General features: G+C 55.5%; 47 protein-coding genes and 5 pseudogenes (2 of these 52 running past the window's edge). 28 read left to right on the top strand and 24 right to left on the bottom strand.

The annotated features are described in order from the left end of the window. Positions 1-60 carry the end of a hypothetical protein gene (locus FPB55_RS12365; protein WP_144188276.1) on the top strand. The gene continues 237 nt to the left of window position 1, outside the view, so 60 of the gene's 297 nt are visible here — the last part of the coding sequence; its start codon lies off the left edge, out of view; its stop codon occupies positions 58-60. A gap of 1161 nt (positions 61-1221) precedes the next feature. Beyond that, positions 1222-1971 carry an NAD-dependent deacylase gene (locus FPB55_RS12355; protein ID WP_029888084.1) on the top strand — a complete coding sequence of 250 codons (750 nt, stop codon included), beginning with the start codon at positions 1222-1224 and terminating at the stop codon, positions 1969-1971. A 340-nt stretch (positions 1972-2311) separates the two neighbouring features. On the opposite strand, the gene FPB55_RS26280 is transcribed toward FPB55_RS12355, so the two are convergent. The 5 genes from FPB55_RS26280 to FPB55_RS12335 all read right to left on the bottom strand — a co-directional run bounded on the left by FPB55_RS26280 (position 2312) and on the right by FPB55_RS12335 (position 6815). Then, positions 2312-2473 carry a hypothetical protein gene (locus FPB55_RS26280; protein ID WP_172828438.1) on the bottom strand — a complete coding sequence of 54 codons (162 nt, stop codon included), beginning with the start codon at positions 2471-2473 and terminating at the stop codon, positions 2312-2314. A 479-nt stretch (positions 2474-2952) separates the two neighbouring features. Next, positions 2953-3255 (bottom strand): nucleotidyltransferase, encoded by a 303-nt coding sequence (locus FPB55_RS12350; RefSeq protein ID WP_029886784.1) that lies wholly within the window; start codon positions 3253-3255, stop codon positions 2953-2955. A gap of 208 nt (positions 3256-3463) precedes the next feature. Then, the gene (locus FPB55_RS12345) at positions 3464-4453 is read right to left on the bottom strand and encodes a zinc-dependent alcohol dehydrogenase family protein (RefSeq protein ID WP_029886785.1); all 990 of its coding nucleotides are present in this window, start codon (positions 4451-4453) and stop codon (positions 3464-3466) included. A gap of 103 nt (positions 4454-4556) precedes the next feature. Further along, positions 4557-5465, bottom strand: a complete 909-nt coding sequence (locus FPB55_RS12340) for a LysR family transcriptional regulator (protein WP_029886786.1) — start codon at positions 5463-5465, stop codon at positions 4557-4559. Between the two features lie 183 nt (positions 5466-5648). Then, positions 5649-6815 (bottom strand): hypothetical protein, encoded by a 1167-nt coding sequence (locus tag FPB55_RS12335; protein WP_029886787.1) that lies wholly within the window; start codon positions 6813-6815, stop codon positions 5649-5651. Between the two features lie 321 nt (positions 6816-7136). Between FPB55_RS12335 and FPB55_RS12330 the strand changes: the two genes are divergently transcribed. Beyond that, positions 7137-7721, top strand: a complete 585-nt coding sequence (locus FPB55_RS12330) for a hypothetical protein (protein WP_029886788.1) — start codon at positions 7137-7139, stop codon at positions 7719-7721. A 62-nt stretch (positions 7722-7783) separates the two neighbouring features. On the opposite strand, the gene FPB55_RS12325 is transcribed toward FPB55_RS12330, so the two are convergent. Next, on the bottom strand, positions 7784-8536 hold the full coding sequence (locus FPB55_RS12325) for an SDR family oxidoreductase (RefSeq protein ID WP_029886789.1): 753 nt from the start codon (positions 8534-8536) through the stop codon (positions 7784-7786). Between the two features lie 102 nt (positions 8537-8638). On the opposite strand from FPB55_RS12325, the gene FPB55_RS12320 reads away from it, so the two are divergent. After that, positions 8639-9547, top strand: a complete 909-nt coding sequence (locus FPB55_RS12320; protein ID WP_029886790.1) for a LysR family transcriptional regulator — start codon at positions 8639-8641, stop codon at positions 9545-9547. Positions 9548-9952: 405 nt separating this feature from the next. On the opposite strand, the gene FPB55_RS12315 is transcribed toward FPB55_RS12320, so the two are convergent. The 4 genes from FPB55_RS12315 to FPB55_RS12300 form a co-directional block, all read right to left on the bottom strand. Continuing rightward, the gene (locus tag FPB55_RS12315; RefSeq protein WP_029886791.1) at positions 9953-10780 is read right to left on the bottom strand and encodes a hypothetical protein; all 828 of its coding nucleotides are present in this window, start codon (positions 10778-10780) and stop codon (positions 9953-9955) included. Between the two features lie 367 nt (positions 10781-11147). After that, positions 11148-11954, bottom strand: a complete 807-nt coding sequence (locus tag FPB55_RS12310) for a hypothetical protein (protein ID WP_029886792.1) — start codon at positions 11952-11954, stop codon at positions 11148-11150. Between the two features lie 75 nt (positions 11955-12029). Further along, positions 12030-14033, bottom strand: coding sequence for a UvrD-helicase domain-containing protein (locus FPB55_RS12305; protein WP_029886793.1), 2004 nt, complete (start codon positions 14031-14033; stop codon positions 12030-12032). Beyond that, positions 14030-16147, bottom strand: coding sequence for an AAA family ATPase (locus FPB55_RS12300; RefSeq protein ID WP_223809656.1), 2118 nt, complete (start codon positions 16145-16147; stop codon positions 14030-14032). Before FPB55_RS12300 ends, FPB55_RS12305 begins: the two co-directional genes overlap by 4 nt. 259 nt (positions 16148-16406) lie before the next feature. On the opposite strand from FPB55_RS12300, the gene FPB55_RS12295 reads away from it, so the two are divergent. The 3 genes from FPB55_RS12295 to FPB55_RS26275 all read left to right on the top strand — a co-directional run bounded on the left by FPB55_RS12295 (position 16407) and on the right by FPB55_RS26275 (position 17388). Further along, on the top strand, positions 16407-16721 hold the full coding sequence (locus FPB55_RS12295; RefSeq protein WP_029886795.1) for a hypothetical protein: 315 nt from the start codon (positions 16407-16409) through the stop codon (positions 16719-16721). Positions 16722-16807: 86 nt separating this feature from the next. Then, complete coding sequence (locus tag FPB55_RS12290; protein ID WP_125920157.1) at positions 16808-17005, top strand: hypothetical protein; 198 nt, start codon at positions 16808-16810, stop codon at positions 17003-17005. A gap of 92 nt (positions 17006-17097) precedes the next feature. After that, positions 17098-17388 carry a hypothetical protein gene (locus FPB55_RS26275; RefSeq protein ID WP_029886796.1) on the top strand — a complete coding sequence of 97 codons (291 nt, stop codon included), beginning with the start codon at positions 17098-17100 and terminating at the stop codon, positions 17386-17388. A 306-nt stretch (positions 17389-17694) separates the two neighbouring features. On the opposite strand, the gene FPB55_RS12280 is transcribed toward FPB55_RS26275, so the two are convergent. Beyond that, positions 17695-19110, bottom strand: coding sequence for a hypothetical protein (locus FPB55_RS12280; RefSeq protein WP_102085141.1), 1416 nt, complete (start codon positions 19108-19110; stop codon positions 17695-17697). A gap of 440 nt (positions 19111-19550) precedes the next feature. On the opposite strand from FPB55_RS12280, the gene FPB55_RS12275 reads away from it, so the two are divergent. The 6 genes from FPB55_RS12275 to FPB55_RS12250 all read left to right on the top strand — a co-directional run bounded on the left by FPB55_RS12275 (position 19551) and on the right by FPB55_RS12250 (position 32157). Continuing rightward, positions 19551-20582, top strand: a complete 1032-nt coding sequence (locus tag FPB55_RS12275; RefSeq protein WP_029886798.1) for a hypothetical protein — start codon at positions 19551-19553, stop codon at positions 20580-20582. Further along, entirely contained in the window at positions 20560-23634 is a 3075-nt protein-coding gene (locus FPB55_RS12270; RefSeq protein WP_050492225.1) for a hypothetical protein, read from the top strand. The genes FPB55_RS12275 and FPB55_RS12270 overlap by 23 nt, the downstream gene beginning before the upstream one ends. A gap of 15 nt (positions 23635-23649) precedes the next feature. Then, a complete protein-coding gene (locus FPB55_RS26270) occupies positions 23650-25986 on the top strand; it encodes an RNaseH domain-containing protein (protein ID WP_029886800.1) in 2337 nt (778 codons plus the stop codon). Positions 25987-26196: 210 nt separating this feature from the next. Further along, positions 26197-28617: a TerB N-terminal domain-containing protein gene (locus tag FPB55_RS12260; protein ID WP_054889901.1), complete on the top strand. Its 2421-nt coding sequence runs from the start codon at positions 26197-26199 to the stop codon at positions 28615-28617. Beyond that, positions 28614-29909: an ATP-binding protein gene (locus FPB55_RS12255; RefSeq protein WP_054889902.1), complete on the top strand. Its 1296-nt coding sequence runs from the start codon at positions 28614-28616 to the stop codon at positions 29907-29909. Before FPB55_RS12260 ends, FPB55_RS12255 begins: the two co-directional genes overlap by 4 nt. Before the next feature lie 43 nt (positions 29910-29952). Next, positions 29953-32157, top strand: coding sequence for a DEAD/DEAH box helicase (locus FPB55_RS12250; RefSeq protein WP_054889917.1), 2205 nt, complete (start codon positions 29953-29955; stop codon positions 32155-32157). Here the strand turns inward: FPB55_RS12250 and FPB55_RS12245 are convergent. Further along, positions 32154-33125: a DNA-binding protein gene (locus FPB55_RS12245; RefSeq protein WP_054889903.1), complete on the bottom strand. Its 972-nt coding sequence runs from the start codon at positions 33123-33125 to the stop codon at positions 32154-32156. The genes FPB55_RS12250 and FPB55_RS12245 overlap by 4 nt on opposite strands. Positions 33126-33324: 199 nt before the next feature. Here FPB55_RS12245 and FPB55_RS12240 point away from each other — a divergent pair, with 199 nt between their 5' ends. After that, positions 33325-34263: a tyrosine-type recombinase/integrase gene (locus FPB55_RS12240; RefSeq protein WP_054889904.1), complete on the top strand. Its 939-nt coding sequence runs from the start codon at positions 33325-33327 to the stop codon at positions 34261-34263. A gap of 313 nt (positions 34264-34576) precedes the next feature. Next, positions 34577-34822: a hypothetical protein gene (locus tag FPB55_RS26265; RefSeq protein WP_054889905.1), complete on the top strand. Its 246-nt coding sequence runs from the start codon at positions 34577-34579 to the stop codon at positions 34820-34822. 139 nt (positions 34823-34961) lie between these two features. On the opposite strand, the gene FPB55_RS12230 is transcribed toward FPB55_RS26265, so the two are convergent. Continuing rightward, on the bottom strand, positions 34962-35750 hold the full coding sequence (locus FPB55_RS12230) for a hypothetical protein (RefSeq protein WP_054889906.1): 789 nt from the start codon (positions 35748-35750) through the stop codon (positions 34962-34964). A 423-nt stretch (positions 35751-36173) separates the two neighbouring features. On the opposite strand from FPB55_RS12230, the gene FPB55_RS12225 reads away from it, so the two are divergent. Further along, positions 36174-36392 (top strand): hypothetical protein, encoded by a 219-nt coding sequence (locus FPB55_RS12225; RefSeq protein WP_054889907.1) that lies wholly within the window; start codon positions 36174-36176, stop codon positions 36390-36392. Positions 36393-36638: 246 nt separating this feature from the next. Here the strand turns inward: FPB55_RS12225 and FPB55_RS12220 are convergent, their stop codons facing one another. After that, positions 36639-36917, bottom strand: coding sequence for a hypothetical protein (locus FPB55_RS12220; RefSeq protein ID WP_054889908.1), 279 nt, complete (start codon positions 36915-36917; stop codon positions 36639-36641). Between the two features lie 548 nt (positions 36918-37465). After that, on the bottom strand, positions 37466-37834 hold the full coding sequence (locus FPB55_RS12215) for a histone-like nucleoid-structuring protein, MvaT/MvaU family (RefSeq protein ID WP_054889909.1): 369 nt from the start codon (positions 37832-37834) through the stop codon (positions 37466-37468). A 384-nt stretch (positions 37835-38218) separates the two neighbouring features. On the opposite strand from FPB55_RS12215, the gene FPB55_RS12210 reads away from it, so the two are divergent. From FPB55_RS12210 to FPB55_RS12190, 5 genes are all read left to right on the top strand, one after another. Beyond that, positions 38219-39082, top strand: a complete 864-nt coding sequence (locus FPB55_RS12210) for an OST-HTH/LOTUS domain-containing protein (protein WP_054889910.1) — start codon at positions 38219-38221, stop codon at positions 39080-39082. 300 nt (positions 39083-39382) lie between these two features. Further along, entirely contained in the window at positions 39383-40186 is an 804-nt protein-coding gene (locus FPB55_RS12205; RefSeq protein ID WP_054889911.1) for a hypothetical protein, read from the top strand. Positions 40187-40203: 17 nt separating this feature from the next. Next, a complete protein-coding gene (locus FPB55_RS12200; RefSeq protein WP_137138338.1) occupies positions 40204-40740 on the top strand; it encodes a hypothetical protein in 537 nt (178 codons plus the stop codon). 606 nt (positions 40741-41346) lie between these two features. Continuing rightward, positions 41347-41793 (top strand): abortive infection family protein, encoded by a 447-nt coding sequence (locus FPB55_RS26605; protein WP_238706633.1) that lies wholly within the window; start codon positions 41347-41349, stop codon positions 41791-41793. A 324-nt stretch (positions 41794-42117) separates the two neighbouring features. Then, complete coding sequence (locus FPB55_RS12190; RefSeq protein ID WP_054889913.1) at positions 42118-43071, top strand: hypothetical protein; 954 nt, start codon at positions 42118-42120, stop codon at positions 43069-43071. 144 nt (positions 43072-43215) lie between these two features. On the opposite strand, the gene FPB55_RS26260 is transcribed toward FPB55_RS12190, so the two are convergent. Together FPB55_RS26260 and FPB55_RS12180 are read right to left on the bottom strand one after the other, a co-directional pair. Next, positions 43216-43623 carry a hypothetical protein gene (locus FPB55_RS26260; RefSeq protein ID WP_064314782.1) on the bottom strand — a complete coding sequence of 136 codons (408 nt, stop codon included), beginning with the start codon at positions 43621-43623 and terminating at the stop codon, positions 43216-43218. A gap of 264 nt (positions 43624-43887) precedes the next feature. Beyond that, positions 43888-44220, bottom strand: a pseudogene (locus FPB55_RS12180) (DUF4113 domain-containing protein); the annotation flags it as partial. Between FPB55_RS12180 and FPB55_RS26600 the strand changes: the two are divergent. Next, positions 44220-44405: pseudogene (locus FPB55_RS26600) on the top strand (hypothetical protein). The pseudogenes FPB55_RS12180 and FPB55_RS26600 overlap by 1 nt on opposite strands. A gap of 259 nt (positions 44406-44664) precedes the next feature. Here the strand turns inward: FPB55_RS26600 and FPB55_RS12170 are convergent. Together FPB55_RS12170 and rmuC are read right to left on the bottom strand one after the other, a co-directional pair. Beyond that, positions 44665-45627 carry a phospholipase D family protein gene (locus tag FPB55_RS12170; RefSeq protein ID WP_054889916.1) on the bottom strand — a complete coding sequence of 321 codons (963 nt, stop codon included), beginning with the start codon at positions 45625-45627 and terminating at the stop codon, positions 44665-44667. 355 nt (positions 45628-45982) lie between these two features. Further along, positions 45983-48085: a DNA recombination protein RmuC gene (gene rmuC / locus FPB55_RS12165; RefSeq protein WP_081264871.1), complete on the bottom strand. Its 2103-nt coding sequence runs from the start codon at positions 48083-48085 to the stop codon at positions 45983-45985. 357 nt (positions 48086-48442) lie between these two features. On the opposite strand from rmuC, the gene FPB55_RS12160 reads away from it, so the two are divergent. Continuing rightward, complete coding sequence (locus tag FPB55_RS12160) at positions 48443-49120, top strand: hypothetical protein (protein WP_137138310.1); 678 nt, start codon at positions 48443-48445, stop codon at positions 49118-49120. Between the two features lie 202 nt (positions 49121-49322). Here FPB55_RS12160 and FPB55_RS12155 read toward each other — a convergent pair. Further along, a pseudogene (locus FPB55_RS12155) lies at positions 49323-49595 on the bottom strand (transposase domain-containing protein); the annotation flags it as partial. Between FPB55_RS12155 and FPB55_RS12150 the strand changes: the two are divergent. Then, a pseudogene (locus FPB55_RS12150) lies at positions 49588-50338 on the top strand (IS3 family transposase); the annotation flags it as partial. The pseudogenes FPB55_RS12155 and FPB55_RS12150 sit on opposite strands and share 8 nt — an antisense overlap. Positions 50339-50394: 56 nt before the next feature. Here the strand turns inward: FPB55_RS12150 and FPB55_RS12145 are convergent. Continuing rightward, positions 50395-51399 carry a hypothetical protein gene (locus tag FPB55_RS12145; RefSeq protein WP_054890472.1) on the bottom strand — a complete coding sequence of 335 codons (1005 nt, stop codon included), beginning with the start codon at positions 51397-51399 and terminating at the stop codon, positions 50395-50397. Further along, entirely contained in the window at positions 51399-52271 is an 873-nt protein-coding gene (locus FPB55_RS12140) for a WYL domain-containing protein (protein ID WP_064314783.1), read from the bottom strand. The genes FPB55_RS12145 and FPB55_RS12140 overlap by 1 nt, the downstream gene beginning before the upstream one ends. Before the next feature lie 72 nt (positions 52272-52343). Here FPB55_RS12140 and FPB55_RS12135 point away from each other — a divergent pair, with 72 nt between their 5' ends. Genes FPB55_RS12135 through FPB55_RS12120 form a run of 4 tightly spaced genes read left to right on the top strand, consistent with a single transcriptional unit; the run spans position 52344 to position 56115 of the window. Then, positions 52344-54194, top strand: a complete 1851-nt coding sequence (locus FPB55_RS12135; protein ID WP_137138311.1) for a hypothetical protein — start codon at positions 52344-52346, stop codon at positions 54192-54194. 2 nt (positions 54195-54196) lie between these two features. Beyond that, on the top strand, positions 54197-54772 hold the full coding sequence (locus FPB55_RS12130; protein WP_054890476.1) for a hypothetical protein: 576 nt from the start codon (positions 54197-54199) through the stop codon (positions 54770-54772). 3 nt (positions 54773-54775) lie between these two features. Next, positions 54776-55276 carry a GreA/GreB family elongation factor gene (locus FPB55_RS12125; RefSeq protein WP_054890477.1) on the top strand — a complete coding sequence of 167 codons (501 nt, stop codon included), beginning with the start codon at positions 54776-54778 and terminating at the stop codon, positions 55274-55276. A 35-nt stretch (positions 55277-55311) separates the two neighbouring features. Then, a complete protein-coding gene (locus tag FPB55_RS12120) occupies positions 55312-56115 on the top strand; it encodes an HD domain-containing protein (RefSeq protein WP_054890478.1) in 804 nt (267 codons plus the stop codon). A gap of 35 nt (positions 56116-56150) precedes the next feature. On the opposite strand, the pseudogene FPB55_RS12115 reads toward FPB55_RS12120, so the two are convergent. After that, positions 56151-56372, bottom strand: a pseudogene (locus FPB55_RS12115) (transposase domain-containing protein); the annotation flags it as partial. Positions 56373-56476: 104 nt separating this feature from the next. Continuing rightward, positions 56477-57671 carry the 3' portion of a group II intron reverse transcriptase/maturase gene (gene ltrA, locus FPB55_RS12110; RefSeq protein WP_054890479.1) on the bottom strand. 467 nt of this gene lie beyond the right edge of the window, so 1195 of the gene's 1662 nt are visible here — the last part of the coding sequence; the start codon falls outside the window, past its right edge; its stop codon occupies positions 56477-56479.

Raw genomic sequence — 57671 nt, 5'->3', positions numbered from 1 at the left:
CTATGTGCCAGGTATGAAAACACGCAGGTCGAAGGGCTTCTTCGACGATTGTTAGGTTAAGAGGGTTTTATGGAGTACGTGATGAGCATCAGCCGGGCGCGTCGACGTTTTCGTCGAGTGCTCAAGCTCGCAGAGAAAGGTCATACGTTGATTTTGACCCGGCGTGGGAAACCAGTATGTCGGTTGGAGCTCGACGAGTAGGCATTTAGGGCTTTCCAGGGCGTGCCCGTTGGGTCGGCTCTCGTGAACCAAGCCGGCCGCTTCGCTTTCGTCTTGGCCCTCCGGGCTTCGATCCTCACGCCTTGCGCGCTCCGCTTGCACGCGGTACCCGTACCAGATTCAGGTCGAGTAGTTTCGTGGATCATTCAGTCGCGACAAGGCTACAGGCGCCAGCGATTGATCAAGGGGGCTGATTCTTGCCTCATCGCCAGCAGGCCGCTCAAGAACTCGGACAGTTCTTCCCTAGAAAATTGGTACGTAAGCCATGCTCGGCAAAGTCATCTGCCCTACTGTACTTGCCGGTTCGACTCGACACCCTGCTGTGCCCTGAGCGCGACTCCAAACATACCCTTCAGTCGTTCAATGATTCCAGGTTGTCCTGAGTGACGGGCTGCCTCGAGTTTCTGGATCTTTGCGATCATTCTGGCGATGCTTTCCCTTGCGCGCTGCCGACTTCCTGTCCTTTTCATTGGTGCCTCGCAATGGGGTGAATGGCGTCTTGCGAGCTTCACCCTAGCATTTTGGAAAACGACGCGCCTACCCCATCGGACACAATGACTTGTCCTAGCGCGGAGGGGCTGTATATGCATACAGTTTTATTTTCCCTACCGGTAGATTTGATACTCATAGCTCGCTGCCGTCTCATAACTGTCCAGAAAAGGCAGCATAGTTAGCCTGGAAGACCCGTGGTTTGGGGCTTACGAGAAATTATAGGGCTTTGACGGAATGTCCGGTTCCGTGCCCTTCTACCAGCGCCAGCGATGCAAAATCTGCTCAATCGGTATGCGTTTCTCCGTTGCTGATAGGTTAACTGTATAAACATACAGTTATTTTTGATGTGAACCGCTCCTACACGGTCTTACCTGCGCCTTAGCGCCAGCTTGGTTTTCTGGACACTTATACGACTTACACAAACACTGCTGCTCGATCCCTCAGCATCGCACTATGACCAAACAGGTAGGCTCGGGTAACCTCAAGGGAACGAATTTCCAGGACATCTCAATGCCTCTCACTACCATCGCTGAGCTGTTGCAGGAGGCAAGGCACGTTGTCGTTTTCACCGGTGCCGGCGTATCCGCCGAGAGTGGGATCCCAACATTCAGAGATGCATTGACCGGTCTCTGGTCTCGATTCGACCCTGCTCAATTAGCGACAGCCGAAGCGTTCCGTGCGGATCCTGGGCTGTGCTGGGGTTGGTATGAGTGGCGTAGGTTGAAAGTGCTCCAAGCGCAGCCGAATGCAGCTCATCTCGCGATAGCAGAACTCGCTCAGCACGTTCCTAAGCCGACAGTCGTGACCCAGAACGTGGATGACCTGCATGAACGCGCTGGTAGTCAAGACGTGATCCACCTTCATGGCAGCCTTCGCGCCCCCAGGTGCATTGACTGCGGCCATGCGCACGTGACGTCCCTTCCATCTAATGAATTACCCGTGGATGGTTGCCGTCTTGAGCCACCGCGGTGCGCTGAATGTAATGGGTACATCAGGCCTGGAGTGGTCTGGTTCGGAGAGATGCTTCCAGAGTCGGCCTGGAGTGCTGGCCTTACCGCGGCAGGTAACTGTGATCTGTTCTTCTCGATTGGAACATCAGGTGTCGTGTTCCCAGCTGCGGAGCTGCCCTTACGTGCTCTAGGGGCAGGTGCGAGGGTTGTGCATGTCAATCCGGTACGGTTTGAGGTCAGTGGCCAAGAAGTATTTTTGCAGGGGCCTGCCTCTGTTATGCAAGAACTGGTCGAGAGCGCTTTCGGCTGATTCACCTTGGGTTTGAAAGTGGATGCCAGGTCGACTGCATGCCCAGGTCATCCTGTCCCATTCTCGTTGCCCGAGAGGGGCTGATTGCGTTTTTGCGCTCATTCGACTGCGTGATCACGGTACTGACTGATGCCCCAGAGTACGACTGGGAGCTGTTCTGCGAACTTGCGTACAACGAAGGTAAGTGGCCGCAAAACGTGTATCCGGCGCCCACCAACGCGCTCACCCTCGAGCCGCTGAACGACGGGTCAGACCTCCCTCATCATGCCTTGCTAGATGCTCGGATCATCGCAGGTATGTTTGTCACTTAGGCAGCTGAATGGGCACCAACAATGTCTCGTCATCCAAAGCCGTTGGCGATTCTGATCAGGTCGCCAGCATGCTCTCGGGCAATGGCATCAAGCACTTCTTGATTCAAAAAAGTTGGGCGCTCACGAGCCATTTTGAGTTCAAAAGCATCGAGTGGTGGGCTCTGCTCTTTCGCAGATTTTTCACGTGTCATTCAGGGTGCCAATGGCTGAAACGAATCGACGCTACCGGGCAGTAGCCTCTGAGCGACGGTACTATACCCTATGGCAGAGGCCAAGCAATCCACCTTGGTGAGTGCACAAATAACCTTTAAAAAATAAGGTTATTCACATGTTTTTTGGGGGCAAAACAAAGCCGGGGCCTTACAGGCCCGCAAAAAACGACCAGTATTGCTCGGGGAGCGGAGCGAACTGATCTCTGACTTTCCTAGAGAAAATCAGCCCAAAAAATCGGCTTCGCTCAACAGCGAAAATCTAAAAGGCAAAACCGAAAACCTGTTAGCAGGTGTGGTGCATGCCCAATGCGCGGTGGCTGGGACACCGCTGCTTTGCTTTTGACTACAAACTAGAAAGCTCCGGTTTTAAAAATTGATTTCAAGGGGGGGACGAAAAATAATCAAATTCTTCGAATAGAAAGCTTCCGACACCCCACGGAGCGGGCCGCATCGCCCGATCATAGGAGAATGGCTGAGCGCTCCACCTCGCGTTTGAGGTGGTCAGGTATGTTGTTCGCCACGTTCATATCAACCGGTACCCCCAGCATTTCCTCCAACTTCGATTCAAGATCCAAGATGTCGAAGAGAGAGATCTTCCCTGCCCGCTCAGCTGGTATGGTCACAAGGAGGTCGAGGTCGCTGCCCTCCCTGTCTTCACCGCGGCAAACGGAGCCGAATATCCGGACGTCCACGAAACCGTAGGACTCGACAGCTTGCTTAATCTCCTTGGTTTTCCCTTGGATGGCGTCGGATGGTTTCATGCAGGGTCACCTTTCGTACTCTAGGTGCTCAAACGGCGTGTGGTCGTCGACGGGTTTCCGCAATCCTACTACGGCGTCGCGTGTCTAGTGGCGGAGTTACCGATAGGACACCTGTCCAGCGACGCACATCCACCGCTGACTACCTACATACACGAGCCGCTTCTGCTATGTCCGGGCAGACATTGCATTCGCCCGGGCCATGATCAATTCAGAGCTCTACAACAATCTTGCCTACCTGGCTGTTTGACTCCATGTACCGGTGTGCTTCTACGATCTCGTCGAACTTGAACACCTTGCCGACAATTGGACGCAAGCTGCCGTTCTCCAGGCCCTCGGTGATGAACGCCTTGGCCCTGTTCAGCCGAGCCTCATCCTGGGTAACCTCGAAAAGCTGGTAACCGCGGATGGTCAAGTCTTTGCCGAGCAGCTCCATCACTGGCACGCTGATGTCAGACGTCTCTAGTGCGCCGTACTGGAAGAAAATCCCTAGGAAAGACAGTGATCGCAGGATGTTTCCCACCTCAGGGCCACCCACGGGGTCAAAGGCCATGCGTGCACCCTTCCCGTCTGTGATGCGAGCTACAGCGGCGACCAGATCCTCTTCAGCGGTTGCGATCACGTGCACTGCCCCTGCGTCCACAAGAGCCTGGCGCTTCTCCGAGGTACGGGTCAAAGCTACCGGAATGGCGCCAAGGGAATTGGCGATCTGAATAGCTGCCAGCCCCACACTGCTCGATGCAGCCCTGATCAGCACAATCTCACCTTTCTGTAGCTGGCCGATATCCACCAACGCGCCATAAGCGGTGACGTACTTCATCCAGGTAGCAGCAGCTTCTACTGAAGACAGCCCTGCTGGCTGCTTCACCAAGGCATGCGCCGGCGCGACAACGGTTTCGCCGTACATGCCGTAATCCGCAAATGAGAAGGCCGGGATTACATTCACTTCATCACCGACGGCAAACTCGCTCACGCCCTCTCCGACCGATTCAATCGTGCCTGCTGCCTCATAGCCCAGGGCCGCGGGCATGTCGGGAGTAAAGGTATACTGGCCGGAGCGGTACATCGCTTCCGCGCGATTGAGCCCAAGCGCCTTGACCTTGATCTTCACCTCACCTGGGCCTGGAGCCCTGACATCAAGCTCATCAATCTGAAGAACCTCAGGGCCGCCAAGACGGTGGAATCGAACAACCTTAGACATGTCTTTGTTCCTCTTGCGAATGCTCAAAGGGCAAAATTACTGAGCTGCAAGCCGGAGAAAAAGACACGCACGAGTTACAGACTGGTATCCCTGAAATTACCAATCAAGGCTGGTTCAAGCCCTTTTCAGCCATTAGCGACCGCAGCCATACTACGAAGGCATCGACCGCTGGAGGCATCAGCTCGCGGTGGGGGTACAGGATCGAGACACGCTTTGAAGGTACTGGACAGTGCTGCATTACCCGCACCAGCGCGCCGGAATCAAGATGAGCCTGAACATTGAGCGCAGGGCCTTGGATCAGGCCGAACCCCGCCAAGGCTGATGCGACGAAGCCTTGAGTGTCATTCACGTTGATTGCTGACTTGACCCGAACGGTGTGGATTTCTTCACCGTCAACAAACAACCATTCCAGCGTGCGAGGATTGCTGCCGGAGAAGTAGTTGACCGCAAGGTGTTTGCTCAGATCACCTATTTGCTCGGGTACCCCATGTCGCGCCAGATACGCTGGAGAGGCGCACGTCACCATAGGTAGATAGCCAATCCCACTGGCGATCAAGCTGGAATCTTCCAAGGCGCCAAGCCTCACGACGCAATCAACGCCTTCGCTGATGAGGTCGATTGGCTTATCACTGGTACCCAGCGTCAACTCGATCCCAGGATAGCGTTGCTGGAACTCCATCAGTGACGGAATGATGAGCAGGTGGCCCACCGACACCGGCAAGTCAACCCGCAGCTTCCCGATCAATCGCTCTGGACGATCACTCAGCGAAGCCATCGCCTGGCCGACATTGTCGAGGATGGCCTTACACCGATGGTAAAACGCCTCACCTTCTGGGGTCATGCTGAGACTGCGTGTAGACCTGTTGAGCAGTCGTCCATCAAGTCGCTGCTCAAGGAGCTGGATTGTCTTTGACACCGATGGCCGGTGCATGTGAAGTGACTGTGCAGCGTTGGTAAAACTACCCGTCTCCACAACACTCACGAACACTTGCATCGCATTCAGCACATCCATTCATAGCTCCAGGTAGATGCTGCTCAGTTAAGCAGTCGCCTACCATTCAATCACAGTCTGAAGCGTGAAATGCCGTTGTCGCCAGATTGGGAAGATGGGCGATCGCGACAGGATGGCATCCACCTGCTGGGCAGCGGCTTTCTGGAACTAGCGCTAGAGCGTATAGGTTGGACTAACCGCCTTCTAGCGTTCCCACCAATCGTCCTCATCTTTCGCAATCCTGTATCCAGTGAAATAGCTTTCAATCTGGCAGTCGAGAGAAATGGTGGCGGGCGATGTTGACGGGTCTAAGAGCGCGGCTTGCTGGCGCGCCCATTCCGCCCATGCTTCGACCTGGTCAGCTTCTGCCTGGCAGTCTCTGACCACCGCGTCGACAAAAGACCGCAGCCTTTTGGCTTTTTCCCAGTGCTCGAGGTTGCGCACCAAGCGCTTTCGCAGGCGCCGTTGTTGCTCCGACTTGATCGCGTGAGCCTTGCGGATGACTTCCTCCTCCTCGTCGCGGCGCCTTTTCTCTTCCCATTCTTCGCGAGATACCTTGATTCTCTTGGTGAGAGCCTCTAAGCCCGGGATGAAGAGGTGGATTTTGTCCTCAATTCTTCCTGTTTTCGCGTCGGAAAATGTTTTCTGCGGCCCGTAGTCTGGGCTTTCCCTGAGAATCAAGGTGAGCTCTCCAGTAGAGAGAAACTCATACCTAGGCATCCCCATGCGTGAGAGGTCTAGAGTCCAGACTTTTTTCGGCTTTGGGTCTGGTGGCGGCGGTGGCAGCTCTTGCTTCAGCAACCTTTCTCGCAGTGTTACGTAGACCGTTTCTCCGTCGAAGGTAACCGTCGTCTGCTGTTTGAATACGGCCCACCTACAGCCATTGGTCTCGGTGTGCTTGATCAGCGTGTTCAGGAGGATCGCGGCGCGATCGATGAGTGCTGGTGAGATCCTGGTGTTGAGCACGTTGTCTTGCTGGAGCGCCAGCCTTCCTTCAATCGCTTTGGCTTTCTGTGCCGTCTTCCGCCAGCGGTCTACGAGTGGATGTGGATCGACAAGACTGTCAGGGATCGTGACTTTGGGTGGCGGAGGTATTTCCTCGGTTACGGACGCCAGTTTTTCAGGGAACAAGGTGCGGTCTAGCACACGAAATGACACCAGCTCGTTAGAGGTTGGTGGAGCAGGTTTTTTCGGTCGTTTCGTTGCTGGTTTTGCCCAATGGCCGCGGCGAGGGACAGCGATACCCGCCTTTCTGCAGGCTTTACCCAGCGCAACGTCTGAGACACCTATTTCTCGTGCGAGCGTCAGGACAGGTGTCGACCAAACCTTCTCGAAAAGCTCTTGGGCCGGGAAAGAAACTGTCTTGTGCATCTAGCCGTCTCCAAGCAGGTTCTCCAACTTTTGTCCTGCCAAGGTTAGCTCGTTAGCTTCAGCTTGTTCTGAGCTAGGTCTTAGACGCTGACATTCAACTCATGCTCAGCTTGGGAAGCATTGAGCATCGGCCTAGAGGGCTTGCATGGGTGAAGGACACTTTGCTAGTTTAATCTGCAGGGTTTGCCGTGAACCTCCCTGCTGCGTGGGAAATCTCGGTTCTTCGGTTACCACATAACTCCCTGTGGCCGGCTCAGCAAGCAGCATGTTCAGCGAAGTGCGTATGCGCTATCAAGGCCATGACAGTGGAGTCATGCGACCATGTTTACCACCGAATTCATTCTCAGCGCCTTCAAATCAATGGAGGTTGCCGATGTCCCACAGCACCTCACTCACGCCCAAACCCTTGAGTTCAAAGCGAAGCTGCTAGGATTCGCCCACTATCATCATTTCAAAACAAACCTCGAAAAAGCACCAGCAGACACAGCCGCTCACATCCATGACGCGATCATGCGAAAAATCTGTGCTGCTCGGCTTCCACATCCGCAGGCTAGCCATGTCCGAATGGTCGCCGATGATGATGACGATGTAGGTTTCGATTCTTACTGGATTGGATGGGATGAGCGAGGCGATGAAGTCCGTGAGGCGAGGACTGGGTTTGGTAGGTCTCGGATAGAGGCGTTTCGTACGCGCAACCCTCAACCGCTCTACCTTCTCAGCGATGCCCAAGAACTGATCGCATGGCTTAGGTATTGGCACTCAAGTGCAGCCGTGCCAGTTGAATTGGCCAAAGAATTTTTCCCGGACATTTTTGATCAGAAGCACCTCGTGGCAGAAAACCCTCCCCACGAGCTGATCGACGAAAAGGTCAAAGCTGACATGCTGCGCCGCGGACTGAAACGCTAAGCTCGAGATTGAGTGCGGCAAGGAAGGGGGGCGATCCCCCTTCCTCTCGCAGATCATCAGCGTCAAATCTGTGCCTGCCCCCCGTCTACGAACAGTTCAGCTCCGTTTACGAAGCTTGAGTCATCGCTTGCGAGGAACACTGCGGCGTTGGCAATCTCGATGGGCTCTCCGACTCGCCCCAATGGTACTTGCGAAGCCAAGTAGTCGAGCAGACCTTGCTGTTGTTCTGCATCTGGGCCAGCCAAGTCGACCAGGCCGGGAGTGCGAGTCGCGCCCGGACTGAGGGTGTTGACCCTTACTGCGCGATCCATGAGATCCAGAATCCAACTACGAGCAAAGGCGCGGACAGCGGCCTTCGATGCTGAGTACACGCTGAACGCTGCGGTACCCGAGCTTCCAGCGGTAGAACCCGTAAGAATGATCGATGCGTTATGCGCCAGCAGTGGCAGCGCTTTCTGAACAGTGAACAGCACGCCCTTCACGTTACGGTCAAAGGTATCGTCGTAGTGGGCCTCGGTGATCTCGCCCAAAGGCAGCATGGAACCACCGCCGGCGTTGGCGAGCAACACGTCGAGCCGCCCATGGTTCTGATTGATGCGGGCGTACAGGGCATCCAGCTGTTCGAGCTTCGTGGAGTCAACGGCAATACCGGTGGCATTGCCCACCAGCTCCACCGCTTTGTCCAATTCAGCCTGGCGGCGGCCGGTGATGTAAACGTGGGCGCCCTCTTCAGCAAAGCGTTTAGCAGTGGCCAGGCCGATGCCGGTAGTGCCGCCAGTAACCAGTGCGATTTTGCCTTCAAGTTTTTTGCTCATGATGTTTCTCCCGTTGAGGTTGTGATCGGTGTGGGAGAAGCGTATCGACCGCAGACTTTTTTCAAAATAGAATCATTTGAAAGACATCATTGCAGATTTGAAATGCCAAGGATTCCGGATTTTGAAGGACTGGCTATGTTCGCCAAAGTGGCTGAAGAGGGCTCTTACGCGGCGGCCGCCAGGGCCATGGGTGTGTCGGTACCTACGGTGTCCCGGGCGGTTGCACGCTTAGAGGAGCGCCTTGGCGGTCGTCTGTTTAACCGGACATCACGCCAACTCTCTATGACCGAGTTTGGCCAGCGCATGGTTGATCAAGCGAGTGCGTTGTATCGCCAGGCTGAGGAAATGGAAAGCGAAGCTCAGGAGCTATCTGTGCAGCCGCGGGGATTGGTGCGTTTAGCCGTACCAATGTCGTTCGGCTTGCGTTGGGTCGCGCCGTTGCTTCCCGAGTTACTGGAGCGTTACCCAGGACTTGAGCTGGATCTACACCTATCGGATTCAACAGTCGACCTGGTAGCTGATGGTTTCGATGCCGCATTGCGGATCGCTGCCCTCCCCGATTCCTCACTGGTTGCCCGACGGATTTGTTCAGTAACCCAGTACTTGGTAGCAGCCCCGTCGTACCTGGCTCGGCATGGCCATCCAAGTCATCCACGTGATTTGGTTGCTCATGCGTGCATGAGCTACGCCTATCGAGCGCGCAGTCAGGTATGGCGCTTCACCCACGGTGATGGCGGCGAGCAGGATGTAACACCGCGCGGCCCGCTACGTGTCACCAACTCCGATGCATTGGTCGAGCCTTTGCTGGCGGGGATTGCGATAGCTGAGCTTCCGGAGTTCATCGTCGCCGAATACCTAGCCGATGGACGTCTACAGCACATACTGCCTGAGTGGCGCATGACGCAAGGCGGTCTGTATTTCGTAACGCCATCAGCACGTGCACGGCCGAGAAAAGTTCAGGCCCTTTCTGATTTCTTTGCGGAACACCTTTCAAGCCCAGCCTGGCGGTAGTCAGTCCCAAGCAGGCGCTGGGGGGATTTTGTCAGAAGCTGTCGTAAGGAGTACATGTGTACTCCTTTGTCGGCTACCTCATCCAACTCGATTGTCTGAGCTACTCCGTTGAGCCATCCGTGTCGGATGAGTGAATTGCCCGTGGTTCCCTAGCCACCTCCAAGCCACATTCGTAAGGCCCGTTATACAAACAGAATATAGAAGGCCTAGCAACGATCCAGCCGGCCTCTTCGAGCCCGAAGCAGCGATTGGCCTACCCCCGAATTGGGGCGCGGCGCCGGCGATCAGTCCGCACTTCAGCCCATGGCAAGCGGAACTCCTCCAACGCCGATACACTCCCAGAATACCTGCCCTCGCCTATTGATTGAAAGGGTTAGAAAGAGCTTGCTGGGAGATTGTGGGAAATCAGTTCATCGTCACATTAAGGCTATTGCACCCCTGAGATCCCAAGGGAATCGTCATCGCTGGGTCGGCGAACAGATCCATCTGAATGCAGTAGAGCATCAAGCCATCTCCCTCCGAGGTCGAGTACATAGTCTCAAAATAGCTCTTGGCATAGACCTCGAAGCGTTCAGTGTCTATGTCCTTGGCGATGTCCTCACTCACGCGCCAGGTGCGGCTGGAGACGCTATAGGCCCTTGTCGCCGAGGCCAGACGCTCAAAGCTGCTGGTGCCAGGGCCACGCACTAAGCCTGGATTGCCAACGTTTCTAAACATGGCAGCAGGAAAAGGCCCGCTGGTTCTACCGATATCGCTGACGAGAAACGAGTGATTATCGAAGTCATAGTCTCCGAAACGGATCGACGTGTTTCCTGTCATGAGCTTTGGTGGAGCTTTCGCGAACTTCATCTGGTAGCGAGTGAAAGCCTCCTCTGCAGCCACACGATTCTCAGTTGAGCGCCGGTTGGCTTCAAATTTATCCTTTGGCTTTTCCTGTCCAGACTCCAGGAAAGTCTTGTACTCCTTCTCGAATTCAAATCTTTGGTACTTTTTCGCCAGACCAGCAGTGACCAGAATGCGATTTTGTGGATCGTAGATATCCATCGCCTCAGCTTTTTCCTGGACGCTAAGCTCCTTGGATTCGAACGGCAGTACTGGTAGCTTCGCAACTACGGAAGCGTTATAGGCGTACCGATTTCGTTCCTCTACGTGAGACAGGTATTTATTCGTCAGCACAACAACTACCACTGCTGCACTGGCGCCGACCACTTGCTTTTTCGTAATTTTTCTCATGCTGTCCTTCGCACAACGAGACCTTGCATTGACCAAGGTACGAGATTTTACGCGATTTCAAAGCGCCATCATCATATGAGGATTGCCGCAACTGCAAGGGCTGGAGCGGCAATGCGTTCGCCCTGCACATGCTGCGCGCCGCCTCATCAGTTCATGTGGCAGGCGCTCCAGCTCAGTACCCGTTACACCATTTGCCTGAGCCTGGTGATAACGTTTCATCGCGTCAACTGCACGGTGTACATGGGTAGGCAGTGGGTTGCCCAGCCGAATGCGTACGAGGCTCCCCCAGTACTCAACATTTGCTCGGTCGTGGGGAGTCCTTCAAGACCGCAGCTGGAGTCCAGGGCCCAAACGACGCATTACCAACCTACCCTCGCTTGCGAAGGATGCGCTTCGCCGTTGGCTCATTTCTGACGATGAGCAGTTCGGAATCCAGAACTGTGCGCGAAATAAATGCAAGCGTACGAAGCGTAGGCTGGCCATCGATTGCCCGCGCGACCTCATCTGGATTGACCGACTTGTGCCCGATGAGGCGCCGGCTTCTGCTTTTACGAAGCGCATCGACGATCAACTGACCAAGTTGGCGAATCCCGCCCTCATCCAGATCCCGGGTGGCTCGTTGATCCCGGGAGGTACCTAGAAGATCACTCATCATGTGGGTTTTGACTTGCGATGGGTCATCCGAACATCGGTAGGCCACAGGGTGGCTATTGAACACGACGTAGTGCTCATCATCATCAGGCAGCACGCCTATATCATTGGGGCGGAACCCTAACGAGTTGTCGACGATCTGCTTCGACAGGTAATGCGTGTTGAGCTCGGCGCTTAGATGGAACGCAGGGGCCACGTAATAGACTTCGTTGCCCGTGCTTTCCAGTTCCAGTAACAAATCATGCTGCGCGGAATGCCTTAACGCATGGAGGTGCCAACGGTAGTAGGCGCCCCCCATCAGGTTGTATTCCTTGCAGTTCGTGCGCTCCAAGCGATGGCTCAGCTTGAACTGCAGAAACAGTGGCGATCCGAAAGGAATCTTGACGTCGTAGCCACCACCCGGTTTTCCCTCCTTCTGCAGTGAAGGAAACTCGGGGGCAGCCACAACATGAGCGCCAGGCGCTGTGATCAGCTCGTTGGTGAAAGCGAAGCCGTAGGAAAACTCAGACATCTCAGGTTTCATTGTTGCGGCATCCTTGCTGTTGTTCATTCATGGCGAAGAATTTGGTTTTGCTGTCTGCATAGTGGCGGTGGACGACTAAGGGGCAGGCGCTGACGCTGCAAGCTCCAGAATCGACCAGCCAGCTTTTTCAAGCGCCACCCTTCGCTTTTCCCCTGCAGCACCCTCCCCCAATGAACTCTGGCGTATGGCCAAGCACAGCATGTGCGACGGACGGGTCATCCCCACGTACATCAGCATCATGTCCTTCTTCGCTGTTTCCTGAGGCCTCTTGGCAGCTGCTTTTTTGCCCTCTAGATATGGCATGAGTTTCTGGATGAAGTGGCTGCCCCTAAAGGTCTCCAAGATTATCGTCGCTGCGTGTGTCTTGCCCTTTTCCGAGTGAATGGATGACATCCGGATATCGACGCCGGCGGAGACATCCTGGAAACGGTAGGTGTTTACAAGGGATCCCCCTGTTTCTCCGGCTTCGGTGGCAACCGGAGCCGGCTCATAAGCAAGGTATTGGCGGCCCAGGATTTCAGCTGCCACACCCTCAGAATCATAGAGCGCGGCAGCCAGCGCCATGAGTTTCGGTGCGATGACCTTGACCCAGTCCTGCTGAGTGATTTCGGACGGCACAAACAGCATCTGCTGGAGACACTCGCGGTACCGAGCGAAGGCTTCGGGCTTGGTCGTGAATTTCTCATGTACAGCGGCTTGGTGCCGACCTCGTATCTGAACTAGGCTACGAGGGAAAGCCAACTCACCGAGGTTGATCAGACACGAGGCCAGAAGCTCAACGGCTGAATTGGCCGTGGGCTCCTTCATCGCATAGCGGCGCGCGATATGTGCGCCCTCGGCAAACGTGCGGGGCTTGAACGACGTCTTGGTCGTGTCAGACCGATAGGATGGCCAATAATGCTCCAAGGCTTTCGGGTACTGGTTGGGCTTGAAGTTCTCAAGCCGATGCACGGCGCCGACGGCGAACACACCCTTCTCGCGGATATCTTCCGGTAGATGTTTCAGCACCAGCTTGCCGAATTCGTCCAGCACTCCGGTTGCATCCTTGTCCGGAAAGACGATGATCGTGTTCGGGATGGTGCTGGGTTCGCCTTCAGCCCGCAGCCCTTTCAAGCCATCTGTGATCGGGACATAGGCAAACGGGTTGGCAATCGACGCAATGGCCTGATCAAAGCGGAAGCTGCTGGCGATCTCCAACTGACGCTTTGGGTCAGGGAACGGATCCGACTGTGGTGTCTTCTTCTCGAAGATTTCCTGGTTTGGGTCGCCAACGCGGATGACGCGAACATCTGGGTCATCGTGGGGGAAAACCCGTTGCAGTATGCCCGCCTGGTCAGGTTGGGTGTCCTGCATCTCATCGATCAACACGCACGGGAAGCGCAGACGCAATGCGCCGCCCACAGCTGGCTCTTGGTCGAGTAAGGCGTGGCCCAGCACGAACACTTCATCGAAGCAGAAATAACCTGCCTTGGCAGCGCCGCTCAGCGATTTCACCACACTTTTGTAGGTGGCGGTGTGTGGCGCAAAACCGATTTCTTCATCCCCCAGTGGATGATCGAAATCAGCAGACCGGACTCGCAAGCTGTGGAGGCTTTTGTGCTTCATCTCAAAGGCCGTCTTAGCACCAAAATGCTCGCTATCCGTCAGCTTTCTTCGGCGTGCCTTATGCGTGAGGTCATCGTCAATGGCCTGCAGTGCAATCCCTTTCGAGCGCAGCCATGGTGAAGCCAAGAATCGTCCGGCGAAACCATGGATGGTGTCGATATAGTGAGGGAAGCGCAGCAGCCGTTGACCTACTTCCGTACCGCCGAGGCGTTTCTCGATCTCTTCCCTGGCCGCGTTGGTGTGTGAAAGCACGCAGATACCCTGCATACGGCTCTTCCAATGGCGAGCCAGGATGGCCAATTTCGCCACGACCAGGGTCGTTTTGCCGCTCCCCGGGCAAGCCGCTACATCGATGGTATCCATGGATTTCAAGAAATCACGACGAGGCTCGTCCAGCGTTTCCAGCCCCATGAGCTTGATGACCCAATCCACATCGGCATCAGTGATGGGGGCAACCAGTTGGCTAAGCGTCATTCGGCGACCTCTTCCAGCGGATCAGCTGAGCCTGCCGGTGCTGCCGACACCACGAGAGTGTGAGCCGGGCTGGAGGTTGTGGTCAGTGCGGCACCTCCGGTTGCGTACTCGATCGCGTGGACAACATAAGTGGGCAGCAGCCCACGCAGCGTCGTGGCGTCCAGGGTTTTGTTTTCAAACCGCTGGTCGATCAAATCGATCAGGTGCTGGGCTGCGATCGCTTTAGAAGCTCTTTTGAACAGTTTGTAGATCGCGGAACACCTTGCATCCTCGGTGGCATAGGTCGTCTGGATCTTGTCGAAAGCTGTTCGCGCCTTCTTCAGCAGCGTGACCTTGGTCTCCTTGCCTTCGTCGATCTTTTCCTCATTGATGGCCAGGTATGCGGCATGGTGGACTTCCTTCGAAAGCCCCTTGAACGCCAGGTCGTACTCAAGCGTCCAGTGATCCGCAACGAATGTGCGCACACATTGCCCGTCACTTTCTGCTCGCTTGTCGCGGTGATCCTTGAGTCCTTTTTCAAGGTCAAGCGGTGTGGCACCGAAGTCTTTCATCGCGCGCCAGCGTCGATCGGCTTTGTCTGGCCATGCAGCCCCTTTTACTCCCTTTAGACTCAAAATCTCGGGGGCACAGTCCGGCATCACGTCCATGTCCGTAATGCAGGCTGTAGGCACGGATATCTCGCCCTTGGAGGTGTCTTTTCGCTGCAGGATTTTCGAGTAGCGCCGCAAACCAACACCGCCCACGTTGATGATCGATACGCCATGCTTGGTGAGATCTTTGCCAAGTCGCCGAGCGAGCGACGGCAACAGAATGGCTTCGGCATCGCCTTCTACGACCAGCAATCCCTTGGCGAAGAACAGACCCGCTTTGGTCGCGTCTAGGAAGCGGCTGAGGAAGCGATAGTCGTCAGGAGCAAGGCAGGTTTGCTCTTCTGCAAGGGAGAACGCCTGCTGCCGCTGCATCAGAACCAGGTTCTGCAACGGAATTTTCGAACTCAGGTTGGGGCTGTGCGTGGTCAATATGACTTGAACCTGCCTCAAGCCTGTAGCTGGCTGAGCCGCAGCCTCAAGAAACTCCATCAACTGGAGCTGGCGCTGAGGATGTAGGTGCGCTTCTGGCTCTTCGATGAGGAGCAACGGAAGTCCGTCGGGCTCCTTACCGAGCAGCAGTAGCTCACAGGCCATGAACAGCACGTTGTTCGAGCCCAGCCCATAAACGCCGCGGGCTTGACCTGTGGCGTGATCCAACAGCCCCAGCTCCAAACGCTCCAGGATCTGTTTGAGTTTGGCGGGATCCGTTCCCGCCTCCCCGAAACCAATGCGACTTGTCAGTGGCTGGCCAGCAAGGGAGAGCGGACGCAGGTAGGTGTCGTTGATTTCCTTCTGCGCGGAGACGATGGCGCCGTGGCTGTTCACCAGATGGCGAAGATAGTCGCCCATACCTGCAATACTGAGGGCCTCAGCGTCAGCAAGGTCAGCTGGAAGCGCCGCAGGATCAAAGGCGCTGCCGGCGTCAATATTCGGGAAACTACTGAGTACTTGAGACAGGCGGGAGTTTCTGCCCGGCGACATCTCTCGTTCTGCGTCGCGCAGCGGTTTTAGGTACGCGGTGGCCAGTAGTTGCCGTACACCCACGTCCAAGGACGGGCCTTCTCCGTTTTCACCCGAACGAATCGAGATGTCGACCCATTTACGAGTCGAGGCAGAGGCAACGATGCGGCGAGCCGACCAGTGAACGTAGAGCCTCCCAACACCATCCTTGTAGGTCACGTACTCAGCGAAAGCGCCGAGTTCCGCGGAGCTCAGTCCTTCCAGCGTACACCTGAGAGTGATGGCTTCCGCCTGGGTGCCATCGCTGGCGATGTGAAAGTCCTCGATCTGAAGCCTCAGATACTCAGCATCACGTGTCTGCAGTACGTAGCGAATCGCATCGATGACTGCGGTTTTGCCCGCATCGTTTTCACCTACGAGGGCAGTCACCCCTTCGTTGAACTGGATGTTCAACGCATGACCGCCTTGGCCGAACTGGCGGAAGTTTTCGATTTTCAAAGCCGAAAGATGCACAGCGCTGCCCTCACCTGATTCAGTGGCAGGGAGAGGGTTGCTGAGCGTCAACCTGGCCGACACCATCCCTCCCTGGATGTGCTAGCTATATGCCATGAAAAATCCACTGGGGCTAGACGATTCGACCGGTTCCTACCGGGGGCTTGGTCATTCGGCATACCCGCCTGGTCGTGTAGCCGTCGCGGGTATCAGTTCAGCCCTAATTGATGGCCGCGTAACCCGCCCAAGACGCCAAGTTTCATTTACCATGCTGTCGGCCCAGGCCGGGCGCGAACAGGCCGAAAGCCCCAATGTGCACAGGTATTCCCGTTTGGCAGCAAAACCACTAACAGCTCGCGAGGCCTATCAAATCCTGCGAGACGTTGCCCTAGGGGTTCGCACGATGCGCCGCATTGGCCAGCAGTCGTGGGCTGAAATCTACTGTGGCTTGATGACTGTCGAGGCCGATGGCTGGGTGCTCACGTTCTACAACGATTGCGACGCCCTCGATTACTGCGACAGCTGCTACAGCCCTGATGGCCGCGCGTACGTTTTCAATTCGTCGCAGTCGTACAGCACTGACCCTGTAGAGTTATTGAGCACTTGGGAGCATGCGCAGCTTGAAAAACTGTTGAGTGCCTCGTAGCCGGCCATGAGAGAGCGACAGGGTTTTGACTTAGACGGTCGGCTAAGGCAGCTAAGATCATCAGCTCCTCATCGCAGTGATTGCCTATGGACGATTTCGCCAGCCGTTTTTCTGAGCAGGGTTATGAACCCCACGCCGACGACCGCTCTCACCTTCTGAAGGCATTGAATGAACAGCTCTGCAGCCCAGGCGACGCTCCTCGTCTTCGGCGCCTTTATGACTCATTGATCGATGCTGCAGTGGATGGCGGCGATGAAGGCGTCTGCGGCATGCGACAGAGCTAGCGGAGGTTGTGGCTTCGCGCGTCGAACCGGAGAACGGATGCCTCGTTTACTACTCATGTTCCAATGCATGGGCCGCGCTCAGGAAGCTGGTGGTGCAGTCATGGAAGGACGATACCCTTGACCACCCTGCTCTGCTCAAACAGCTTTATTTCCTGCGCGCCTCATTACATCACTCAGGCTTTAAAGAGCTGGCACCAATGCTTCGCTCCCGAATCTACTGCAACCTAGGCAATACGCTCAAGGCGTGTGGGCGATGGATCGAGGCGCTTGGGGAATGGCGCAACGCCTTGGAGGACAATCAGATCCTGGGTATGGCGCTGGGCAACCTTGGCATTGGATTGGCTCAATACGGCCGTACGCTTTACGACCCAGGTCACACCTAGATGCTCATGGTAGTCGTAGCCGCAGACCATGGCAGCGATCCGGGGCTGAGCATCATCATCGACGGAATATCTTGATCTGCCACAGGAACCGGCGATCACGGTAAATCTGCATGAGCAGATCGGTCGCTGCTTTCTCGATATGGGCTTCATTCATGGCAAAACACCATATGTAGGCTCTCAAACACAACCTAGCCCAATATGTAGTGCTTTCAATATATGCTTAACCTAACATATAGGTTTTGCCGATGAACGGTTATCTCTCTACGCGCGCCAGGATGGCGGGACACTCAATCTGCTTACTAACGGCTACTCAGGGTCGTCATCGACCTCTGGTTGCGGCCGAATCCAGCCGTGGCTGATGAAAAAGCTGAAAACATTCGTAAATTGGGAGTAAGCGCTCTTCCGGACAGCTTCCTGGAAAAAACTGTCCTTAGCTTGATTACTTGGTAAGTCATGTGGTTCAGCGTCCCGAAGCAGCCCCAGCAGAAGGCCCTCAGTGGCGGCAGCATTCCAGCATTGGCTGTTGCTCATGAGCGTAGCCAGGAGAAGGTCAAGCTGTGGGCTGGTGAGCCTTCCGGAGAATGGTGCAAGCAGACTGCGGAAGCGGATCTCTGACCCCCTGAAACTTCCTGATTCGCCGTAGCTCGAGACAGCCCGATCCCACAGTTCTGGAATCGGCGATACGCTGATCACCTGCTCAAGATGAGCGTCACTCATGTCTTGGATAACGTTCAGCAAGCCTTCTCGCAAGGCAGGTACTGAAACGCCAGCGAGAGTCCGATAATCAGGCGCGTTCGTAGGATCAAAGTTCGCGGCAGTTTCAACGAGCGCGGTTTGGGTTGCAGGCTCCAGTTGTGACCAGAACGCAGGGAACACCGCCAGCAGGGAGATTGCACGAGGTCGTGATGCAGGCTCAGCGTTGTCAATGAGCCTCAGGATTGCTGTACAAATATCAGGCCAAGCGTCAGGAGCCCTATTGCGCAGAGCCATTAAGGTATGGGCAATTTTTTGCTGGTGCGTCTCCCACTCAGGGGGAGTCCCTTTCAATAATGATTTGCCCAAAACTGTGCCAAAATTTTGCAAATTCTGTGTCTTGATGCGCTTCAAATACCGCTGATCCACATATTCATGGATCTGGTCAGGGTATGTCGGAAACCCAGCTGACTGGACATCCAGGCTGTAAATGTCATAGATCGCTTTTCCTTGGCGCGGCTCACGCGACAGTACGCAATCGATGACATTGACAAGGTGAAGCCTCACCAGCTCTGGTGATGGTTCAAAAAGCTCAGCTTCGGCTGAGAAAGCAGGATGTGCGCACAGGTGTCTATCTAGTCGCAGACGGTGTAAATGACGCTTGGCAATAGGGTCAAGAACCTGCGTCGTGTCCGTCGCATGGTCAAGAATTTCACCTTCCAGCGTCAATAATTTAGGAATATTGTCAGCTGCAGTGGCAGCGTCCCATTGCTTGATGAATTGAGCAGCAGCTGCATCTCCTTGAGCGCTGATCTCACGATACTTGGCGATCAAATCGTAGGCTAATGCAACCCAAAGTGAAGTGAGTGATCCCCTTAGGGCTCCGGCTTTGTAGGCTTTGATAGCATCGAGAAAGTAACGCTTGGAAGCGGGATTTCGAATTTTTGTGACTAGGATGTCTAAATCTACGAAGCCAATATCCATATCTACCCATGCCGTGCCATATGGAAAAATAAACGCTAAGGCCACCAAGCATCCTCGCGTCGAAATGGGACTATCGGCTGTCGACGACACCCTCCCCTGCGAGGAAAACGAATTGGTATCTGCTTTGGGATTATCTCAGGCCGATAAAGCTGTAGCCATTGAACGATCGGATAATGGCCAGCTCCACTGCAGCATGCTCGCTCTGCAGATGCGGGAGTCATTATGCTGATGTGCGGCGCTGAAGCGCTAGCCGTTGCGCTGGAGGAAGCCCTGCTCATGAGTCATGAGTGAAATCCTGGAGCACTGACTCAGCAGGGGCGATCTGGCGGGCTACTGTTATCACGCCGCATGGTCAGTCAATACTGGCAAAAACGAATGAATGAGCCAGTATTGAACGACAGGCCTCAATCGTCGCGGGTACAAAGGCCTCTGCAAGGCGATTAGCGGGGGGCTAGCGACTCTTGGGATTACAGGAGCACCATCCCTTGGACAGAGAAGCATACCGGAGAAATCTCCTGTGGAGGCTTGCCGATGCAGCGTCAAAGTGCGCGCGCAATCGTGTTGAGGGATTTGAGCTGCTCAGGCAGGCCAGCGCCCACCTCCACCGATTGCACCCAGACCATATTGTGATGACGGCACAAGAGCTGGAAGTCAATTTCCGTCGCCCTCTAGAGGCATGGCTGCCGGATGAGATCCGCGGGAAGCTCACTGGCGTGCTTCTAGCACCCTCTAATACCCCCACCCGAACCTGCACAGAGCTGTTGTTGGAGTTTAATACCCGGGAGCAGTACGAGCAGACCCAGCATCTGATTCGTCGCGTGAGGGACATTTGCAAGGCAATCCCTGAGGGTGATGAGCTGTACCGAAGCTTCCGGGAGTTCCTGGTATTGAATGGCAAGACAACCCGCCACCCGCTTCGCGTGTTGTTTCAGCCTCTCGACCTTTCCGTGGAAGACCTCTACAGGCCACCGGAACGCCATGAGGTGCTTGCCGGCAAGATGTACCTGTGCCCTTCGTGCCACTGGCCAATGACGATCACTCAGTCCCACATAGCGTGCCCCTCGCAGTGGTGCGAGCACGCTGGAAGCATCTTCGACCTGCATCGCCGCCAGGTCATCAACCGGTTGGATGGCAATAGCCTGAAGGGCCAGGTGGTCAACGATGAGACCTTGGTACTGCAAGATGCCTACTGGAAGTTCACTTTGCTACCCGGATTGCTGGAGATTCAGCTCGCTAAAGGCCTGCGCGTGATGGGCTTTCTTCCAACGCTGTGGCCGGATGTCGATGAGGCGGACGTGCGCATCGACGTAGGTGGTATGCCCCTGGATTTGGACGCCAAGGTGTGGCGCTACCCCGAAGCCCTTGAAGCACACCTGCAGCCTGCCAGCCGTGGGCCAAATCGCTGGATTGTGATTCCCGACTACCAGGTTCGATCTCTGCCTGCACTGAGAGAGCGTTTGGGGCCATACATTCATACCTACAGCAGTTGCCTCAATGAACTCAAGCGCCGAGCGTGATCGTGTCGAGGCCGGCTGCATTCTCTTTTTGGCCATCGCTTGCCGAGATGTGGGCAATACTCCCACCATTGGAGATGCTGCGGCGCTGGCTTCTGGCCAATTGGCTCATTGGGGAGGACTTCATGCTCTAACGAGGGAGGAGCAGGCGTCCTTGGCCGTTGCGCTGCGCTTTATACATCCGGAAATTACGGAGCCACGGGTCTTTCTGTACACCGCCCAGAGTGTGATGCTGCAGCCTCACAGCTACTTCATTCTTGTCGACGATCCAGACTTGGTCAGGCTCACATTTGACCATCGCTACCGGCTGGCTCAAGTCTTGGACGCGGGGGATCTGATCCAGGATTACCTACAAATTGTTCGCCGGCACCAGCCCCCTACTCGCAAGCAAATTCCTGTCGACAGGGGTTTTGACGTGCGAGCTAAATTTGGCGAGCGCTACCAATACTATTCGTTTGATGAAAGTGATCTTCCAGCGTTACCCCCGCCTGATCAAACACTGCCGATTCCCGTCCGGCCGGAAGCTCATGAGGCTCACTGGAGTTACGCGGCGCTCAAGGCTATCGCTGAGCAACTGGACGCTTCGCCTCTCTTACATGGGAGCCATCTGAAAAGCTTGCAGAACATCTTGCGGCGCGAGCGCAGCGTGGAGGCAGCAGCGGGAATTTTTTATCGGGTTAATGCACCTACCGGCTCGGGCAAAACCGTGTTGGTGGTCATGATGGCCATCGATGCTGCTTGCCGAGGTGAATCCGTCGTGCTCGTGGTGCCCGGGCTGCTGGAAGTGGAGGGATTGACCGCCGAGTTGAGAGACTCGCTCAGTATCATCGCCCCACACCTGACAGTGGCTCCTCTGCACGGCGAACGTCGCCTGGCTGAGATTGCCGCGCGGCAATTCGATGCAGGTGGCCAATCTCCACCGTATGAGCATATTTGCCTGCTACAGGGGCATGCCAGTGATGGAGTACCGATCCCCTCCTCTAGGGAGCCGTGTTTTGGACTTCGATTAGTGGAATCGATAGGCCAGGGCAATAAGCGCATTTCAAAAATCGCGCACTGCCCATTCCTCTTCAAATGTGGGAAGACCTCGATGCTTGCCGGCGCGCTGAAAGCTGACATCGTGGTGGTGAATCACGACGCCCTGCTCGCGGCCTCGACCAGTATCCCGCTTGAGGACAGCGACCGTTTTGGTTCAAGGCGCAGCTACTTGGAGCTTTTGCTTCGCACTAAATCGATTTTCCTAGTGGATGAGATTGATGGGCTGCTCAGCCGTACGATCAAGAATTGCACCACAACCCTGGAACTGGGAGGAAAACGACACGACACGGCGCTTGCTCGCCTGCGGACGGAGGTCGACAGCCGTCCCGGAATCCAGGGCATGAAGCAGAGCAAGTTCAACGTCTTGAAGTGGGCGCTGACTTTCACTGCGCAAACACCGGATGAAATACTCGACCTGTGCGATGAAAAGCATTTTCGATGGCCTAGCCATGGCATGCGATGGCCTCAGTCCGAGGACAAGATGTTGCAGCATACGCTCCAGGTCGACCATGACATGCTTGAAGCCTTGTACCACCTGAATGATCGGTCAGTGCCGAAAGAGCTGCATGACCTGCACGACAATTTGACCTATTGGGGCATCAAGGAAGCCCGAGCGCCAGCAGATATAATCCGCCAACTGACCAATATCCTCAAACGGCTTTCTGATGCAGGACACATTCGGAAAGCGGGAACCAAATCAGGAGATATGAAGGCGGCGCTGATCCTGCGCGGAGCTTTGGGCCTTATCCAGGAGCAGATAGCCATACTCCACCGCTACATGCGGGATTTGATTTGGGCTGACATCCCTGACGCCCGTGAGGTGGAGAATGCTTTGGAGGGAACTCCCACAGTAACACTTGTTCGTAACGGGCCACTCCAGCATCCCATCTGCGGATTCAAATACCAGGTTGGGGATCATGGCCCTGCGACCCTGCATGTGGAAACGCTGAAGGGCGACCCGCACGCCACTTTGCAGTTTCTACCCAACCTCACCTCCCTGGCTTTTTCAAACGCACAGCGCGTTTTCATTGGGCTTTCGGCCACCGCGCACTTTCCAGGTGCGAGCCGTTATGACCTGCCTGCGAACGACCTCATTGATGTTCCGGATGCCTCGGGACAGATTTCTTTCTGCAACCTGGCAACGACAGCTCAGATTTCTGGAAGCCTACCCAGGGCACGAAAGCGCAAGGTGAGAGAACTGGCCGAAGAACTTGCCTTGTGTTTGCCGCCAATGCTGCAGGCCCAATTGAAGGCGGATCCTACCCGGGGCCGTTTCGTCCTGATAACCAACAGCGATTCAGATGCCGAGGTGCTTGCGATAGCGCTGCGTCATGCATTTAGCAAACTAGCGCCATCAGAGGATTTGGGGTGTCTGGGTGAACAGGTGCTATGGGTTCGAGGCAAAAGTGCTGCCGCCCGCCCAACGGAAATGCCGGCAGATTGCGCCATGTTCCATCATGACCTGCCTGGGCTGTTGACCGGAGAGCATCAGGCGAAGCGCTTCCTAGTGAGTTCGCTGTCACCGATAGCGCGTGGCCATAACATTGTCCACCCCAACGGTCGCTCCGCTATCGGCGCCATCATTGTGTGTGTTCGACCGCTTCCGCCCTCCGACAATCCAGCTGACACCTTGGGGCATGTTACGTATGACAACAGTAAAAGCCTCGGCGTCTACAGAACACCCGGCGAGGCGATGGCTGCGTCCAGGTCACTGGCTTACCGTAATCTCAATGCGATTCGGTACGCCTTGCCCAATTTTTCCAGCCAGCCGGAGAACATCCGCCACTTCACGATCATGAACATCTTGGTCGACCTGGCGCAGCTGGCAGGTAGGGGGCGCCGTGGTGAAACGCCCATCACTTGCTATTTTGGTGATGCAGCGTTTGTCGATGGCAAAACGTCCTGGGCTGATTTGCTGAGGGCTAGCATCCAGCATATGAAGAAAGATGGGGAATGGGATGACTTCTGCCGGGAGCATGCCGGCATGGCCGGTGCAATGGAGCAATACATTCGATAAGGGGAGCATGCGTCAATGAGCACAAAGCACCTTCGCACTAATCTGTTCCGGTTCGACCCTGCTCAGTTGGGGCATGTCTACCAGTCCGTGGTTGATCCAGAGTTCTATGACGCCTGGCGAGCGATCGAAGCGGTAGCCCCATTTAAGGAGAGGAATCTTCCGACTCGAGGCTTGCAAGAACTGCTTGCCGTGATTTCCAGGGGGCCGGTGAAGGCCAACGCCAGGCCGTCGCCCCGGGCTGATGCTGCAGCGTTGCTCATGCTCAATGAGATCCCCCTCTCCATACTCAACGAAGCACTGGAGATTTGGGGGGAGGAAGTGCTGAAGTCCTACAGCCATAGCCTTCCTGGTATCGCCAAACGCCTAGTGGTCAAAGAGCTGATTCCGCTGGAGGCCGAGACGTTATTCACGCCAAGTGCTACCAAGGGCGGTGCCTACGCTGTCGTACCATGGCTCGTGGGGCAGCGCATGGCTGCCAAGCTCATGAAGACCCAGCCAGGCGCACCGGTGAAACTGTTTGAGACAGCGGACTATCGACACAACAGAGACGGGATGACGCTTCTGACATGGGATACTCCCATATTGGCGGCCGAGCAGGGAGAGATCGCCCACCATGTGCTCGACCTGAAGCTGTCCCTGCTCCCCGGACATCAAAAGCCCTACCTCGACCTGAGGGTGCATATCAACCGAGTGATGCCTAATTGGGTGGGGAAGAAGCTACATGCCTGGGTGAATTCGAATAACGGGATCGTCTGCTGTAGAGTCAAAACGCCCCCAGCCGTTGATGGAAAGTGGGTGACCCATTACGTGCACCCCACCAGCCGCATCCTAGGTTACCTTGGGTATGATCCGCTGCCCGCCATCGTTGAGGGAGACATTCCCCCAGATAGCTGCATCCGTCCCATTTTTGCGACTACTCCGTCTAACGCCGCGATTGGGGCTGGCGCCGGCCCACTGTTCTTTGATGAAGCCAGTTTTCATCTCACCGAATGCGTACCTGGTACCGAGCCGATGCTGGCGCAAAGGGTGATTTCCGGTTTCCGGCAAAAACGGTCAGTCGGTGAATCGACTTTGCCAGCCCTACCGGTCATGGTGCTTGCCGCTTCTGCTGACCTTGTCATGCGTCTTCATGTGGCCACTCAGGATCTTGCGACTCAGGCCAAGCTGTTCAAGCGGCTTGAAGCCCCATCTTTTGAACTCAAACGCCTCTCGGTGCCGGAGACCGCAACGTACCTACTCCAGCCTTGTCAGAGCGATGCCAATATGGAAGCGTGGTTCAAATCAGAGGTGCTTCCTGAAATACAGCGTACTTCGGCGCAAGTGGTCATCGTCGAAACCACGCCAGAACTGGCGAGGAACAAGTTGAGCGATTCCAAGCACAAATTGCGTGATCTGTTCGCTCGCCACGGCGTTCGAACCCAGTTCATCTTCCATCCTCCCGTCAGACGAGTGCGTCGGGGGAAGCTCGATGCAGATCATCCGGCGCTGAACGCATTGATCGAGTGCATTCGGCTGCATGGGCTTATTCCAATGCCGCTTCCGGAAGCACCGCGGTTGGCCCCGAATACCATGATCCTGTCTGTGTATCTGGAACGCATATCAGAGGAAGGCGGGTATGTTCATCTGCCGGTCATCACACGCATTGAAACCCGCAGTCAGAGAGCGGAGGTTTTCTGGGGAAGCAATGGGGATGGCTCGGTTGGCCGTTGGTATCCGTATGGCGATGCCGCTGCCCTCATCCATAGCACCAGGAAGCTTTTCAGCGAGCAGGAGGTCATGCGCCTGGTCGATCAAGCTTTCCTTGCGCCAAGACGTGCTCTGGAGCAACCGTTGATTGTATGCCTCGACAAGGGGCTAGCTCGAATCTACAAAGCGCTGCAGGACGCTCCTGCCGGGGATCTTCCTCCGATACCAACTGATGCGGCCGTCGTCAGGGTACGTTGCGATGAGAACAGCGCGCTGGTGACCGGCAACCATTCGAAATCGCCAGCTACTCCGGCGCATATCGGCAATCACATCGGGCTCTACAGCGCAGAGGACGACCACCGCGTTCACTACTTTGTTTCGCCATCCAGGCATTACAACAAAGAACCCTCTCATCGCAATGCCAATCGATACAGTGCAGATGAAGGGCTGGATAAGCCGTGGCATCATCTAGGCGTGACTGAACTGGTTGTCCTCCAGCCCGGCGCTTTCCAGAGTGAAGCCGTTGTGGCGGAAGGCATCGGTCTTCTATGCCGTCATGCGCCGCTTTGGGACTGGTACATCCGGTTGCCGGGCCCTATGCACCTCGGGAAGAAGATCGCGGTTGACCACCCCTACGTTGAAGCACAGAGAAACTCATTTGCCTAAGATGCCCGTAGAGTTGGTGTCGTAAGAAGACCAGCGTCGTAGTTTCCTAAGCCGCGATAGCAGAATGCTCTGCCTGAGTCTCGTAGACCAACTCTACTGGCGACCCAGACCAGAATTTTTCGAGCAATCCCTTCGTCTGTTCAGCTTGGCCGCCCTCGAAAAATCCGCAAGAATGTCACTTGGCTATTACCAACTGTACGGAACACTCATATGCCACGGAAGCTCAAAGGGGGCGGCGGCGGGTCGATCGCTCTGTACGCCTTGTTGTTCGTCGTTGCCCTCTTGGCACAGATTCCAAAACAGGTATGGATCGCCCTTGGGGTGATCCTGGGCATAGGCGTGTTGGTATGGGTGGTCAGGCGCACCACCCAGGCAAAGCCCTACGTTCCTGAAGACGATATTGCCGCGGAGAACGCTGCGTCTTCTCGACAAGCAACCTCCCCCACAGTAACCGTCCAGTTCAGCACGAATACCCGCGAGCGAGATTTCCATACCGTCCAAATCGGCTCGTCCAGCGATAGTCAGAGCTACGCCATCCCAAAGCCAAGTGCTAAGCCCACGGGGGTTCGTTGGCTTGCTGAAGGTGAGTCCATCAACGTGGCTGGGCTGGCCATCCCAGGCGGAATGCTCTACATCACCGAACGAGCGACACAATTCGGCCAAACTGAACCGTCCTTGATCGATGCTACGCTTCGAGTCGCACGCTCACCTATGAACCTCACCGAGCGGCAGATGCCCTATTGGCCAAGCTACCGAAGCATCACGCCTGAGGCGCGGCGAGCGTATCTGCAATGGTTGGCAGGCGGTCGCCGCCAGCCTGCCGATGCAGGTTATGTGTTCCTGTTTTTCTACGGGCTTGAACGCCGCGCGCTGGTCGATGCACCGACTGACCCTCAGGCCAAGGCAGAGATCCCAGCCATCAAGGCTGAGGTCGAGCGCTTGCTTGGTCTTTACGGCGACAACAATTCTTTCCGCAGCTACGCTACTCGCTTCCTCGCCCATATCGACACAGGTTCTGTTCAACCTCAAAGCTACATGAGTGAGCCCGCCGCCACTTCCACAGACGGTTATGAGCTGCCGATGTCACTGCGCGTTGCGCTGGGTCAGATGGCTGTGGACAAGTATCCGCTCAACCCGAGCTGGGCATTGGCCTGGGCGCTTGCAGAACCCAACATTTCCAGGCGTACACCCGTGACCCGGTGTCCGGAGCAATTCGCAGAGCTCTTCAAAAACGAATTCGCAAAACGCTACCCCAACGGAATTGTGCTTCCTCAGAACAAGACCAAGCTGAAGATTGCCTATCGCCCTGCTTCTGCTGGATTGAGCGTTCCGGCAGTGGCCGTAGGTGACCTTCCCGATGTTGCGGCAACCTCAGGAACGCGCAACAAGCTGCAGGTCATTGTCGAGGAATGCACCGTCGTACTCGACGCGTTCAGTCGGTATCTGGGGCGCAATCCGGACGCGGAAAATAGCCTGGAAGCCATCCTGCAGTTGCCAACAGAACTCTGGCCCGCTGAAGCAAAAGCAGAACTTGAACAGTTGGAGCAACGCGTCGGGGGCGAAACCATCTGCATGAGTTTCGGTGAGCTGGCAGGCCGATTCAAATCAGCCGGCGCGCTCTCCCGCGACAAAGTCGTCGCACTCGCCCGGGCCTTGGAAAGCAAGCGAATTGGATTGGAGCCCGATGTCCTTTCTGGCAGCCGTACGCCCAAGGCAGAAGACACCATCGCGCTGTTCGCCGCGGACTCTGACGAAGGCACTCTTCGCTCTACAGATGCTTACAGCGCTGCAGCAGTGACCTTAGATCTGGCCAGTGCAGTAGCTGCGGCAGACGGTGACACCTCGCTTGAGGAGGTGAATCTGCTGTCAGGCCACATTGACTCATGGGATCACCTCTGCGTCGCGCATCGCAAACGCTTGAAGGCGCATCTCCAGATTCAATTGAAGCAGCCGCCCACGCTGGCAAGCCTCAAGAAGAAACTTGAGCCGCTGCCCCTTGAGGCCAAACGAAGAATTGCCAGTTTCCTGGCCCACCTGGCGCAAGCAGATGGTGAGGTGACACCGCAGGAGGTGAAGCTGCTTGAGCGCGTGTACAAATCGCTCGCTCTCGATCCGCAGTTCGTCTACAGCGACCTCCATAGTGCAGCCGTTCGCCCTTCCCAGGTCGTGGAGGCAATGACTGCAACTGCCGCGTCGGCCACTATAGCACCGTCTTCAGAAAGCAGTAGTACAGGCTTTGCCCTGGACATGGACAAGGTCGCTCGTCTGCAACAAGAAACAGCAGAGGTGTCGGCGCTTCTGGCCAGCGTCTTCAATGAAGAATCGCCTGCTGAAACACCTAATGCCTCGGGACAAGAAGCCCCCCAAGAACAGGAAGGCAGTACCGCCGAACAGCTTGCTACCGTACATGGTTTGGACGTTGAGCATTCTGCGTTCCTCCGTTTGTTGGTTTCTAGGACTGAATGGAGCCGCGCTGATCTGGAAGACGCAGCCAGTGATATGGAACTGATGTTGGATGGCGCTCTTGAACGGATCAACGACACAGCGTTTGAGCTGTTCGACATGCCCGTGACTGAAGGCGACGACCCCATAGAGATCAACCCCGACATTCTGGATGAATTAGCCCTATGAGTAAGATACGAGCCAAGGATCGCGACGCGGTCATTCAATCGCTGCGCGCAGGCGTAGTGCCCCGTGTTGGGCAGCACCTGATCCAGGTAGGTCGGGCGGGTGAGCTCGACTCGCTGCTCAAGGATGTGGATCGTCTCGCAGATGGCGGTTCCGCATTCCGCGTCGTCGTTGGCGAGTACGGTGCGGGTAAAACCTTCTTCCTCAACCTGGTGCGCGGCATCGCCATGGAGCGCAAGCTCGTCACCATGCACGCCGATTTGAACCCTGACCGTCGTCTTCATGCTTCCGGTGGCCAGGCGCGCTCCCTTTACTCCGAGCTGGCCAAAAACATGGCCACGCGTACCAAACCCGATGGCGGCGCGCTCCAGGGTATCGTCGAGAAATTCATCTCCCAGGCTAAAACGGAAGCCAAGGTCAAAGGTGTCGAGGGCGAGGTTGTCATTCGTGAGTACCTGTCGGAGCTCACCGAGATGGTCAACGGCTATGACTTCGCCGACGTCATTGCCGCCTACTGCCGCGGTTTCGAGGAAGGGAATGAGCAGCTTAAGGCTGATGTCATCCGGTGGCTGCGCGGGGAATTTTCCACCAAGACCGACGCCCGCGCTGCACTAGGCGTGCGTACGATCGTCGACGATGCCTCCGTTTACGATCAATTGAAATTGCTGTCACGGTTCGTGCGCCTCGCTGGCTTCGGCGGACTGATGGTGTGCCTGGATGAGTTAGTCAACCTATACAAACTGGCAAATACCCAGGCCCGGAACGCCAACTACGAACAAATCCTGCGCATCCTCAACGATTCGTTGCAGGGCTCGGCTGAAGGCCTGGGCTTTGTCCTGGGCGGCACACCAGAGTTTCTGATGGACACTCGTCGCGGGCTCTACAGCTACCCTGCCCTGCAGTCGCGCCTCGCGGAAAACAGCTTTGCGAAGTCTGGGCTGGTCGACCTTTCTGGGCCTGTCATTCGGCTCAGCAGCCTGACCCCTGAAGACTTCTACGTGCTGCTGCAGAAGCTACGCAATGTCTATGCCTTCGGCGTACCTGAGAAGTTCTTGCTGCCGGACGAAGCCATCCCCGCGTTCATGGCGCACTGCAACCAGCGCTTGGGCGAGGCATATTTCCGGACACCACGCACGACCATTACCGCTTTCATCAACCTGCTCGCGGTCATCGAGCAAAACCCTACAGCAGATTGGCGAACTTTGCTGGGCGCCGTGGAGCTGTCTAGGGATGAGGGTGGGCAGCAAGATCTTGAAGTCGAGGCCGACGATGAGCTCGCCAGCTTCAAGCTCTGACTCCTCTTCGTTCGAACGTCTACACCCCGAGGTTCAGCAATGGATCTGGTCACAGGGGTGGACGTCGTTACGTGATGCCCAAGAGTGGGCGGTACCGGCCTTGGTGGGTGCTGATCGCGACGTAATCATTGCAGCGTCTACCGCCGCGGGTAAAACAGAGGCTGCATTCCTCCCCATCCTGACCAACCTGCTCAACGACAGCGAACCCGCCGGCGCGGTGCTGTATATCAGCCCGCTCAAGGCACTGATCAACGACCAGTGGGACAGACTCAGTCGGCTGTGCGAGCGGCTAGGGCTGCCCGTCGTTGCTTGGCATGGTGATGTGGCAGCAAGTAAGAAACAACGGTTCCTGAAATCGCCCGAAGGCATCTTGCTGATCACTCCGGAGTCGCTCGAGGCGCTGTTCGTGAACAGAGGCTCGAGTTTGCCTGGAGCTTTTCAGAACCTGCGCTACATCGTCGTCGATGAGCTCCATGCCTTCATTGGCAGTGAGCGCGGTAAACAACTGCAATCGCTCATGCAACGGGTTGAGATCGTCGTAGGTAGGGCCCTGCCTCGTGTAGGGCTATCCGCGACGCTTGGGGAGATGTCGCTGGCCCGAAAATTCCTGAGGCCAGTTCGCCCCGATGACATTACCGTCATCGAGTCGAAATCCTCTGGCCAGGAGCTCCAGGTGCAAGTACGCGGCTACATCGAACAGCCGATGCAACAGGTGGTGGCAGAATACCCCGGGAAAGCGTCAACAGATGAAGACGCCGAGCAGGAGGATACCTCTGGTACCAAAGTGGCAATTGCTGGCCACCTGTACAAGGTGTTGAGGGGGCACAACAATCTGATCTTCCCCAACAGGCGCCAAGAGGTTGAATGGTTTGCCGACCGTCTGCGATCACTGTGCGAGAACGATGGAGTTCCAAACGAGTTCTGGCCGCACCACGGTAGCTTGTCCAAGGAACTGCGCCAGGATGCCGAACGGGCGTTGAAAGCGGGAGATCCTCCAGCTTCAGCCGTATGCACTACGACCCTGGAGCTGGGTATAGACATTGGCAACATCAGGACGGTCGCACAGATCGGCTGTCCACCCTCCGTGGCGAGCCTGAGGCAAAGGCTTGGCCGCTCAGGGCGTCGACCTGGTGAGCCCGCGATGCTGAGGGCGTACTGCCGCGAGCGCCCCTTAACGGATCAGTCTGATCTCTCCGATCAGTTACGTGAGGGCCTTGTCCAAACGGTCGCCATGATCCGCTTGCTGATCAATGGGTGGTTTGAACCGCCACGGTCGGAAGGCCTACACGCCTCGACACTGGTGCAGCAGTGCTTGTCGTCGATTGCTCAGCTCGGCGGTGCCTCGGCGGCGCAATTATGGGGAAATCTCATAGCAAGTGGCAGTTTTGCTAGCGTCACCAAGCCCGATTTCCTGTCTTTGCTCAAAGGTATGGGTGAGAAAGAATTGATCGTCCAGGACAGCTCAGGACTTCTGCTGCCAGGCGAACTCGGGGAGCGGTTGATCAACCACTATGAGTTCTACACCGCCTTCACGAGCGATGAAGAGTTTCGTTTGCTCCGGGATGGCAAACCACTTGGCTCGCTGCCCGTCAGCAAACCCCTGACCAAGGGGCAACGTATCATTTTCGGTGGCCGACGCTGGCAGGTTCAGGACGTCGATCTTGAAGCGAAGGTGATCGTGGTCACGCCGGCGCGGGGCGGCGAGCCCCCTCAGTTTGATGGGCTAGGCGCGCAGGTGGATGATCGCGTCAGGCTTGAAATGCGAAACGTACTGATGGACACCACCCCTTGTCCCTTCCTGGACAAACACGCTCAAGCCCTACTGGAGGAAGCTCGGAGTAACTTCCGTGCCCTCGGCTTGAGTGCCGCGGCGATTGTTGGCTCTGCCAGCGTAAGCCACGTTGCGACCTGGCGAGGGGACTATACCAACGATGCGCTGGCCTTGTTGCTCAGGCATGTGGGCATTCAGTGTGAAAACACCGGGCTCTTCCTGGAAGTAGCATTCAGTGGGGAGGATACGTTGAGAGCGTTGCGCATGGTCGGCCAAATGGACATCTCAGATGTAGAGTCCATATTGGAAAACGTCGAAAACATGATCCGAGAGAAATGGGATTGGGCCCTTCCCCGCTCGCTCCTGATGAAGTCGTTTGCCTCGAGTCATCTTGATCTCCAGGCTGCAGTCTTAACAGCGCGGCTTCTTAGCGAGGACGGGCAGGACGATGCGAATGCCCGTGGCCTCCTCTCCTAGGATTTGTCGCCCATCCTTTCGAGGTCGGCTTGTGCACTGGCAAGCTGCTGGATCAACTCAGCTTCCCGCAGTTTCCCTGTCGCGGCCTCGGACTGAGCGTCTACAGCCTCCTTAGTCTTAGCTTCCAGTTGCTGGGAGAGCAGCTCTTTCGCGCCTTCCGCGCGCGCAGTCGCTGCATTCGCGATGCCCAGGTCGCCCCTCAGATGTTCGATAGCATCGCGATGCTGGTTAGCTTCCTTGGCATGCTGGCGGTTCTCGGCGATCAAGCGTTCGTTGTCGCGGATCATGCGGGTGGCTTCCTCCTGCTTAACCATGAGCGTCTGCTGGAGAAGGGTTACCTCTTGTTGCATCTGGTAGATCTGGGATTCGTGACGGTTCAAATCTTGGTCGCGCTGCTCTTTCACCGATACACGGTAGTGCTCAAGCGCTTCCCTGGCATGCTTATGCTTTTCCTCGAGGGATTGAATTTGGGCGTCCCTCTCTTGGAGTCGAACCTCAAGGTCGCTACAGCTCTGGCTGATCCAGGCGTTACGAGTGATCTCGGCTTGAAGGCTGGAGTGAGCGGTCTTGAGTTCCTCGTCCTGAGTCTGCAGTGCTGACCGCAGCTTGATGATCTCCCGCTGGGCCTGTTCCAGGTGACCTTGAAGTGTACTGCTCTCGGCCTTCATGGTTTTCCGCTCAAGCTCGAATGCAGCCCGCTCATGCGCTAGCGCTTCATTTCCCTCCTCCAGCAGTCGCTCGAGCATCTTGCCGACCAGTTCCGTAAGTTCATCACTTAGGCGCGATGGGGAAGCAGAAGGGCGCGGGTGATGCGACTCGATTTCCTTCAAATATCGCTGAATTGTCGTCTTAGATCCGGTATTTCCCAATTCGATGCGAATTGCGTCAATGCTAGGGTTTTGCCCTCTGGAAAGCAGAGCGTCGCGCGCTTTGCGTACCAGTACCAGGTTAATGCCACCTCTAGCCATTTCAGCTCCTACGATTTCGTACTGTTTTACGTTTCATGTAATTACGTGCCATTTTAGCACGTAAAATCGAATAGAAATGGCAATTTTCTGGCAAGACATAATCAAGAGTTATGGCTTGCCAAGCCTGCGAACGAGGGTAAAATGGCCTGAAAGACGGTACAAACGGGACAGCAGAGCCACTTGAGGCTCGAAACGAGGAATGAGCGTGGTCAGCAAGGCAGATCGGTACCTGGAGGCAAGCGTTCGGGAGAACACCTCGAAGAGCTATGCGGCTGCCCTCACCCATTTCGAAGTAACCTGGGGTGGATACCTGCCCACCACTACAGAGTCAGTAGTGCGGTACATCGCTGAGTACGCTGACCAGCTGGCGCTCAGCACGCTCAAACAGCGCCTGGCTGCGCTCGCGAACTGGCACCAAAGCAATGGATTCCCCGACCCCACGAAAGCCCCCAAGGTCAGGCAGTTGCTGAAAGGCATCCGGGCACTACACCCGACTCAGCAGAAGCAGGCAGCCCCACTAGCGTTGCTGCATCTCGAAAAGGCTGTAGCCCATCTCGAAGGAGAGATTGTCCAGGCGAGAGCCGCTGGAAACATGGGCGCCGCCATGAAAGCAACTAGGGATATCGCCCTTCTCACTATCGGTTTCTGGAGGGGCTTTCGCGGAGATGAGCTGTCTAGGCTGACGATCGAAAACACGCATGCCGAGCGCTATGTCGGCATCAGGTTCTATCTCGGATCAAGCAAAGGAGACCGGCAGAACATCGGTCGTGAGTACAAAACGCCATCGCTGAGTAAGCTGTGCCCTGTAGAGGCCTACCTCAACTGGATCGAGGCTGCTGGCCTCACCCGCGGTGGTGTGTTTCGTGGAATTGATCGCTGGGGAAACATCAGTGATCGACCGCTTGCTGCTCATAGCCTGATCCCACTCCTTCGCGACACTTTGGCGCGATGCGGCCTCCCATCCCAAATCTATAGCGCCCATTCGATCAGGCGCGGATTTGCCACGTGGGCAGCAAGCTCAGGCTGGGATATCAAGACTCTGATGGAATACGTCGGGTGGAGCGACATGAAATCGGCGCTTCGGTATGTTGAGCCGGCTCAACAGTTTGGCGGCCTCATCAGGAAGCTGGAGGGATGAGCACGGGTTACCGCGTAGTGCCGTTGATTAACATCACCCTGTACGACCCAGGCCTCAGTTGATGGCCTGCTCATTCACGGCCATGATGACCTGAACGCAACGCCATAAGCTTCGAACCCCAGTCTTGGCCATTCGAGAAGTAATCGTTTGGGTAGATCGCTGAAAGGGCGCGCTGCTTTTTCGTCGAGATGATGTCTGCATACTACGGCCTGAGAGCCTGGCGCCTGAGGAACTCCTGGTAATTCTGAATGCCGTAGCAGGGCTACCGGGTAGCCAAACTTGAGCTTCAAATGTGCCCCCGAGCCGCCATGCGATGACCAGCAATCTCTATAACCCGGCCATGCAAGCTGCGCTCAGCGAGACTGTTGCCATGAAGGTTATGCCAGTAGGCCAGCCTGTCAGTGCCATGGTTACCGTGGATGAACCATACCTCAGTGATGTCAAGAATCGGTCGCAGGATCATGTCCAAGGGCAAACTGCACTCGAGGTCACCGAGGAAGACCATAGCCTCGGGAGGATGGAGCGTCACCAGCCGGATCACATGATCAAAGCCCCGTGAACATCACCGAGAAACCAAATCACTCCTTAGATCTTGTGCAGTCTGGACGTCTTGTCAATTCCCCATCAAGCAGGGCTGAAATGAATTACTTCATTCACAGCCTAACTGGGCTTCAGTTTCAGTAGGTACCGTAGAGGCGCTATTGAGGATGCCACACCCACTCACCTTGGTTCGTATTAATCGCAACCTCTACGACATCACAACGGCGATATTCAATGTTGTACTTGTAAGTGATCGTTTTCCCAAAGGGCAAGCTAATCGGTTTCTTCGGATTGCCCATCGACTCAGAGCACTGATTACGGTTTACTACAACACTGTTGATTACCAATCCCTCCGAGACGCCCACGATATTCACGGTGCGATAGGGAGTCCTGACAGTGCCATACTGGAAAAGATAATCGCCGACATCCACCTTCACGGGAGCTGTCTTTGACTGAGACGCTGCAACTGAAGGAGCTCCTTGCATATCGGGTGAAGGGACGCTCAGACCTACGAGCCCTGCTGACGTTAGGACGTTTGAGGCTCTAATGGTTTCCGACTTGCAGTCATAATGTCCCGTCTCCGTGCCGAGAGAATTCATCTGAGTAAAGTAGGCCTTCTGTTTCCCAGTATCCTTTTCGTACCCGACCGCAACAGCCCCTTCGATATCTTCATCGGTTCCGCGTAGAACGAAAGACTCCACCCCCTGAGGACTGCGATTCAGAAAAATCTGCACCCCTCCAGCAGGAGCGTTCAGCTTTATCACGCTTCCACCTTCATCAGGGTCGTCATCTGGCGCTAAAAATTCAATGTATGCAGTATCATTGACATGACTGAGGGTCATTACATCCCCACTATCGAGCGTGCATTGCAGGTCAAAGTTTTCATTCGCCTGAGCCGCAGGCATGAAGCCTGATGCGAGCATTAACGCAGCAACGACTTCCTTCATGATTCTTCCTTCCTTAGATTTTCAGCGTTGGTAATTGAGTCCAGAACCGTATAGGTACGCTAGATTCTCGATAGATAGCCTATTGCCACAGCCACCTAAGTCTAAGCTGGTATGGTATATCGATGAAAGGGTGGCGAGAGGCAGAAGTCGAAGGAGGCCCAACGTTCGCTCGTGAACCGTACATGGCATTTTAGGCTGGTCACCTGCCTTGACGTGCGCTCCTTAAGCGCTCCACCCACCACAGAACAGCCGGCTTCTGCAGCGATATCTACCGGGGCTAAGCAGATGCGGAGGAAGCTGGTAAAGAGTTGTTCAATTGACAGGGAGTCTGGGCATGCCACCCAACCCCGGTTATCTCACCCTGCTATAGATAGGAAGCCGTGATACAACGTCTGCTGCACACCTCACAAGGACACGCTAATCATGAAAGAGCTACGGACAGCCGCTGAAGTGCTTGAACGCCTTAGCCACAACCAGGACGCGTTGCGCGCCGCAGTCGAAGAGCTAGCCAAATGGGTTGGTGATAGAGGAACCAACAGCGTGGTTGGGAATGTAAACGGAGCCTTGGCAACCCTTGATGACAACATTGATGCGGTGCGGCAAGGAATCTCGGATTTAGTAGCGGCGAGCGTAAGGCCGTAAACGGGCCCCTTGAAGCTAGCCGATACAGTGCTGAGACTGATTGGGAGTCGAAATGATATCTGGAAAAGTGCAAATGCAAGCGGTGCCTGATCGCAATCAGAACAGGCAATGCTGGATGCTCTTTATGGGATGATCCGGAAGTAGCATTTTGCTCAAATCCCTCTTCACGACCAGAACGCCCCTCTCGAAAATGCCACGGCTTCGTCAGGTGCTCCGTCCACAAGGACATCAACCCCATGACCGCTATCATTCGTTTCCCTTGGCCTCTGCCATGGGTGCCGGCCATCGCTCCTTGCAGCCTGATCTCTGGCAGCGCACACCCACGGGCACCAGCTCGGCCGGCTCCGGACGGTAGGCTGCTACCCAAATCTCCCCATACAAGCCGCCCGCCATGCCGCACGCGGGCTCCCCATTGTCGAGCACCACATGGAAACGCAAGAGCGGGCGCCGTTCTGCATGATCGTTGAAGTTGGGAGAACGGTAGGCGGCTAGCACGGGCGCGGTTTCCCGCTGTTCGATTTTCATGGGGCTGGCTCCTATTGTTAAGGGCAGTGTAGACAAGCGAACCGCCGAGTTTGCGCTGGCAAGATTGAGTTAGTCGAAATCATCGCCGTTTCGCCTGAAACGTAACCCCCGCCCCCAGACCAATGAAAAAGGCCGCATCGCTGCGATGCCTTGACTTCATTTATGCCGGTAAGAGGAATCGCCCACCGACCTTCTCATTACGAATTTGAAGGGACACATTAGTCCTGAGGAGATTCGATTCGAAAAATTTCAGCCACACATTACAGCGATGACATCAACACCAAATAGATTCGCCCAATGTCATTGCAGTATCGCTTCAACATCCTGTAGCGGCGCTGCAGCCAACCATCACCCTTCAAGAATGATGCAGGATCAGCGATGAACTATCCGACTAACTGAAGGCTTTCATTGCCGTGTCACAAGTAGAACAAGCTGGCGACAGGTGCTTCCTGGAAACTCTCCCTCTAGCCCTTCGCGGTATCGCGGTGCATCACGCCCATTGAGAAAGCCCTCATTAGGGGGCTTTAGCAAACTACCGGTGGAGCGCGTCACTGGGCGAGCCAGCCTTCCACTACATCGGCGCCGTACTGGGCTTTCCATTCCTTCAGCAGCTTGTGATTGCCGCCTTTGGTCTCAATGATTTCGCCGTTATGCGGGTTCTTGTACTGCTTCACTTGGCGGGCGCGGCGCGGGGCCTTTTCAACTGCTGCAGGAGCAGAGGCACGACGGTTTGCTTGCGGATCCAGGACGTTGATGACGTGACGCAGATTGAAGCCGTACTCGGCCAGCAGGTCACGCAGTTTGGTCTCAAAAGCGATTTCTTGCTGCAGCTCAGAGCTACCCTTCAATGCTTCCAGCTCAGCCAGCTGGGCAGCCAATTGCTGCTCAAGTTGACGGAACTCTGCCAGACGAGACATAGGTAATCCTCAATACGATTAGTAGGAAACAGACTGACATCCTATACCATCAAGGGCTGTTTTGTTTGCCTCGGTATAGCCTTCATCCGTCGAGAAGCTCATCCAGGGTAACGAATGTTGCTCCACCATTTTCAGCCATGGCCAATCGTTTGCAATCCTGCCTGCATGAGGCCTTTGGGTGGCATGCGTGATTGGCACCTACACTTCGTTCTTCTTCCCCTAAGATCGGAGCACGACGATGCAGCTATCCACCGATTCTGTTGAAAATGTTCAACCTACACTGAGCTTGGACAGCGTCCGGTTTACGCATTGCCAGCTATCCTCGCAGGGCAAGTCTATTGCAGTGAGTCACTCCTGCTCTACCACAATGCCTGAGCATTATTCATGAGTGAAATCACTACCATCCCCTCTGATGATGTATCTGAGCTTCAGCATATCGTGCAGCGCAAGCTCGGACGCTGCCTGTTGCGCTTGCAACAATACGAACGGCAGCTGAAAGCCATGGTCGCGCATGGTGAGTTGAGTGGCCCTGCAGATCAGTTGCAGACCATCCGGGAGCAGAAGATCACACACACCCAGAAGAAGACCATGGGCACGTTGGTCGGGATGCTGATCGAAAGCTTTCTGACCTCGTCGCTTCCAAATGAGGAAAAATCACAGACGGAAAGCGATGCCAATGTGCAGACCTGGTTCAGCTATCGATGCCAGATGGAAATGCCAGCCGAGTACTATGAGGCAACGAAGGCCACCCTCAAGGAGTTGGTCGACTTGCGCAATGAACTGGTTCACCACTTTCTTGAGCGTTTCGATCTCTGGTCTGAATCAGGCTGCCAGGCAGCGGATGGCTTTCTGGAGGAAAGCTACGAGGCTATCAATCGGCATTACCTCAATCTGCAATGCTGGGCCAAAGCCATGGATAAGGCACGAACTGAAATGGCTTCGATTGTACAGAGCCAAGCATTTTCAGATGTGCTCGACGGCATCCACGCGGATGGTTCAGTCAGTTGGCCTGACAGTGGGATAGGCCGCTGTTTACGGGAAGCAGAAACCAAGCTTGCCGAAGATGGCTGGACTCGACTGAATGCAGCCATCCGCTGGATTGGTAGTACTGATTCAGAGCAGACACCCAAGCGCTACGGTTGCAGCAGTTGGAGGCATGTCCTGCACGAATCGCAGCAGTTCGAAATACGAAAATCCCAAGCTGGTGATGAGCATACTGTCGTCTGGTATCGCAGTAAGGCCAACTGAATGGACAACTAAATCGTCCCTCCTTTTGTAACCGCGCTGAACGACGGCGTCTGATCGATAGCTGCCAGTCGTGGATGACCGTGGCGAAATTGACGACACCCTTCACTGGTAGCTCGGGCAAGAACTGAGGCCGCCCCTCAAAGGTCGTGGCTTGAATCGACCGCTGCGGTTGAGTGCGTAGTCTTCAGGCCAGGTCAAGCATAGATTCCCGTTACCTATCCCAAGCCCGGAATGTCAGGCATTATCGAGCCAGATCGCTATGGCGATTTGCCAGCGGACTAGGTGAGGCGGAGGATAAGGATGAAAGACTCATTTTCACGGCGTAACGGTTTCTCGCAGGTCGATAAAGCCGAAATCACTGTCCGGGAAGACGCACCGCAAGCGCTGCAGGAGTATCTGATTCAATTGAGCTACGAATGTGGTCTCAAGCCATCAGATCTGCGCCAAATCATCTGCCAGACATTGAAGGTCTTGCCCGACAAGCAGAACTGGAGTGAGAGGCCCAATATCCACGAGGAAAACGTTCAGCGGCTTGAGCAGTGCAAGTGGTTCAAGGTGTATGACGTCATTGAGCGGCTCGATGATTACCTCGGCAACCGTAACTATGACTCTGGCGTGTACGAGCACTTCACTACTGAGCTGAACGAGTTCTTCATTGAGCACGGCATAGGGTGGAAGCTGCTGGATGGTCGCATCGAAATCCGTGGCTCTGAATCCTTTGAACAGGTTTTGACCTCGGCGAAAGAAACTGAGCATCAACATGGGCACGTCACGGCCAGCAAGGAATTGCACCAGGCGATTGCTGATCTTTCACGCCGACCGTCTCCAGACCCGACGGGGGCGATACAGCATGCCATGGCGTCGCTGGAGTGCGTCGCTCGGCAGGTCACTGGCGACCAACAAGCGACCCTCGGGAAGATCATGAATGATTCCCGAACACTGATTCCAGCGCCATTGGATCAGGCTGTCATCAAAACCTGGGCGTATGCCTCGGAGTTCGGGCGGCACATCCAGGAAGGGCGTGAGCCGTCTTTCGAAGACGCAGAGCTCGTAGTTGGCCTGTGCGCCTCGGTCAGCAGCTATTTGATCAAGAAATCGAAGTGACTTCAGAGGCTCACAAGATGATCTGGCAGAGCTGGTACTGGAAACAACCGCTGCTAAAGATGGCAGATCGTCTTGAGCACCTCAAAACGGCCAGTGCCCTGTCTGATGAAGAACTTGCCCAGGTGGAACGCGACATCTTTATTGGCTTCTATTCCGTCAGGAAGCTCCTAGAGGCCCCTGTCAAGATCACCGACAAGACCCGCCACCGTTCTATCGCACTTCATAAGCATCCAAACCTGAAGCGCGTGACATGGCGTAACAACCACCGCCTAGATGAGCTCTACGACCTCTCCAAGGCCAGTCAGGAGGGGCGAGACGTTATGTTTGTTTGCGGGCGGATCATTCATAGCTTCGTTTTCGCGCCATGTATGTCTGAGGGGCGCGGACTGGATGGGGCATTCTTCAGCTCAGATCTCGACAAGGATAAATGCCTGTACTTCATCAGTATCGATGAGGTGATTTCGTTATTTCGCCAGGTTGGGAATGATGACCCTTGCGACATTAAGTGGTCTCGTGACCCTGAGACAGGAAAAGAGACGCTTATCGTGAAGTGACCGCAGTGATAAGTGCTAGGTGGACGGGGAGTTCAGTCGATCGCGTAACGGCGGTCGATGGATGGTGCTGCACCCGTTGACTAATTGCCTGGGAGGCACGGCTACCGGGCGAGAAATACGTTCCTTAGATAACTAGCAGCAGGAAGATGATGTGATAGGGAATATTTTCAACATTTTTTCCCGCAGGAAGGAAAACCAGGCAGCAGTCAGAAAGCCGCTGACCCCAGGCTTCAGGCAACGGACGCTCATGCTGCTACGTGATGCGGGTGGCGGGGGTCTATTTGTAACCCTTGAGCATCTCCATGGAAAATTGACCTACTTGGTAGGCCGGGTCTCATTGAGTCAACGGCAGGGATTATCTCCACATGAAGATACCCTGCAGTTCCTAACCACGTGCAGCGATGCCCACTTTCTCGATGCAGTGGAGTACATCCTGCAGGCAGACGCACATATGTGCCTGGGCGGGCGGCAAGTGGACGTCGTGACTCGATTGAACGAGTTCTTAAGCATCGATGACCTGCCTTTGTCACCAAACAGGTCTGGGAGCCTTGGCAGGGCGAAGATTTCCGCAGTAGCCAGACAATAAGGCTTCTTGAGGAATCGAAGGTGATCCTCAAAGACAGTCAGGTGATCCATGAAACGGCAATTGAGCCGGCACTTCAGTTGCTCCGGCAACCCGCATTTCGCTATGCCAACACCGAGTTCATGGCCGCGCTTGAAGACTACAGGCATCGGAAATTCGGTGACTGTGTCACCAAGTGCAACACCAGTTATGAGAGCGTCATGAAAGTGATCTGCGGCCAGAAGCGTTTCGGCTACAGCGAGGGCGATAGCACTGCAAAGCTTTTGAGAACCATCATGGCTCAGACACAGATGGAGGGCTTTTGGGAGACACCGCTGATGGTTGTGGGCACGCTTCGCAACAAGCTGAGCTCAGCCCATGGCGCAGGAGAAAACGCGAAGGTAGTGCCTGAGCATATCGCTAGGTATGCGATGAACCTGACGGCCTCAGCTATCGTGTTCCTTCACGATCAGGCCTACTCAGGCAAGTAGGCCCTGAATGTCCTGCCAGGGTACTGGGGCCAGGATCTGTGCGCGGATTGGGGCTCCGATCTAGGCAGGCTCGGGGTCTGGTGGGCAGTGATCACATCGCACAGCCTTGTTGATGTAGGTAAGCCTTCGAGCTATAGGCCTGGTGCTCACGGATCGAGATCAGGTGAGCCACAGCGTTCCGGATTTTCTGAGTGAGCGTCATCTCCCCCCATCACCTATCGGATCTGAACACCAAATAACACGCAACGGGCTGCTACGCTGAGACGTACTGAAAGATAAGGCGTTTAGCCACCACGACCACAACGAGGTGTTTATGTGCAACGCATGGAATCACCCCAAAAATTGTACCTGCGGCTGGGGCGGGGAAGGACACTCGGGGCATTCGGGGCATTCGGGGCATTCGGGGTATTCAGGGCGTTCACCCTTTTTCAATTTCATGCCCGCTACGCAAAACTGGTGGCCACGTGCGCTGACGAGCACATACGACAGCTACGTCAATCCCAATGCCAGCTGCCCCGTGTGCGGCACGGCGGTATTTTTTTACCAATCGCCCAGTGGTGGCCGGGTCTTCTTCGACGAGCTTGGCCCAAGCACCCGTGTACAGACAACGCCAGCCGCCCCGGACAACTCGCTTCTGCCCCGAGCGCCAGCAACGGCGCGGCCAGCTATGCTCGGCAACCTTCCGGCTGGCAGGCTTCCGGTATCAAGTCGAGCATTGGCATCGACAAAGACGTCCACCCGCCTACAGACAACACCAGTCGCCCCGAAAAACTCGATGCTGCCCCGAACGCCAGCACCGAAGCGGCCAGCTATGCTTGGCAACGTTCAGGCTGGCAGCCGTTCGCTATCAAGTCGATCATCGGCATCGACAAGGACTTTCTCAAGATCACGGGAATCCTGGATCACCAGCGTATTTGCCTCTACATCCAGCGGCTAGTCGAACACCATTTACACACTCAGGCATTTTCCGAGAAAAGCCTGGCCATGGTTAAAGCCAACCCCGACACCAGCCAGCAGCTGTCGATCCTTCTGCCCCATGGGGTGCCGATCACCCTCAGCGCCTTCCTGCTGCTAGCGGATGCGCGAAGTGACCTGAGTCAGCGGATTCAGGCGAAGAAAGCCCAAACCAGCGGCGCCCATTCCACCGTCGCGGCGCAGTCGAGCAAACGCCCGAGCACCCTCAGCCGTCAGCCAAACCGCCTCCCCCCGCCACCTCCTGGCAAGACGACGATGGCCCTTGCCTTCAGGAGGGCGCAAGAAAAGAAAGACAACACCTAAGCCCGCTCATCGCTCTACGCGTAATTGGCGATTAGGTTAAATCGCCCCCCACAGTGATCCGCCGCCTGGTAAAGCAGAAGGGGCAAGGTGCCTCCATCGAGCAGGCCAGAGAAGCTGCCAAGGCAACCGCCAGCTTTGCTGGGCCTATGCGAAAACATGCTTGATCATATAGGTGTTCACACGCTGCTTGACATCGACAGCTGCGCTCGACTCTTCGATACGCACCGTCATCTGGTGCACTACACCTCGGCGTTGCGCTATCCAGTTTTTGTAGACGGTCTGAACTACAGCGGCAGCCCAGCCATGCTCAGTCGCTCCAGCTTGCGGCGCCAGGTTGAAACCCACTTGGCGGAAGAGATCAGAGTCTTGGGCCCGCAATGTTTGTAAGTACCGCTCGGGCCGAAGGTGGCGGAGGTCTTCCAGCATTTGCAGGCCAAAGGCCTGCTGAAAGCCGAACAAATTCTTGATGGGCTCCCTCACCCATCTGGCGCTAATGCAGAGCGCATCAGCTATTTCGTCGGCAGAAAACCCCGAGATGAGCTGTCGACTCAAACCAATCCGATAGTGTTGGACAGCGCCAAATCCAAGATCTTGGACAAGCTGGCGAAGCTCCAGGCGCTGGAGCGCTTTTAATCGGAAGGAGGGGGTTCCCCCTGCTGTAGATCTTAGTCACCGCCTGGGGTGGGGCGGCAATTCCCCCCCCTCTCTCTTGCTGGGCTTGCCCAGCTTACTGCTCAGCAGTACAGCGGCTCTGGTCTTCAGTAGCCGCTTTTTTCTGTGCTCGTTTCGGCTCTGTCCAATCTAGCAATCGCGTCTTCATTTACAGTACACCGTCCATAATTCATCAATCCGTGTGGTAAAGCTCTGACTCATCATCTCCCGTCGCATGCCCCACTACGGGTCGACCGGGACGCTCGACAAACGCATCGTCCCCCTACCCCATCGTCCATTCACAGCATCAAGCACTCCCATGAGCTTTTCGCTCGTCGCGGTCTGGGCAGCAGCGAATAGGTCACCGGTGATCTCGTTCCGCTTACTGAGGTCAAGTAGCAGCACCTCGGCTTTGCTGTAACGAAAGCCTTCCTGATACACGCGTTCCATACCCTCCTGGGCTGCATTTGTCAGCAAACGCGCGTCATCTGTTGGGTATAGCAAACCGGCACGCGATTCGACGTCCGAGGGCAACGCAAGCCTGAGGCTCGACGATTAGGGCCTCTGCGAAAAGCGTGGTGAAGAAACTACCGCCCGGTAAGCGGGATCTGATCTATAAGGTGATCGACAGCCGGACTCCACTGGAGTTGGTGAACTCTCTGGCGCAGCACCTGGATGACTGATCTAGTGTTTCTCTGTAGAGGCCGCCCCACCGCCAGATGCGCACCCGGGAGTCGCACGAAGGAACGACTTTGTTGGCGCTGATGCGACATTGATCAGAGCTGCCGAAAATCATTGGCCCATTCGAATGCCAGTAAGTTATGGCCGTGCTCGGGATTTCAGAATTGCACATGGGTCAGCTAAATCAGCAATCTGGGATAAAATCGCTTCAGCGCTAACAGCCTCTTCACCTCCCCCGTTTTCAGGCAGAGCTACCAGCCGCTACTGTGGCCTTATCTGTTTATGAGCAATCTTGGCCCAGTACCTGATCGATGGTTTTACTGGAAGCGTGGTGTCATGCGCGAGCCGCTCTATGAATGAGAGCACGAGGTCGAAGGTACCCATCTCCCTGGATCGCGCGGCGACGTCCTCAGGATTTCTGAAAACTGAGATTCCCGCGATGTTTGTAGAAGAGATCTGTCCACTCGCTGTCCATAGGATGTGGGCCGCATGAGCTGAAGCATATCGCTCCTTGTCCTTTGGTTTCGTGTCTCTGGATCCACACTCAATCCCTAGCACAGACTCATCGAACAGGCCTTGAAGGGTGTCGGAGACCATCCTCATCTGGTTAGCGGAGGTGCGCAAAAAAGGCTTCTTCTCAAAAATGTCTTCCTCGTATAGCTCAGGCGCTCGGTCGCTCGGCTCGGGAATTGTGACTTCCGGCTTCGACTCGCTTGTGCTCACACTAGGAAGAGGTACGGGCGCCTCAGGCAGGCCTCTAGCTTTCCAGTTTTCCTTGGCAGTTGCCAAATCAGTTTCTGCTACCTCAGCCGCTTTTTCCCAAGTGCTCCGGAACCAGTCCAAGACTTGCTTGTACTCATCGCGCTCAGGGTCGAGCAACACCCCGGCTTCAGTCCAGCCCAATGCCTGCCCCTCGAACCCGAGAGCAGCATCAGAGAAGTTGGCTGACCCCACGATAGCGCCCGCATTGGAAACAACTACCTTGGCATGCAGTCGGCTAGATTGCCTCATGCGGATGCCAGGCTGCGCCATTATGCGTTCTACAGCATAAGGGTTGGTTCCAGGGTGACTCAGATTGCAAATCAGCCTGCCGGCTCCTTGGCGGGGTATCAGAGCTTCTGAGCCATTACCCCAGAAAGCGACTGCCACGCCGTAATCGGCATCGGGGGCCTGAATGAGATTTTTGATTGCCGACAAAATTTGTTCGCGACTTCCCAAGAACATTGAGCAGACTCCTTCCGTTGGCAATGGTATTGCAACTCTCCCAGATTGGAGCGGGAGAGCGGCGGAGGTGATCAGGGCCCGCTGATTGAATAATCGGACGGCACCCTACGGAAATATTGGTACCTAAATGACGTCAGCCACCAGAGGTAGGATAGGCCACTTAGCCACCACGCGTAACCGCAACTAGCAACCGTCCTTTATCCGCATTCTGGGAAGTGCGCCCTTGCCTGTAATGCAAAAACCAATGAAGGCCTGCTCACCTTGGCTTGGAGGCGGCCACCATCGATTTTTTAAACTGGATCATTCCTATGCCTATCACCTTATCCTGGTGTGTGAGCTATTAGGTCGGATAGAGTCATGATGAGGCCATCAATACTGTTGCTTCAATCTCTTCGAGTTCTGCGACGGCACTGCTTAGCTCTAAGTTTGCACGTTCGACAAGATCGGCCGGCAGCTCTTTCTGGACAGACACACCCAGGTCTTTAAACTCAGCAGCTTGTTTGATCAGGTTCCCTTTTCCGATGTACAACTGACCGAAGGCCTTGTCGTAACTTTCACGAGCTCTGTTCAATTGGTTGCCTACCCCCTGCATGCTGGTCAGGAAGCCATTGAGCTTGTTGTAAAACTTCTCAGCTCGGTTGGCCAGTTCAGCTGTGTGCTTGTTCTGATCTTCGAAGCGCCACAGCTGGCGGACGATGTTAAGACTGGTCAACAGCGTGGTGGGCGTGGCGACCAGCACGTTACGTTCGATAGCCCGCTGGAACAGGGTTTCGTCGTACTTAAGGGCTTCGACGTAGGCGGACTCGATCGGAATAAACATAATCACCACCTCGGGTGAGTTCAGGCCAGGCAGCTTGAAATAATCTCGATCGGCCAACTCATTGACCCGGTCACTCACCGCCTTCGTATGGGCCTCCAACGCTTGAACGCGCTCCAAATCGTTATCGGCGTTTACATACTGGGTGTAGGACATTAACGACGTCTTGGCATCGATGATCAGATGCTGTTTTTGTGGCAGGTAGACGATCGCATCGGGACGTTGTCGGCCCTCTTCAGTGGTGAAACTGACTTCCCGTTTGTAGTCGATACCGAGTCGCAGGCCTGAATTGTCCAGTACGTTCTCCAGCATCAGCTCACCCCAGTTTCCCTGCACCTTCTTCTGGCCTTGCAGGGCGGTAGTCAGCTTATCGGCTTGGTCGGTGATTTCCTTGTTGAGCGTTTGTAGGTTCTTCAGCTCGGTTCTGAGCTCGATGCGCTGCTCCGCATCTTTAGCATGAATGTCCTCCACCTTCGCCTTAAAGCCTTTCATTTCAGTATGAAGTGGGTTGAGCAAGTTGGTAATGCTCTCCTGGTTCAGCTCTTTAAACGCCTTGCCTTTGCGCTCCAGAACCTCATTGGCGAGGCGTTCGAACTCCTTGGTTAATTCCTCCCGATTCTCCTGCAGCAGCTTCAACTGCGCGTCAAAGTGTTGCTGCTTTTCAGCCAAGGAAATTTTAAGTTGACCATGGGAGTTGTCCAGTTCCGCATATCGGTCTTGTGTGGTCTTCAATTCGATCTTGGACTGCTCCCACCACGTTTTGTAGTTGGTTAACGCCTCCTGCTTTTCTTCCAGTTGCGTCTGCGCCTTTTTTAGTGTCTCGCGGATCTCAGCCAGTTGAGCAGCGGTATGCTTTTGCGCCGCATCGGCGGTTGCCAGCTTTTCATCAAGCTGCGTGATGCGCTGATCCTTCTCTTCGATACGCTCCTTGGAGGTCGTACTGTAAGCTACAATTTGCTCTTTCAACTTGTTCGCGGCTTCCTGTGCCGTAGCTCCGACCTCACGAGCCTGCTTTTCTGTCTGACGCAGGGTCTCGAGTTCGGCTTTCTGGGCAAACCAATCACGTTCAAAACGCTCTTGAACAACCTGTTTCTCTTCCAGCTGGGTCTGGGCTTTCTTCAGTGCCTCTCGACTTTCGGACAGCAGCTTCGCTGTGTTAGTTTGTTGCAACTCTGCGGCGACTTGCTTTTGATCCAGCCCTGAAATGCGTTGATCCTTCTCTTCGAGGCGCTCTTTGAAGGCGGTACTATTACTGGCTAACTGGTCTTGCAGCTTGACGGCCGCTTCTTGTGCTTTCGAACTTGTCTCTTTGGCCGCTTGTTCGGATTGTCGCAAGCGATCTATCTCAGCTTGCTGGGTGACAATATCACCCTCAAGACGGTCAATCCGTGCCTTACCGCTATCCCGTTCAGTTTCCAATCGTGCGTAAGCAATATCCAGTGCTGCTTTCTCTCCAGACAGGCTGCCAAGTGTGGCCTGATGTTCCGCCAACTCTGCCTGAACTCGCGTCAGATCGGCCTGTGTCACTTCCAGCTCAATCTGGAGCTGCTGGTTGTTGCGCTGGGCACGCCAACTGGCGATCACCCAGGCCACGATGAAGGTCAGCAATGGCGATATGATGAGAACCACCAAATTTTCCATATCCACTCTCCTACATCAAAGTTGTAATTATTTAAGGCGAATGAGGTCTCAGGCCTTTAGCGTAGCTCACCCCAAGGATAAAAAATGTTCAACAGGATGCTGAGGGACGTCGCGCTTGATACACGAATGACGAGAGCCCGCAATCAAACCTGAAACGGAATCTATCGCAGTCTCATGCCGATTGAAATCAACGGCGGGATGTTCATGGAATAAGTGGCCGGATGGTCGCGGAATCCGCAGGGCGAGTTGGAACACTTTTAAATCCTATCCGGCGCAGTAAACCCTGCGACTTTTCATTTTGAAGCAAAGGAGCTGGCCAAGCAGCTTGATCCATCCTGGAAGTTCTCGATCGACGAAATGGGCACGCTGCGCAACAGAGCTCTGGCTTACGCTTCCGGACAAACGATTGAGTTTGGCGGTCGCGCATGGCCTGCGCTGTACACGCCAAAAAACCAGACGCTGATCGACATCTTCGGCATTACAGACGCCGAGCAACAGCAGCTGCGTACGATCATTACACCGGCGTTGGCTACCGAGCGCGACACTGTCCGTCAACGTGAAAAACGCCGTGCTTCAGGTGTTCTGGAGCGTGCTCAATATGAGCAGAATCGTCAGCAAAAAACGATGGATCGAGCGGCACAGATCAAAGCCATGAAAGCTGAAGGCAAGAGCGCAAGTGAGATTGCGAAAGAACTGCAGCAGGCGCTCGACCTGGTCGTAGCCATCGGCGCCGGGGTGGGCATCGAGCAACTGGCCCAGCCAGCCCAGCAGCCCAGGGCGCTGCCCTGGAAAGGCCGGCTCCCGGCTCAGCAGCTGCTGGAGGCGAGCGGTGCGGTCATCGCGCATGGTGTCGAAAACCTCGGGCCGGTGTCGTACTACGCAGCATGCCACAGCCGCCCAGGCTGGTCACCCAGTCCTATGGGACATGGTGGCCATAAACCGCATGACTGGGCGTCGCGGAGGTCGTTTCGGGGCCCCCGATTAAACATAAACGCCGTTATTGGTACCTGGTGCGCACGGGAACGCGAGCTCTGATTTCAGTCAGACGTCAGCAGCTGTCATCGAAACTGGCAACTGGCAGGCTCTTCAGGCTCGACTCTCCGAACTAGGACTGACCGCTGTAGATATCACCGGTCTTCAGGAGGACGTCGAACGAGCACTCGCAACAGGAAGCGAGGAAGAGAAAAGGAAGGTATACGATCCATGAACCCCACCTACCACCAGATGGGGGCCAGGTTTACCGTGGCATCTCCGGCGAGCAGTTCCACGGCAGCAGCGCTTCGTAGTCTGCTACTGACGACGCATGTGGCAGTCGCTCAAGTACGTGGCGCAGCCATGTATAGGGTTCCTGGCCGTTGACCTTAGCGGTTTCGACCAGGCTGTAGATCTGCGCGCTGGCCGTGGCTCCCTGGGGCGTGTCACTGAACAGCCAAGCCTTGCGCCCGATGACAAACGGCTTTATTGCCCGCTCTGCCAGGTTGTTGTCGATCGGCAAATGGCCCGCTTCGACGTTTTATCGGGTGCTGCGCGCGGCAGGGCAACAACAGCGTCGAGGCCGCAGCCAGCGACCTGGTCGTCATGCCACTCCAACCACCCATGCGGCGCACGCGCCGAATCAGGTGTGGTCGTGGGACATCACGTACCTACCGTCGCCGGTGCGGGGAAAGCATTACTACCTGTACCTGATCGAGGACATCTACAGCCGCAAAGGCGTCGGCTGGGAAGTCCACGAGGATGAAGATGGCGCAAAGGCTGCGGCGCTGTTGCAACGCAGCGTGATCAGCGAGCAATGCTTGCGCGAACCGCTGGTATTGCACTCGGACAACGGTGCACCGATGAAATCGACGACCTTGCTGAGCAAAATGTACGACCTGGGCATCACGCCATCGAGTGGTCGACCGCGGGTGAGCAACGACAATCCGTACTCGGAGGCGCTGTTCAGGACACTGAAATACTGCCCGCAATGGCCACAGACGGGATTTGCCAGCCTGGATGCGGGCGAGGGCCTGGGTACGCGACTTCATACGCTGGTACAACCACGAGCATCGGCATAGCCGGATCCATTTCGTCACGCCGGCAGAACGGCACCGAGGCCAGGATCAACAGATTCTCGCTCAGCGGCATGAGCTGTATATGCAGGCCCGGCAGGCTAGCCCAGGGCGATGGTCAGGGCCTACACGAAACTGGGAGCCGATAGGTACCGTACTGCTGAACCCTGATCGGGAGCAGCAGTACGCGAAAGAAGCGGCATAGTTGGATGGTCGACGCGACAACTACCTTGAAAAACGCCGCTCCTTAGAAACATCCCCTCAACACAGACGCCCCCACCCCCTCCAGCTATGGACAGTTGGATCCTTGGGTGGGCGCTCATCACCATAACCAAGTAGGTCAGTCAGCGCATCAGCCACGTTGCAGCAGTAGAATAAACTCTCCCAAAACCTCGTCGGCCCTGATGATTCCAGTCGTGCTACCAACACCGGAAACCTCGTGCCAAATCTAGATCTAAAAATCTGCACCATGTCTTCAGTACCTGGCTGTTGAATTACCAGGTAGATGGCATTGTTAGATCGTACGGCAGCAAGGTGATCGCCGTGGGTGTAGTCCTTGAGATCCAGGCATGTGGAGGTCAGGATCCCGGCCTCTGCGAAGATCGATTGCCATGGCAATGTCAGCTCAGAACCGAGGCCCTGCCCAAGGATGATGAGCTGTTTGCGATCCCAGCATTCCGTCGAGGCGATGCCCTGGGAAATTGCATGGGAGCCTTCCGCCGCTCGTGAGAACGCGTGCGCCAAATCGTCTTTGTCGACCGCGCCAATCACATCATCGCCAAAGGCCTGCCTATTCAGCTGGTAGGCCAACGCCGAAAGCATGAAGATCGAGCCGCAATTCACAAAACGGCTATCTCGAGCCGGATAGCTTGCTGAGACCATGCACGATGTCTGAACACCGGCGTTTAGCAGCTGCGCAGCAGGCCCCTGGACATCGCCTGTGATCAGGGCAGAAGCTGGCGAGCCTCGATTCACGATGGATTGAGCCACACTAACGGCATCCTCATGCCGCCCCTTCATTGAGATCAGTACCGGGAGTGATCGAAGAAGCGGCTTCCGGCAGTAGTCCATGGCTGACATCAACTGACTTGGAGCTCCAACAGATTGCTCAATCAGAGATGCACCATAAGCTGCAGAGATTTTCGCGAGCCCAGAAGCAATCCATATCGAGGCTGGCGCTGATCCCAAAATGGAGGCTGATGGAATCTTCGCTGAGTCCGTCATCCGCTCTTGAATCATCGCCAAGTCCGACCAAGTCAACGCCATTAGTTCATCTCCATTACCAACGGTTGGAGCGCTTTCCAGTTTTCCACTGCGATTCCAAAATCACGTTCTTCAGGCTGCCCTTCGTGGTAACGCACCGCGTCGACCAAGTACATCGCTGAGAGCTGGTAGTACGCCATGCACGCGCGCACCTGCAGCACCCTTCTGCCATTGGTCATGTGGTAATCACCCTCCGCAATACGGCGCTGGCTTTCAGAAAGCTTTGCTGAAGGGACGAGGATGATCTCTACCGTCCGGTTCCACTCTTCATCGAGCTCCTGCGGCACCCAGGTCGAAGTCGGCTCTGGACTGACCTTGATGATCCGCGAAGGCACCAAATCCAAAAACGCCTGGCGCTTTTCATCCCAGGCCCGGACATGCCAACGCACTTCAGTCTCAACAATGGCATGAGGGCTAACCACACGCTCTTCTGGATTTGACGCCTTCATTGACTGGTACACGATGCGTAGCGGGATGTGGTTCCTCGCAGCCATGGAGATGCTTCGTACCAATGCCGGATCTATCCCACGCTTGAGCGAGGTTATACCGACCATGTCAACGCTCTTGAGGGTCGAGTCTTCTGTGGCGTTTCCCTTCAGCCACAGCTCGTGATCCTTAGGGAACATCGGCACGAACCCGTCACCGGCCACGTAAAGCTTTTTCCTTGGGTCATACCTGAGATTTTCGGGGGCGAGTTTCTGGTAGAGCGAGAAATCGTTCGTCGCTTGAGGCGGAGAAATTCCGAATCTAAGAACGAGGTCAGAGCGGTTTAGCTCACCAACCCACCACAGGCGATCCTCAATCCATTGCAGGCGCTGGCGCACCACGGCGCCGTTGCGAATGGAATCCAGAATTTCGAGAGGGTTGTTTGACATGGCTTCACTCATAGCCATATGATACTAATAGTCATTATGAGCATTCAACCTCTTCAAAGGAATTTAGAAGCCATGGGCGATGTTTGTGTAACCGCCGAATCCGCCGTTTGTAGGCCTTTCGACCCTTTGGAATCTGGTCTGGATCGCATTGTACCGCCCCTGGCTGTCCTGCAAAGCGAAGGAACCTTGCTCAACGTGTCGGCTGAAGACCAACATCGCCGACAAGAGCTTGTAGATCAGCTGCTGGCGCTTCCCCGTGAATCGCTGCAGAACATGCGACATTTCCAGACACAGATTGGTTGTCTCAATCGCTGCAGCTTTTGTAGTCAAAGCGCCGGCACGACGCTGTGGAACATGAGTCGCCGTGATCTGGCCAACCTCGTGGCCGCCATGAAGACGGTAGCCCTCGCCTGGGCTCGTGAAGAGGGCGAAGTGTGCGCAAAACCTCTCGACGGCGCCGGCCTGTTCACGCCGGGATTCGTTATGCCCAAACACGGGTTGATCGGAAACAAGCGCAATGATCGCCCTGGCGTTATCTACTGCTACCTGGACAACGATCCTGCCGCCTACCCGCACCTGGACGATCTTGTGCAGTGGCTCCATGAAGACCTTGGCGCACAGGTACGTATCGCAACGGTAGGCTACAGCCGACTCAATCCAACGATCCAGGCGATGCACGAACGCATCAGCAGCAACCTCATGTCAGGCATCGCGGGCCTACGTCTGTCCTTCTCGCCGTACACCTACGGTTGGACACAAGCTGCCGAGCGTGTGGGAGCAGCATCACGCGACGACTTCGAGCAAGACATCGCGGTTATGCTCGACACCTACCGCAGCACGTTCCTCTCCAAGCGTAAGGGGCGCAAAGGTGCCTGCGTAGAATTGCGCTTCCGTCCGCTGGTGGTGCGAGCAGAAGTCGAAGTATCTGAGATTCAGGGGCGTCGTGTACTTCGTGCAGGGCCCTACCTGGTTGTACAGAAGTCACCACATCATGCCCTCGACTTCGCCAGCATTACCGATGCAAAAAGCCACGGTACCGAGCTCTCGCAACCAGGCGAGCCTTGCTGGTTGATCTACGGCCACGAGCAGGTCATTCAGGATGACATGCTGGCGCTGATAACCAACCTGTCTTTGGCTAACTCGCTACCACCATCGATTCAGTGTCGCGACGCCCTGCTTCACCGGCTGCAGAACGAAGACGGTGAATATTTCGCTGTTGATGCGGAGCGCCGGCCCGACGGGGTTACTGCCAAGTACTTCTACCCTAAAACCGATGGGCGCCCAGGGGCAGGCTATATCGACGGTGAGCGGTACCTGCTGAACCTGCTTATTCAGGCGAAGTCCACAGGGCAGAATGTGACCTGGGCTGATGTAGAGCACATCATCACAGCACTCTATGAGCAGGCCAATGAGCTGACCTGTCGCGACCCACGCGCAGCGGCATACATCCGTGAGCAGGTTGTCGAGGTGCTCAAAAGCTACGTGCGCGTCCTGCAGCTCGCCAACTATCCGTCCACGGCCTTCTTTGACAAAGACCTCAGCGTGGACACCGGGCACATCTGTAATCTGGGGCGTGCATATCACGAATACAAAGCTATCGCCTCACGGCCTGACTTGCCGTTGACCCCAAACCATGAACGCGCCTTCGGCCTCACCGGTGAGCTTGCCGAAGAGGGCGAGGCTTGGCGCCTGGCGGTTGCGCCGGTGCTTGGAGCATCTTCGACAAGCAGCGCACGTGGCGAACGCAACACCTACAAGGACACCCCTTCGATCCTGGTCGAGCGACTGGATCTGGCGATGACAGCCACCGAAGCGGGGCAATCCAAGGAACGGTTCTTCCTGAAAACTGAAACTATCGAGCGGATCACTATTCGGGATGCACTCAGCTTCCCCGTGATCCCTGGTCACACAACAGGAGTTTAAGCATGGTTGGAAAACTCGTCGTCATCACTGGACTTGACGGCTCCGGCACCTCGAGCCTGGCGGAACAGCTTTGCAAGCTCGACCCCAAGGGCTTTCTTTTCAAGACCCCAGATGGCCCCTTCGGCGAAACCCGAGAGCTGTTCGACAGTGAAGTGAGAGACCGCTCGCAGTCTGCCCACTTCCTGTTCTACTTGGCGGCAGTCGCCTACGCCTCTGAGCGAATCAAAGAGAAGCTCAAGACCCACAACGTTTACTGCGTTCGCTACCTGATCGACACCGTAGTTTCTCACCGCGTCGCCGGCATGGACGTTGATCTGGTGTACAAAGGCATGGGTTACGACATCCATGAACCGGACGCCACCATCTTCATCAACATCGACGAGTCTGTTCGCCAGGATCGAATCACTGTTCGTGGCAAAAGCGATCTAGACAAGGTTCTGGATGACAACAGCATCCGCAATCGCTTCCTCACCGAGTTCCAACGCCTGGCCGAGCACCTCTGCATTGTCGACAACAGCACCAACGACCTGCAAGATGCGCTGAAGATCGCGGCCTCCCGTCTACCTTGGTTGAATTAAGACATGTCTACCGCTTACTACGTTACCCGCAAGGGCTTGTTGAACCTAGCCAACAGGCAGAAGGATCTGGTCGATGACTTGGAGAAATCCACCCGCGCCATGGGTCATTCAGCAAGCCTGGATAATGATCTTAGGGAAAACCCTGAGTTCATGCAGCTGCGCACCAAGGTAACCTACGAGCTACCGAACAAAATTGCGGAGCTGGAAAACGTCATTCGCTCTGCCCGCCTGATCAATGATTCCGAGCACATCCAGAACCAAGATTTTCACGAGGTTCTACCCGGCGTGGAAGTCCAGATGGAATCGGAGGACGGCCAGACGCGCACGCACTCCATCTTGGGTTACGAGGAAGGAGATCCTCATAAAGGGATCGTCTCTTATCTCTCTCCGGTCGGAGAGCGGCTGCTTCACAAGACCGTAGGTGACGAGGTTGAGCTTCCCATGCGAGGCAAGCAGATCCGTTATGAAATCCTTTCGATCAAGCTTAGCCCTCACCTGGAATAGCCAACTCTTGGTGCTCATCCTCAAAGGAACACGACATGGACATGCAACTCATTACAGGAGTCAAAAAGCAGCTCGGCTACAAACTCATCTGCCCTGATCCTGAAGCCAGCCGCATCTTGAAGCATGTCACCACCAGGCAAGCATTCTCCGAGATGGTAAAGCTCAATGGCGTCGACTCGCAGGGTCTGTTCGACCGCATCCATCAGTGCTTCGAGGAAAACAGCCTCAGGCGTCCTTACCATGACTGGTATCACACCTGCTGCGTGGTCGATGGCGTCATTCAAGGCTTGCGCTATTTTTTGAGGGCCGATCTGCTTGGCCTTTCCGAGGCTCAGCAAAAGGAGGTCAACTCGACGATCCTTGCCGCAGCGTTCCACGACATCGGGCACACCGGTGTAAAAGAACCAGACATTGTGAATGTGTCGCGCTCGATTATGATCGCCCATCGCTTCCTGATGGATGCTGGCATCTTGAGCAAAGGCGATCGATCGGTAGCCCTGGATGTCCCATTTCTACTGGAAACCTTGCAGAGCACCCAATACCCGTTCAAACGTGAGCCTTTGAATGAATACCAGGCCATCCTTCGTGATGCGGATCTGCTGCAGATTCTCGAGCCGACCTGGTTTGATGACTTGTACATCAACATGTATGAAGAATTTCTGGAAGGCAATCCAAGCCTAAGCTTCGAAGAGTTTTGCCTCAATGAGATGAATTTCGTCAAGGACGCTCAGTTTTACTCTGCGTGGTTCCGTAAAGAAAAATACTCTATGTACCAAGACACAGCGGTTACTCGCGTCAAAACGGCCTACACCTCGGTTTTCACTACCAGCGGGACTTAAAGAAGTAAGCGAACCGCGAACACACCTTGCGCTCGTTAAGCAGGCGTCCACTGATGCGGCAATAAGGCCTCGATCTCGCTAGCCCGCTGCGTCGGCAGGCGCTTCAGCACGTCCTTGAGATAGGCATACGGATCATGCCCACTCATGCGCGCCGACTGGATCAAGCTCATGATCGCCGCCGCGCGCTTGCCACTGCGCAGTGACCCAGCAAACAACCAATTGGCACGTCCAAGTGCCCACGGTCGTATTTGGTTGTCGGGTAGTCAGACGCGGTTACCCGCGTCCAACCCCCTAAGAACCGTGCATGCGAGTTTCCCAGCACACGGCTCAAGCCTCTGCTAAGGCGCCATTGGGCACCCGGTTATACATCGTCGACATTGGCAAATTGCACATCTCGTGGGCAACGCAGGTGGTAAATCTCAAGATTAGCCGCAGCGCTCGTCCCGCCATGACCTAGCTTCACAATATGGCGACTGTGCCACGGCGTGTCTTTGGTCACCGGCTTGAAGCAGGCGCAGCACCTGCCGCCCTGTTGCACCCATACCCGATACAGCTTGGCTCGACCTTTAACGGAAGTGAGCATCTTCTTGCCCCAGCGGGACTCGAAGTACTCATCCCACACAGGGTCGTGAGGGTTGGCAGAGGCCTTAATCTTGATATGTCGCACAATCGGTGTGTCTGAGGCGTCTACTAGCGTGTACTGACGCTTCCGACCATCGGCGGATTTTTCAGTACACGAGAACACCCAACGGCGCGCCCCTTGTACTTTGAAATACCGATCCTTCACCCATCGACGTGTCTTGCGAGGGTGGCGACGTACCGCCCATCGCCAAAGCATTTCCCACACTGCGCTGTCCACCTGGTTGAAGACCTTCTTGGCGACGACATGACTGTGATAGTTCGCCCAGCCCCGTAGAACCGGGTTGAGCAAACCTATCAAGTTAGCCTGTCGTATCGTTTTGTTGGTCTTGATCAACTCTCGCAGCTTGGCAAGGAGAGCCCCGATGTTCGCCTTGGACGGCTTGATCAGGAGCTTGCCGTTGTACTTACGCAAGTTCCATCCGAGGAAGTCGAACCCGTCCCCTATGTGCGTTATCTTGGTTTTTTCCGGAGAGAGAACGAGACCGCGCTCCGCCAGAAATTCAACCACGGCGGGCCTGACTTCATTCTCCAGCCATTCTTTCGAACAACCAGTGATAATGAAATCATCTGCATAACGCACCACGCGCATTTTTCGGGCTGTCCACTTCGCGTTGGGAAATCTCTTCGCCAGCATCGCTTCCAACCCATCCAGCGTCATGTTCGCCAACACCGGGGATATGATGCCTCCCTGCGGGGTTCCGGCGTGGCTGGGGAATAGCTGTTTTTGGTAGACATGACCAGCCCGGAGCCATTTCTGCAAAATCGCCTTATCCATGGGGATGTTGGCGATCAACCAGTCATGGCTGATATTGTCGAAACAGCCTTCAATGTCGCCCTCTAACACCCACTCCGCGTTTGCTTTTCGTGACAGCACACCAAAACACTGTGCGGCGGCATCCGCAGTTGAACGTTCT

The sequence above is a fragment of the Pseudomonas sp. BJP69 genome (assembly GCF_007633355.1).
GTDB lineage: Bacteria > Pseudomonadota > Gammaproteobacteria > Pseudomonadales > Pseudomonadaceae > Aquipseudomonas > Aquipseudomonas juntendi.
The sequence above is the reverse complement of the archived record's forward strand: the minus strand, read 5'-3'. Positions and strand labels throughout refer to the sequence as shown.

Excerpts from the sequence above, each read along its gene's own strand:
- FPB55_RS26280 (WP_172828438.1), bottom strand. The coding sequence starts at position 2,473 with ATGACACGTGAAAAATCTGCGAAAGAGCAGAGCCCACCACTCGATGCT.
- FPB55_RS12205 (WP_054889911.1), top strand. The coding sequence starts at position 39,383 with ATGAAAGACTCATTTTCACGGCGTAACGGTTTCTCGCAGGTCGATAAA.
- FPB55_RS12220 (WP_054889908.1), bottom strand. The coding sequence starts at position 36,917 with ATGAAAATCGAACAGCGGGAAACCGCGCCCGTGCTAGCCGCCTACCGT.
- FPB55_RS12120 (WP_054890478.1), top strand. The coding sequence starts at position 55,312 with ATGGACATGCAACTCATTACAGGAGTCAAAAAGCAGCTCGGCTACAAA.
- FPB55_RS12310 (WP_029886792.1), bottom strand. The coding sequence starts at position 11,954 with ATGAAACCTGAGATGTCTGAGTTTTCCTACGGCTTCGCTTTCACCAAC.
- FPB55_RS12210 (WP_054889910.1), top strand. The coding sequence starts at position 38,219 with ATGAGTGAAATCACTACCATCCCCTCTGATGATGTATCTGAGCTTCAG.
- FPB55_RS12230 (WP_054889906.1), bottom strand. The coding sequence starts at position 35,750 with ATGAAGGAAGTCGTTGCTGCGTTAATGCTCGCATCAGGCTTCATGCCT.
- rmuC (WP_081264871.1), bottom strand. The coding sequence starts at position 48,085 with ATGGAAAATTTGGTGGTTCTCATCATATCGCCATTGCTGACCTTCATC.
- FPB55_RS12330 (WP_029886788.1), top strand. The coding sequence starts at position 7,137 with ATGTTTACCACCGAATTCATTCTCAGCGCCTTCAAATCAATGGAGGTT.
- FPB55_RS12350 (WP_029886784.1), bottom strand. The coding sequence starts at position 3,255 with ATGAAACCATCCGACGCCATCCAAGGGAAAACCAAGGAGATTAAGCAA.
- FPB55_RS12315 (WP_029886791.1), bottom strand. The coding sequence starts at position 10,780 with ATGAGAAAAATTACGAAAAAGCAAGTGGTCGGCGCCAGTGCAGCAGTG.
- FPB55_RS12305 (WP_029886793.1), bottom strand. The coding sequence starts at position 14,033 with ATGACGCTTAGCCAACTGGTTGCCCCCATCACTGATGCCGATGTGGAT.
- FPB55_RS12255 (WP_054889902.1), top strand. The coding sequence starts at position 28,614 with ATGAGTAAGATACGAGCCAAGGATCGCGACGCGGTCATTCAATCGCTG.
- FPB55_RS12260 (WP_054889901.1), top strand. The coding sequence starts at position 26,197 with ATGCCACGGAAGCTCAAAGGGGGCGGCGGCGGGTCGATCGCTCTGTAC.
- FPB55_RS12335 (WP_029886787.1), bottom strand. The coding sequence starts at position 6,815 with ATGCACAAGACAGTTTCTTTCCCGGCCCAAGAGCTTTTCGAGAAGGTT.
- FPB55_RS12290 (WP_125920157.1), top strand. The coding sequence starts at position 16,808 with ATGGACGATTTCGCCAGCCGTTTTTCTGAGCAGGGTTATGAACCCCAC.
- FPB55_RS12325 (WP_029886789.1), bottom strand. The coding sequence starts at position 8,536 with ATGAGCAAAAAACTTGAAGGCAAAATCGCACTGGTTACTGGCGGCACT.
- FPB55_RS26270 (WP_029886800.1), top strand. The coding sequence starts at position 23,650 with ATGAGCACAAAGCACCTTCGCACTAATCTGTTCCGGTTCGACCCTGCT.
- FPB55_RS12240 (WP_054889904.1), top strand. The coding sequence starts at position 33,325 with ATGAGCGTGGTCAGCAAGGCAGATCGGTACCTGGAGGCAAGCGTTCGG.
- FPB55_RS12145 (WP_054890472.1), bottom strand. The coding sequence starts at position 51,399 with ATGGCGTTGACTTGGTCGGACTTGGCGATGATTCAAGAGCGGATGACG.
- FPB55_RS12225 (WP_054889907.1), top strand. The coding sequence starts at position 36,174 with ATGAAAGAGCTACGGACAGCCGCTGAAGTGCTTGAACGCCTTAGCCAC.
- FPB55_RS12200 (WP_137138338.1), top strand. The coding sequence starts at position 40,204 with ATGATCTGGCAGAGCTGGTACTGGAAACAACCGCTGCTAAAGATGGCA.
- FPB55_RS12345 (WP_029886785.1), bottom strand. The coding sequence starts at position 4,453 with ATGTCTAAGGTTGTTCGATTCCACCGTCTTGGCGGCCCTGAGGTTCTT.
- FPB55_RS12215 (WP_054889909.1), bottom strand. The coding sequence starts at position 37,834 with ATGTCTCGTCTGGCAGAGTTCCGTCAACTTGAGCAGCAATTGGCTGCC.
- FPB55_RS12245 (WP_054889903.1), bottom strand. The coding sequence starts at position 33,125 with ATGGCTAGAGGTGGCATTAACCTGGTACTGGTACGCAAAGCGCGCGAC.
- FPB55_RS12340 (WP_029886786.1), bottom strand. The coding sequence starts at position 5,465 with ATGGATGTGCTGAATGCGATGCAAGTGTTCGTGAGTGTTGTGGAGACG.
- FPB55_RS12270 (WP_050492225.1), top strand. The coding sequence starts at position 20,560 with ATGAACTCAAGCGCCGAGCGTGATCGTGTCGAGGCCGGCTGCATTCTC.
- FPB55_RS12355 (WP_029888084.1), top strand. The coding sequence starts at position 1,222 with ATGCCTCTCACTACCATCGCTGAGCTGTTGCAGGAGGCAAGGCACGTT.
- FPB55_RS12170 (WP_054889916.1), bottom strand. The coding sequence starts at position 45,627 with ATGTTCTTGGGAAGTCGCGAACAAATTTTGTCGGCAATCAAAAATCTC.
- FPB55_RS26265 (WP_054889905.1), top strand. The coding sequence starts at position 34,577 with ATGACCAGCAATCTCTATAACCCGGCCATGCAAGCTGCGCTCAGCGAG.
- FPB55_RS12190 (WP_054889913.1), top strand. The coding sequence starts at position 42,118 with ATGGAATCACCCCAAAAATTGTACCTGCGGCTGGGGCGGGGAAGGACA.
- FPB55_RS12140 (WP_064314783.1), bottom strand. The coding sequence starts at position 52,271 with ATGTCAAACAACCCTCTCGAAATTCTGGATTCCATTCGCAACGGCGCC.
- FPB55_RS12130 (WP_054890476.1), top strand. The coding sequence starts at position 54,197 with ATGGTTGGAAAACTCGTCGTCATCACTGGACTTGACGGCTCCGGCACC.
- FPB55_RS12125 (WP_054890477.1), top strand. The coding sequence starts at position 54,776 with ATGTCTACCGCTTACTACGTTACCCGCAAGGGCTTGTTGAACCTAGCC.
- FPB55_RS12320 (WP_029886790.1), top strand. The coding sequence starts at position 8,639 with ATGCCAAGGATTCCGGATTTTGAAGGACTGGCTATGTTCGCCAAAGTG.
- FPB55_RS12135 (WP_137138311.1), top strand. The coding sequence starts at position 52,344 with ATGGGCGATGTTTGTGTAACCGCCGAATCCGCCGTTTGTAGGCCTTTC.
- FPB55_RS12160 (WP_137138310.1), top strand. The coding sequence starts at position 48,443 with ATGGGCACGCTGCGCAACAGAGCTCTGGCTTACGCTTCCGGACAAACG.